Genomic DNA, 57,093 nt, shown 5'->3' with positions numbered 1-57,093 from the left:
TGTGCATGGCGGTGCTGGTGGGGCTGTTTGCGGTGCAGCGTTTTGGCACGGGCCTGGTCGGCAAGCTGTTTGGCCCGGTCATCGTGCTCTGGTTTGGCGTGCTGGCCTTTACCGGCGCGATTGAGATTGCGCAGCAGCCCGGCATTTTGGCCGCGCTGAACCCGCTGAACGCCATTCGCTTTTTGAGCGCGCAGGGCTGGCACATGTTTGTGGCGGTGGGCGCCATCGTGCTTGCCTTTACCGGCGCGGAGGCACTGTATGCCGACATGGGCCACTTCGGCAAGCGGCCCATCCAGTTTGCCTGGGGCGGCCTGGTGCTGCCGGCGCTGGCCATCAACTACATGGGCCAGGGCGCTTTGCTGATGCGCGACCCGGCTGCGCTGGAAAACCCTTTCTATCGCATGTTTGCCGAGGCCTGGCTGATTCCCGCCGTGGTGCTGGCCACGCTGGCCACCGTGATTGCATCGCAGGCTGTTATTTCAGGCGCCTATTCGATGACGCGGCAGGCCATACAGCTGGGCCTGCTGCCGCGCATGAGCGTGCTGCACACCTCAGCGCGCGAGGCCGGGCAAATCTACATGCCGGGCGTGAACTGGCTGCTGCTGGCGGCCGTGCTGGCCACGGTGCTCGGCTTTGGCAGCTCGTCTGCCATGGCGGCGGCCTACGGCATTGCGGTGACGATCACCATGCTGATCACCACCTTGCTGACTTTCTTTGTCATACGCCAGGGCTGGCGCTACCCCTTGCCGCTGGCAATTGCCGCGACAGTGACTTTTGTGGCGGTTGACCTGCTGCTGGTGGTGTCGTGCATGCTGAAGTTCATGCAGGGCGGCTGGTTTCCGCTGGTGATGGGTGTGGCGATCTTCACCGTGATGGCGACGTGGCGGCGCGGGCGCGAGCTGCTGGTAGAAAGCATCCGCCACGACGACCCGGAGCTGTTGCCCTTTGTGACGGCGCTGTCGGCCGACAGCGTGAACCGCGTGCAGCGCACTGCGGTGTATGCGGTGGCCAACCCCGACACGGTGCCGCAGGCGCTGATGCACAACCTCAAGCACAACCAGGTGCTGCATGAACGCAACCTGATATTGACAGTGGTGTTTCATGAAGTGCCGTGGATACCGTTTACCGAACGCGTGCAGGTGCAGCCGCTGGCGCCGGGCTTCTGGCGGGTAGAGGTGAACTACGGCTTCAAGAACACGCCCGACATTCCGAAAGCGCTGGAGCTGTGCAAGGCCCAGGGCCTGCCCATCAACCTGTTTGAGACTTCGTACTTTTTAAGCCGCGAAATCGTGGTGCCCACGCGCGGCTCGGGCATGGTGCACTGGCGCGAGGCGCTGTTCGCCCTGATGTCGCGCAACGCAGGCAGCGTGGCGGGGTTTTTCAAGCTGCCCAACAACTGCGTGATTGAGCTGGGGACGCGGGTGCAGATTTGAGGGAGCCAGCAAGTGCGCGAAGTTACTATCAAATTGATAGCTGGTCGCGCAGATTCCCATTGGGCTGCAGGCACTTTTGATGCCTGAAAACGCCTGTTTTTGACACTTTTTGGCGCTCAAAAGGCTCTCAGGCCAGTTTTCAGTTCACACGGAAACGCTATCAAAACAATAGCTGCTTGCGCCCGTTGTTATTGGGTCAGAGGCCTTTTTTGTGCCTGAAAATGGCCCAAAAAGGCCGGTCAGACGCCCGCCCAGCCGCGTCAGGCCTTGCCGTCGTACTGCTCAAAGAAATCGATGGGGTGCATGTCGATGCGCCAGCCGGCCTGCTCGCCCAGCGTGGCCGCGGGGTGCAGCGAGGCGGTTTTCACGGCTTCGTCCGGGTTGGCAGCGTCGATGATGAAAAAGCCGCCCACCAGCTCCTTGGCTTCGGTGAACGGGCCGTCGATCTTCTGCGTCTTGCTGCCGCGCGGCTGCAGGCGGATGGCGGGCTCGCCCAGCGAGGCGCTGACGCGCAGCTGGCCGGTGGCCTTGAGCTGGGCGTCCTTGGGCGGGCACTGGCTGACCAGGGCCTGCATGTCGGCGGGCGGCATGGCGGCGAATTCGGCGGGGTTGTAATAGGCGAGGCAAAGGTATTTCACGGTGTTTCCTTCAAAAAGTGGTTGCTGACACCTCTACGACGAATGGAATCGACCGGAATCGACATCTTTTTGGCAAAAAAACTGCGGCGCTTCAGGCCAGCAGCGCGGGCAGGTCGGCCATGGCGGTGAACACATGCACCGCACCGGCGGCGCGCAGGGCTGCGGGCGCGTCGTGGCCCAGCTCGGGCGGGCTGTAGCCAAACACCGTGCAGCCGGCCGCCACGCCGGCCGTGACGCCGGTAACAGTGTCTTCGACCACGGCGCAGCGCTTCGGGTCTACGCTTAGCGCGGCGGCGGCGGCCAGGTAGACATCCGGGAAAGGCTTGGAGCGCGGCAGCTCGTGCCCGCTGAAGATGTTGCCCTCAAAGAAAGGCATCAGGCCGCACTTTTCCAGCTGCAGCTCGACCTTGAAACGGTCGGCGCCGGACGCGCAGGCGATGCGGCCCTGGTAGGCCGTGTGGATCTGGCTGACGGCCTCGACTGCGCCATGCACGGCCAGCAGCGACTCGACCAGGGCTTCGTTGCGGCGGGCGCGAAACTCCAGCATCCACGCTTCGGTCAGCGGCTTGCCGGTGTGGGCTTCGATGGTGGCGGCTTCGTCCTTGACGGCCTTGCCGACAAACATGGCCATGCATTCGGCCGAGCCGAGCTTCCAGCCGAGCTCTTCGAGCATGTCGCGGAGCACGCCGTTGGTCAGCGGCTCGCTGTCGACCAGCACACCATCACAGTCAAATAACACGGCATCAAACTTCATCTGTCAGCTTTCTTTTCTATGGGGTTGGCCAGCTTCGTCACAGGCTGATGTCCGGCCCTTGGCTCTGTTGGCCCTCTTGGCCATGCACCGCGTTCATCACACCAGTGCTGTGCGGCGCCAGGCCATAGGCGCGCAGGTTTTTGCGTAGCTCGGTCGTGTCGACCTCATTCCAGGCCAGGCCGCAGTCCATGCAGGCATGCGAATGCTGGTTTTGCAAAAGCACCGGCTTGCCGACAAGGGAGCGCAGCAAGCCACGCAAGGGATAGAACCGCTCCGCTTCGAAATTGCCGCGCACCACCTTGCGGCTGCTGCAGCGCAGGCAGTACATGCCGCGCACGGTCTGGTTGAACATGCCCGCTTCCTTTATTGAATGTCGCCGTCGACATAGTACCAATGCCCTTCTTCACGCACGAAGCGGCTGCGCTCATGCAGGCGAACGGCCGGGCTGCCGGGGCTTTTCTGGCGGGCGACAAATTCGACTTCGGCGTGGGTGTCTACAATCTGGCGATGGCTGCGAACTTCGAGGCCCAGCCATTTCACGCCGGGATCAAACTCGATGGAAGCGGGCCGATGGCTGGCGTGCCAGGTGGCGAGCAGGTAGTCGGCACGTTCAAGCACAAAGGCGGTGTAGCGCGAACGCATGAGGGACTCGGCGTCGGGCGCGGGCACGGTGTCGAAGTGACCAAGGTAGCGGCCACAGCAATTTGCGAACGGCAACGGCTTTTTGGCCGGACCGGTGCGGCCGCAGGGGCACGGCTGAGAGGGTGACGGGCTCGGCATCACCTGCGCATCAGCCGCAGGCGTTGTTGTTGGCGCGCGCCTTGCGCTCTTCCAGCGTTTCGGTGGGCGCGCCCTGCTTCACCCATTCGGCATAACCGCCGTCGATGTGGGCCACATTGCGCATGCCCATGTCCTGCAGGGTCTTGGTGGCCAGGGCGCTGCGCCAGCCTGCCCCGCAAAAGAGGATGAACTCCTTGCCTTCGTCGGCAAACAGGGGCTTGTGGTATGGCGACTCGGGGTCTACCCAGAATTCAAGCATGCCGCGCGGCGCGTGAAAGCTGTCCACCACAGTGCCGGCTGCCAGCTCGCGCACATCGCGGATGTCGACGATCTGTACCTTGGGGTCGCCGAGTTTTGACCTGGCCTCTGCAACGGAATAGGTTTTGACCTGCGCCATGGCCTCGTTAACCAGTGCGCGGAATCCTTTGGTAATCGGCATGCTCTGTCTCCTGCTGTGGATAGCCACTGAATTAACAAGTTTACGGCGTGCACTCCATGCGCAGTGCGACAAATCCCGCAAACCCAGCAGGGGCCGCGGAACCGGCTTTGCCGGGCCGCAGGCGCCGCCCCCTGCAAGGGGGGAGGAAGCTACACGCAGTGAGCTTCAACGGGGGTGTGCTCAAAGTCCTCGTTGGATAATTATTTTTTGCACGTCGGAAGTGCCTTCATAGATCTGGCACACCCGCACATCGCGGTAGATGCGCTCCACCGGGAAATCGCTCACATAGCCATAACCGCCCAAGGTCTGGATGGCAGCGCTGCAGACTTCTTCGGCCATCTCGCTGGCAAAGAGCTTGGCCATGGCGGCCTCTTTCAGGCAGGGCAGGCCGGCGTCGCGCAGGCTGGCGGCGTGCCAGATCAGCTGGCGGGCCGCTTCAATCTTCATCGCGCACTCGGCCAGCCGAAAGCCTACTGCCTGGTGGTTGAAGATGGCGGTACCAAAGCTCTGGCGCTCTTTGGCATAGCTGAGCGCAAACTCAAACGCGCTGCGCGCCATGCCCACGCTTTGCGCGGCGATGCCGATGCGCCCGCCTTCGAGTGCGCCCAGCGCGATCTTGTAACCTTCGCCCTCGTTGCCGATCAGGTTCTCGGCGGGGATGCGGCAGTTGTCAAAATTGATTTGTGCGGTGTCGCTGGAGTGCTGGCCCAGCTTGTCTTCGAGCCGCGCGACGACATAGCCCGGCGCGCTGGTGGGCACGATGAAGGCGCTCATGCCCTTTTTGCCGGCGCCCTTGTCGGTGACCGCAATCACGATAGCCGCATGGCCGTTCTTGCCGCTGGTGATGAACTGCTTGACGCCATTGATCACGTATTCGTCGCCGTCTTTGACTGCCGTGGTTCGCAGTGAGGAAGCATCGCTGCCCACATGCGGCTCCGTCAGGCAAAAGACACCGAGCATTTCGCCCTGCGCGAGTTTTGTCAGCCACTGCTTTTTCTGCTGTGCATTGCCGTAGCGCATGAGGATGGCATTGACCGGGCAGTTGGTGACACTGATGGCGGTGCTGGTGCCGCCGTCGCCGGCGGCGATTTCTTCGAGCACCAGCGCGAGCGTGAGGTAGTCCAGATTGGCGCCGCCGAATTCCTCGGGCACGCAGATGCCGTAAGCTCCCAGCGCGGCCAGGCCCTTGTGCGCCTCGACGGGGAAGTGGTGCTCTTTGTCCCATCGCGCGGCGTGGGGCCAGAGCTCGGCCTGCGCAAAGTCGCGCACCGCGTCGCGGATCATGGTTTGGTCTTGGGTCAGAATCATCGAAATCTTTCAGTGGAGTGCAGGGCTCACCATGTGCTGAAGCGGCGGCCGTCGTAGTCAAGAAAAGCGCCCTTGTGCTCGGGCTTGAGCCCGGCCAGCGTGGCACGCATGGCCGAGACACTTTGAACCGTGGTGAGCGGTGCACCCTGGCCGCCCATGTCAGTCTGCACCCAGCCGGGCGACAAGGCCACCATGATGGCGCGCGGGTAGTCATGCTGGGCAGACGCCACGGCCATGTTCAGCGCAGCCTTGCTGACGCGGTAGGTCCAGCTGCTGCTGGACGGTACCTCGCCAATGCAACCCATGCCGCTGGTGATGAAGGCAAAGCAGCCTCCCTTGCCTGCGCGTGCGGCTTCGACCATGGGCGCGACCTGCGGAATGGCCTGCATGGCGCCCAGCACATTGGTGTGCAGGGTGTGGTCAAACGCCTCACGCGTCGGCGGCGAGAGTGCATCGCCCTGCGGAAAGACGCCGGCCACGTAGAGGGCAATGTCGATCTCTTCGCCGTCCAGCAGCCAGGCCAGGCCGCTGATGCTGGCAGGCTGGGCCACGTCCAGCCGCAAGGCCTTGGCGCCCAGGGCCTTGAGGCGCTGCAGGCCTTCGTCGTTGCGCGCGGTGGCTATGACGTTGGCACCGTCGGCCAGGTATTGGCTGACGAATTCAAGGCCTATGCCGCGTGATGCGCCGATGACGAGGACTTTCACAACTTAGCCCGCAAAATTGAAGTACTTCGACCATGACGGGTCGAACGCATTGCTCAGCTCAACGTCGGCGAACGATGCGCCGCGCAAGCTGGTGTCAATCACATCGAGTGCAGCAGGCAGGTCGCCCACGTAATAGTTGGCCAGGCGCCGGCCGTTCCTGACCACGGTGTGGGACAGAATACCGGCATGCTGAAGCTCCAGGCGAGTGGCAATCTGCTCCTGGACTTCGCGGGCACGCTCCAGTGCCGCATGGTCATCCACGGGCAGGCGCAGCTCGATCGCGTGGCCCAGATCAGGCCGCGCTGCAATCGCATTGGCGCTCTGGTTGACCGCCACGATCGCCTTGTCGCCCTCCTGGTCATCTTCTTCGTCGCCCTCTTCGTCACCGTCCCCGTCGTTGCCAAAGACGACTGTCATGACAGACCACCGGTGTTCGCCGCTCGGGAACAAGCCTGTGTGCCCCAGTTCGTTCGTCCAGAACGCGTCGAGCACAGCGCCGAACTTGTCGAGCGTCGTGGAGCCGGCCACTTCGTCCGAGAACGCGTCGACAAAATCCACAAAACCCACCTTGACCGCGAAGTCGTACTCGCCCAGCACATGGTCGAGCATGATGAAGGTCATGTTGCGCGCATGGTCCTGCATGTCGCTGGGCAGTTCACGCGCAAACATGACTTCGATGCCCACCTGCCCTTCATCGGCGACGTGGCCGATCAGCACCTCGGAGGTTGCCAGTTCAAAGTTATCCATCCGCATGGGAAAGTCGGGGCTCTCCGTGCGGGCGCGAAAGGCGGTGAGGCTGTAGTGCTTCAGCGGCGGCGCGCGCTTGACGAAATCCAGCAGCAGCGGAAAGGTTTCGGTACTGCCATGCGCGGTGGCGATCAGTTCGACCTGCTGGTCGCCGTCGTCAGCCGACATCTCCAGCGCCAGCCCTTCCAGGTACTCCTCGAGAACTTCATTGATGTTCTCGACCTGGTCGCGTACCGGCTGGCGGACAAGCTCCGCCTCGCCCTCCTGGAATTTCAGCCAGAAGGCATCAATGCGCTGGGCGAGCTCAGCGGGTGAAAGCGTTTGTGGTGCTTCTTGCGTCATACCAGCTCGATCGCCATGGCTGTGCCTTCACCGCCGCCGATGCACAAGGTGGCAACGCCTTTCTTCAGGCCGCGGGCCTTGAGCGCGTGGATCAGCGTAACCAGGATACGGGCACCGGACGCGCCAATGGGATGGCCCAGCGCACAGGCGCCACCGTTGACGTTGACGATGTCGTGGCTGATGCCGAGTTCCTCCATCGCGGCCATGGGCACCACGGCGAAGGCTTCATTGACTTCCCACAGGTCCACGTCTTTGGCGCTCCAGCCGATTTTCTTGAGTAGCTTGTTGACGGCGCCGACAGGGGCGGTGGTGAACCATTCAGGGTCTTGCGCAAACGTGGCGTGGCCGAGGATGCGCGCGATGGGCGTGGCGCCCAGTTCTTTGGCCGTCGACTCACGCGCCAGCACCAGGGCGGCGGCGCCGTCGTTGATGGACGAGCTGGAGGCGGCGGTGATGGTGCCGTCTTTCTTGAAGGCCGGTTTGAGCGTGGGTATCTTGTCGAGCTTGACCTTGCCCGGGCCTTCGTCGATGGAGATCACCGTTTCACCGCTGCGGCCCTTGACGGTGATGGGCGTGATTTCGGCCTTGAAGGCACCGGATTCGGTGGCGGCCTTGGCGCGGTTGACGCTGGCGGTGGCAAAAGCGTCCTGCGCTTCGCGGGTGAACTTGTACTTGTCGGCGCACTGCTCGCCGAAGGTGCCCATGGCGCGGCCGGGTTCATAAGCGTCTTCCAGGCCGTCGAGCATCATGTGGTCATAAATGCGGTCGTGCCCGATGCGGATGCCGCTGCGGCCCTTGAGCAGCAGGTGGGGCGCGTTGGTCATGCTTTCCATGCCGCCGGAAACCATCACGTCGCGGCTGCCGGCGATGAGCTGGTCGTGCGCGAGCATGGTGGCTTCCATGCCGGAGCCGCACATTTTGGACAGCGTGACGGCACCCACGCTGGCAGGCAGCCCGCCCTTGAAACCGGCCTGGCGTGCCGGCGCCTGGCCCTGGCCGGCCATCAGGCAGTTGCCGAACAGCACTTCGTCGACCTTTTCAGGCGCAATGCCGGAGCGTTCAATGGCGGCCTTGATGGCGTAGCCGCCCAGGTCATGGGCCGACAGGCTGGCGAAGTCGCCCTGGAAGCCGCCCATGGGGGTGCGGGCTGCGCCGAGGATGACGATGGAATCAGACATGAGGTTCTCCTTGAAAAAAAAGGGGGGATAAAAAAAGTTAAAGGAATGCGGCAGGCTTTACGGCTGCGCCGCAACGCGTGTGAAAGTGCCGAGGCCTTCCTTGTTGTAGTGCTCGAGGGTGATCTGGTTGCCGCTGAACGTGGCTTTGGAAAGCGAGCCCGGCGGCGCGCTGTCGTTGAGCGGCACAAAGGTATAGGTGTCGCCGTCCCAATGCTGCAGGGGAAAGACCAGCTGGGGCGCAGCACCTATGCGCAGCTCAAGCGCACCCTGCGCCGTGCGCACGACCTGCAGCGGGCCGAGGTAGTCGTTGCGCCAGGTGCCCGTGTTGGCCTGCAACGGTGGTGCGGGCTGCGCCGGGCGGGGCTTGCCCGCGAGTTCGCCCTGCGGCGTGAAGACCTCGGCCATCTGTGCGGCGGCAATGGCGTACCAATCCTTCTTCACGGCGCGGAACTCTACCAGGTCGTAGAACTGCGCCACCAGCCCCTCGGCCACACCGGTGGGCCAGGCATTGGTGAGCACCACGATGCCCAGATTGGCCGACGGCATGACGGCGAAGTTGGTGGACGCGCCCCAGGAAAATGCGCCGTTGTGGCTCAGCACGGGGCGGCCGGCTTCGGTGGTGCTTATTGCGAAGCCATAGCCGTAAAACACGGGACGCTTGCCCGGCGCGGAGGCTTCCTGGGTGAGGTTCTTGGGTGTGAGGGCCGGCATCAACGCAGCAGCCGGCACCAGTTGCCCGCCAGGGCCGATGCCCCCTGACAGCACAAAAGACATCCAGCGCGCGACATCCCTGGCCGAAGAACTGACGCCGCCGGAGGGTTGCTGGCGGTCGGTGTTGAAACCCGTGGACCAGTTCTGGCGGCCGGGGATGTAGCCACGCTCGGGACCGATGACAAACACGCCGTTTTCCTTGACATGGCCTGGCGCGCGGTTCGACCTGGCCAGGAAATCCGCAAACCGCGAGCTGGTTGATGCCATGCCCAGCGGCTTGTAGAGCACCTGTTCCGAAAGGCTGGCCCAGTCCGTGCCGGCCGCCGCGGCGACCGCCATCGCGGCGCCGGTCATGCCGTAGTTGGTATAGGCGTAAGAAGCGCGAAACGGTGTCAGCGGCAACTGGCTGAAGCTGCGCAGGATGTCCTGCTGCGGGTAACCGAGCTCTTCGAGCATGTCGCCCGCATGGCCGGGCAAGCCGGAGCGGTGCGCGTACAGGTCGCCGATGGTGATGTTTTCGCTGACGTAGGCATTGCCCAGGGCAAAGCCGGGCAGGTGCTTGCGCATGGGTGTTTCCCACTTCACCTTCTCGGCGCCGACCTGCTGCGCGACAACCGTGGCGCCAATCGGCTTGGACATGGAAGCGAGCTGGAAAACGGTGTCGGCATCGACAGGCTGCGGGGAGCCGGCCGCACGCACACCAAAACCCTTGGCGTAAACGATGCGGTTGCCCTCCACCACGGCCACGGCCATACCCGGAATCCCCGAGCGCCGCATCAACTGCTCAGCCATGCCGTCAATTTGGCCAATGGCGTAGGAAATCTGCTCAGACGCGGGCGGGCTCTGGGCGTAGGTGGGTGCAACCAGGGAGCCGGCAACGACAGCCATGAGCCATGCCAGAGGCAACAAGCGCGGGGAAAAGAGGCCGGACATCATCAACGTCTCCTTCAGGTCACAGGGTCTGAAAGGCATCCATCGCCATTCGCTTGTCCGTGCACCGTCGCCTCAAGGCGTCAGGCCGCTGAGGCCAGTGAGCACGGGCTCGGGCGGCAGTTGCATGAGGACTTCATCGTGGGGAGCACCGGGGCTGTGCAGCGCGACAAAACGTTTCTCGCGCTCATAAGGAAATACGTCGTGCACGTGGCCGGCCTGGATGCGTGCCTGGTGGCTTTGCCAGAAATGGGCGTCGAGCAGGTCGCCATGGTGCTTCATGAAGACTTCGCGCACCGCGTCATTGCCGAGCAGGAAGGGGCCGAAAGTTTCAGGGAACACATCCTTGGGGCCGACGGTATACCAGACCTCGCCGCTCATCTCTTCTTCCTCGTTGCGCGCGGCTGGCACCTTGCGGAAGTTGCAGTCGGTGATGTATTCGATCTCGTCGTAGTCGTAGAACACGACCTTGCCGTGGCGCGTGATGCCGAAGTTCTTCCAGAGCATGTCGCCGGGGAAGATGTTGGCGGCTACCAGGTCCTTGATGGCGTTGCCGTATTCGACGACGGCGCGCTCGATCTGGTCCTGGGCTGCCGGCTCTTTCACGCCGGCGTCAAAGGCTTCCTGCAAATAGATATTGAGCGGGATCATGCGCCGCTCGATGTAGACGTGCTTGATGATGACTTCGGTGGCACCGTCGCCGTCGCGGTCGCTGATTTCAAGCTGGCTGGGCGCGAACTTTTCGATCTCGGCGATCAGCTCATCATCAAAGCGCTCGCGCGGGAAGGCCACTTCGCTGTATTCCTGCGTGTCGGCCATGCGGCCCACGCGATCATGCTGCTTGACCAGCAGGTACTTGCCCTTGATCTGTTCGCGCGTGGTGTCTTTTTGCGGCGGGTAGTAGTCCTTGATGACCTTGAACACGTAGGGGAACGAGGGCAAGTCGAACACCAGCATGACCATGCCCTTGATGCCGGGCGCGATGCGGAACTTGTCGGTGGAATGCCGCAGGTGGTACAGAAAGTCGCGGTAAAAAAGCGTCTTGCCCTGCTTGGCCAGGCCCAGCGCGTTGTAGATTTCAGCGCGCGGCATGTGCGGCATCATGCTGCGCAAAAACTGCACGTAGGCCGATGGGATGCCCATGTCGACCATAAAGTAGGCGCGAGCAAAGCTGAACAGGATGAGCAGGTCGTCTTCACCAAACAGCGCGGCGTCGATGACCAATTTACCGGCCTTGTTGTGCAGTACCGGCAGTGCAAACGGCACTTCGTTGAAGCCGTTGATGATCTTGCCGACGACGTACGCGCCCTTGTTGCGGAAAAACAGGCTGGTGAGCACCTGGATCTGGAAGTTGGCGCGCAGCTTGACGTCGGTGAGCCGCCCGCTGATGGCTTCAAGCACATAACCCGCGTCGCGCTCGAGGTTGTCAAACGGCAGGCGCAGGTCGAAGTCGCGCACCAACTGCAGCAGCACCTCGCGCATGTTGTCGCGCGTGGGGTAGTAAGCGCGGTAGGTCGGCTGCGAAGCCAGCTCGTCGTTCTCGATGTATTCGGTGCTGACGGCGGGCCGCACGAAGATGAAGTCGTTCTGGAAGTAGCTGCGGTGCAGGATCTTGGTGGTGACCGAATTGAAAAACGTTTCGGCCAGCTCGGGCTGGTGGTGGTTGACCAGCAGGCCGATGTAGTGGAGTTTGACCTGCTGCCAGACGTCCATGGGCTGGTCGCCGGCCTTGAACTCGCGCTCCAGGCGCATGGACGCTTCGCGCACGCGCAGGTCGTAAAACTCGATGCGTTCGCGCTGCGCGCGCTGCTGGCCGTGCCAGTCTGCCGTTTCAAAGCGGTGCTTGGCGCGCGCGGACTCGGTTCGGAACAGTTGGTAGTGGCGGTTAAAGCCGTCCATCATCGCCTTGGCGATGTCGTAGGCAATGCTCGAGTCCAGGCGCTGGGGGAACATGGCTTGCTTTGCGCCGTTCAGACCAGCTGCTGCTGTTCACCGCCGCCGACGCGGGCGTTCCAGGTGTCCCACACACGGTCGATGGCCTTGCCGTAGAACTTGTTGAGCTCGTCGGGGGCCGACACGCTCATCTGCAGGTCCTGCAGCAGGCCGTCATGCACGCCGAAGGCCCAGCCGTGCACGGTGACCTCCTGGCCGCGCGCCCAGGCATCAACCATGACCGTACTGACGGAAACATTGACCACCTGCTCGATGACGTTGATATCGCACAGGGCTTTGGCGCGCACCTCCTCGGGCAGGCTGTCGAGGAGCTGGCGGTGGCGGTGGCGCACATCCTGGATGTGACGAAGCCAGTTGTCGGCCAGGCCGATGCGCGCGCCTTCGAGCGCGGCCTGCACGCCCGAGCAGCCGTAGTGACCGACCACCATGATGTCCTTGACCTTGAGGCGCTCGACGGCGAACTGGATGGCCGAGAGCGCGTTGAGGTCGGAGTGCACGACGATGTTGGCCACGTTGCGGTGAACGAACACCTCGCCGGGCTCCAGGCCGGTGATCTGGTTGGCGGGCACGCGGCTGTCAGAGCAGCCTATCCACATATACCTGGGCGTCTGCTGCTTGACCAGGCTGGTGAAGAAGCCTGGGCGCTCGGCTTCCATCTGCGCGGCCCAGGCGCGGTTATGGGCGAAGAGGTCTTGGAGCGAAGTGGTCATGGGCGTATTTTCGCCTGCCCGCGGGGATGCCGTCCGGCAAGCGGCTGAAAGTCATGTTTCATCGATCGCCCTCGCCTTCAACAGCGCTTTTTCTTCCAGGCATTTATCGGTCAGGGTGGCGAGCTCTTTGTCGCTGAACGGGGCCGAGGGTGTGGGGTTCGGCCCGGACTTCACGATGGATGCATCGACCAGCAAAGGGCCTTCTCCGGAAAAATCACAGACAAAACGGTATTTGCCGTCAGTGAGCGACGCGGTCAGCATCTTCCGGGTCTGGTGCAGCTTGCCGCTCTGGTAGCACCACCTGTCCACCTCACCGTCACCCTGGACCAGTCCGGTCAGGCAGCGGTCTCCTTCGCGTTCATAGAATACGCCCTTGCCTCCCGCAAGGAGTGGGCGCAGGTTCTTGAAGTCAGGCGTTGCGCCGTGCGAATACATCAACTGCTGGGCGGGATAAGGATTTCCGGCGCCATGGGCGTATTCAAACAGCGTGAGGTTTCCCATGCTGGCCCACTTGAACTGCTCACATCCTGTATGAAGCGCCTGACCCTTGGCGGTGAAAGCCATGGGCTCGTCAAGGTCGATGCTGACGGTTGTGCCGTCCCGCAGGGTGAGGCCGACAGCGTACGCCGCGAAACGGCCCTTCAGGGCGAGCACGGCTTCCTCGGAGACCTCCCCCACCCTTGAGGCATCAAGAAAGACGTTCACGGCCTTTCCCCGCAGCGATTCGGGGACGCCGCATTCGAACGTCGCGTCGGCTTGCGGCACTGCTGCGTAGGGCGGGGGCTCATCTTTCTCGCACGCACCGAGAAGCGCGGCAAGCACGAGCACAAGGAGCCATTTCGCCGTCTGATGTATCACTGGCACGGGCACTGGCCTTACATGGTCTCGGCGAACAATTCGCGCCCGATCAGCATGCGGCGGATTTCGCTGGTGCCGGCGCCGATTTCATAGAGTTTGGCGTCGCGCCAGAGGCGGCCCAGCGGGTATTCATTGATGTAGCCGTTGCCGCCGTAGATCTGCACGCCCTCGCCGGCCATCCAGGTGGCTTTTTCGGCGCACCAGAGGATGACGGAGGCACAGTCCTTGCGGACCTGGCGCACATGGTCGGTGCCGAGCATGTCGAGGTTTTTGGCCACGGTATAGGCAAACGAGCGGCCGGCCTGCAGCACGGTGTACATGTCGGCAACCTTGCCCTGGATCAGCTGGAACTCACCGATGCTCTGCCCGAACTGCTTGCGGTCATGGATGTAAGGTACGACGTTGTCCATGACGGACTGCATGATGCCCAGCGGGCCGCCGGTGAGCACGGCGCGTTCGTAGTCGAGCCCGCTCATCAGCACTTTCGCGCCGCTGTTGAGGCCGCCGAGAATCTGGCTGGCCGGGACTTCGACGTTGTTGAAGACGAGCTCGCCGGTATGGCTGCCGCGCATGCCGAGCTTGTCGAGCTTTTGCGCGACGGAAAAGCCCTTCATGCCTTTTTCAATCAGGAAGGCGGTCACGCCGCGGGCACCCAGCTCGGGCTCGGTCTTGGCATAGACCACCAGGGTGTCGGCGTCGGGGCCGTTGGTGATCCACATCTTGCTGCCGTTGAGCAGGTAGTAGCCGCCCTTGTCTTCGGCCTTGAGCTTCATCGAAATAACGTCGCTGCCGGCGCCGGGCTCGCTCATGGCCAGCGCGCCCACGTGCTCGCCGGTGATGAGCTTGGGCAGGTATTTTTTGCGCTGCTCGTCGGTGCCGTTGCGCTTGATCTGGTTGACGCAGAGGTTGCTGTGCGCGCCGTAGGACAGCCCCACCGAGGCGCTGGCACGGCTGATTTCTTCCATGGCGATCATGTGGGCCAGGTAGCCCATGTTGGCGCCGCCGTATTCCTCACCCACGGTGATGCCGAGCACGCCGAGCGAGCCCATTTTTTGCCACAGGTCCATCGGGAACTGGTCGTTGCGGTCGATCTCGGCGGCGCGCGGGGCGATCTCGGCCTGTGCGAATTCGCGCACGGCGTCGCGCAGTGCGTCGATGTCTTCACCGAGCATGAAGTTGAGTCCGGGCATGTTGGTCATGGTGGGCTTTCTGAAGTCGTATGACGGGATTGGATTAGTAGGTCTTGGGCACGGGCACCAGCGTCTGCTGCATCAGCGCGCAGGCGCTTTCCTTGCCCGCTGCGCCGACGTGCATGACTTCAGCGGTCGTGACGATGATGCGCTTGCCGGCCTTGACGACGCGGCCCAGGGCGCGCAGCTCGCCGTCCCTGAAACCGGCCATGAAGTTGATCTTGTATTCAACCGTGGTGACCTCGGAATCTTCCGCAGCCATGGTCAGCGCGGCATAGCCACCGGCGATGTCGGCCAGCGCGCCCATCGCGCCGCCGTGAAAGCTGCCCTGCTGCTGCGTCACGCGCTCCGAATAGGGCAAGACCACCTCGCACAGACCGGGCTCCACGCGCAGCAGGCGCGCGCCCAGGTGCTGCATCAGGCCCTGGCGCAAAAAGCTGGCTTCAATGCGGCGAAACAGTGTGGACGGTGCGGCGGTTGCATCCATGGAAGACCCTTTGAACGGATAAAAGGCGGCTCTTGTTTTGGTTGACGTTTACGTAAACGTCAATTATGCCTGCTGGCGGAAGCACTGTCCAAGGGCGGTGAAAGCTTCGCGCGCGACCTGAGCGTCCGGGCGATCGCGTCCCGAAGGGGAAAGAGATGCGCATCGCCGGCAAATTGCGCTTCCCGTGAATTGCCCGTATGGACAATCACCATGCGGGCGACGGGATCGACAAAGATGTTCTGGCCGCCGACGCCCCAGAAGAACGACCGGCCGCCGGCCGCCTGCGGAATCCAGACGTGCAACCCATAGAACGGAGCCCCTTTGGGCTGCGGCTTGTCCGGCCGCAGCATGACCATCTCGTCGATCCATGCGGCGGGCACGACCTGCCCGCCTGCCGCCTGCCCCCGGTTCAGCACCAGCGTCCCCAGCCGGCCGTAGTCGCGCAGGCGCGCGGCGAACTGGCCTTGAACGCCCTCCTCGCCATGGAAATTCTTGATCCAGAAGCCGCTGCCCTCGGCCCCGAGGCGCGACCATATCCTGTCCTCCAGATACGCGGTGTTGCTCATGCCGGTACGTTCGCTCAGCATGAGGCCGAGCAACGCGGTCACCGCGCCGTTGTAGCTGAAAGTCTTGCCGGCGGGCGATCGATCCGTCTTCTCCTGCAGGTAGCGCCGCATGCTCTGGCGCGGCGAGACGGTGGGGTCGGTCGCGCGGTTGTCCGATATCGCGCCCGCCTCATAGGCGGCATGAAGTTTGGCCGAGGCGGCCATCCGCAGCAGATCCTCCACCGTATCGTCGGCAAACGCGCTGGCTTCGAAGCCGGGCAAGACCTGCCTGACGGTGGTGCCCAGCGCCAGCCTGCCTTCCGCGATCGCCACGCCGACCAGCAGCGACAGGATCGTCTTCGACATGGACGCCGAGTGCAGCGCGTCCTGGGCGCCGGTTCCCTGCAGGTATCGCTCATAGACGATCCGGTCCTCATGCAGGACGAGAAACCCCGTCGTGCAGAAACGGGCCAGGTACTCCTCGAGCGAATGGGCTTGCGGATCCCCGGCAACGCGATACGTCACATCCTCCAATGGCAGGCCATGGCCGAACACCGCCGGCGCACCGGCCGCCCGCGCTTCATTGAACGGAAATCGCTGCTGGGGGTTGCGGAATGAACCGGTGCATCCCTGTTGGGCCGCCGCGAGGGCGGGCAGGCCCACCGCGAACAGGACCAGGGCCGCGCGGCGCAGGGAATCGATCGTCATGGGGCCCGGCGGAAAGCAGGTCACCGCTACGCCGCCTGCTTCGCTTTCTCAAGTTTCGCCAGCAGCGCCTTGGCCTCGCGCTCGTGCGTTTTCACCTCTTCGAGGTTGCCCTGCAGTTCGGTCATCTGCTCCTCCAGCTGTGCACGGTGCTGCGCCAGGATGGCGAGGAACTTGCGCAGCTGCGGCCCGGTGTCGCGCGGGCTGTCGTACATGTCGATGATGTCCTTGGCCTCGGTCAGCGACAGGCCCAGGCGCTTGGCGCGCAGGGTAAGCTTGAGCCGGGTACGGTCGCGCGCGGTGTAAACGCGGTTGCGCCCGCCCGCGCCTTCGCGCTGGGGCTGCAGCAGGCCCATGTCTTCGTAAAAACGCATGGCGCGCGTCGTCAGGTCAAACTCTTTTGCCAGGTCGCTGATGGTGTAGGTAGTGGCCATGGTGGTGAAGTCTTCTTTGCAAACGCTAAGGGCTCGTGGCTATTGAGACAGCGCGAAACAGGCGCGGTCCCTACAATGGTTGTGTATGACGTTTACGTAAACGTCAAATATACCGCGAATGATGACATGAACCTCCTTGAGCAGCAACTGGATTACCCCTTTGGAGATACCCTGCCCGAGTCGGGCATGACCATGGAGGTGGCGCCGGGCGTCAAGTGGATACGCATGGCCCTGCCCTTCGCGCTGAACCACATCAACCTGTGGCTGCTGCGCGATGAGATGGACGACCCGGACCGGGCGGGCGCGAAGATCCAGGGCTGGACCATCGTGGACTGCTGCATCAGCCGGGACGAGTCCAAGGCGCAGTGGGAAGCGGTTTTTGCCACCCAGCTGGAGGGCCTGCCGGTGCTGCGCGTCGTCGTGACGCATATGCACCCCGACCACATCGGCCTGGCGCACTGGCTCTGCGAGCGCTGGACCACGCCCAAACACGTGTGCATGTTGTGGATCAGCGCCACCGACTACCTTTCGGCCCGCATCGGCTCGCAAAGCACCACCGGCTTCGGCGGCGAGAGTGCAGCGCGCTTTTTTGCCGCGCACGGGCTGGTTGACCCGGAATCCGTCGAGAAAATCCGCGGCCGGGCCAGCTACTACCCCGGCATGGTGCCGGCCGTGCCGGCCAGCTACGTCCGCATCATGGACGGCATGACGGTTCGGATCGGTGGGCGCGACTGGCGCTGCATCAGCGGCTACGGCCATGCACCCGAACACATCGCGCTGCACTGCGAAGCGCTGGACACCCTCATCAGCGGCGACATGGTGTTGCCGCGCATTTCAACCAATGTGAGCGTTTACGACATGGAGCCGGAATCGAACGCGCTCACGCTGTTCCTGGAATCCATCGACAAATTCCTGCCGCTGCCTGAAGACACGCTGGTGCTGCCGTCACACGGCAAACCCTTTCGCGGCCTGCACACGCGCATAGGCCAGCTGCACGACCACCACCGCGACCGCCTGGCCGAGGTCATGCAGGCCTGCGCCGCCGCGCCCTGCAGCGCGGCCGACATCCTGCCCATCATGTTCCCCCGCAAGCTGGACCTGCACCAGACTACCTTTGCCATGGGCGAAGCGGTTGCGCACCTGCATGCGCTGTGGTTCGGCGAAAAACTCACGCGGCGGCTGGACGCCGATGGGATTTACCGGTTTAGCGTTAGTCCGTAAGCGGAGTCAAGACGGGCGCTATGTTTTTAGTAGCTGCTCGCGCTCGTCCCTATTGGCCTGCAGCCAGATTCAGCACATAGGAATGAGTGATCGTGGGACCCCTTCTTTACCAGCCGGGGCCGCGGAACCGGCTTTGCCGGGCCGCAGGCGCAGCGCCCCCTCGGGGGGCAGCGCATTACACGAAGCCGAAGGCGAAGTGAAAAGCGTGGGGGCTTAACTACGCCACTTCCGGTTAGCCGTCACCAAAGCGGTGAGGTAACCGTGCAACCATTCAAAATTGACAGGCTTTTTCAGCAGGTGGGCGTGCTGCGGCAGGCCCCCGCGGGCCTCAATGGCGTCGGGCGGCAGGCCGCTGATCACCACGATCTGCATATCGGCCAGCTGCACGTTGCGTTTGAGCGCCTTGAGCATCTCAATGCCGTCCACGCCGGGCATGGACAGGTCCGTGATCAGCAGGTCGGGCCGCATGCTGGCGATATCCATCATGGCCTCCAGGGCAGATGGCATCCAGGTGCAGTCAACCGGCAGGTCCCAGTCTTCAAACTGGCAGCGGTACAGCTCGCGGGTGTCTTCGTCGTCTTCCACCATCAGCACCCGCAGGCGGCTTTTGGGGTCGGTGTCGACGCGGGACAGCTGTGGGCTGTTTTTGGCCAGGTAGGCGTTGATGGACTGCAGCGCAATGCGGCGGTGCCCACCCAGCGTCTTCCACGCCTCGATTTCCCCTTTTTCAACCAGGGACTGCACCGTCGCAACGGAGAGCCCCAGAAGCTTGGCTGCATAGCTGGTGCCGCAGTAATCCTCGCTGGAGAAATCCGCAGCCGTGATCGCGGCCTCGAAGGACTTGGGTTCACGCGCCATGGCAGACCGAACGGGGATTGGAGTGTTTCATTTTGGGCATTTTAATCAATTCGACTCAATCGCTTCACAGAAAATGATAGTAAGCATCAACTAACACCAGCGGGCACTGCCAGCGTCAGGGAGACAGCGGTGCCGTGGGCAGGGTGAAGAAGAACGTTGCCCCCTTGCCGGGCGCCGCCTCGGCCCACAACCTGCCGCCGTGCCGCTTGATCACGCGGCTGACGGTGGCCAGCCCGATGCCCGTGCCCGGAAACTCCGCGACAGCATGCAGGCGCTGAAACGGCTTGAAGAGCTTGTCGGCGTAAGCCATGTCGAAGCCGGCACCGTTGTCCCTGACGAAAAACTCCGGCAGCCCCGCGGCATCCAGCTGGCAGCCTACTGTGATTTCGCTGAGGGGTTGCTGGGCGCTGAACTTCCAGGCATTGCCGATCAGGTTTTCCATCACCACCCGGACCAGCCGGCTGTCGCCGTGCGCCTTCAGGCCTTTTTCGATGTTCACCGCGACCTTGCGCTCGGGGTCGCGCACCCGCCATTCGTCCAGGATGATGCGGGAAAGCTCCGACAGGTCCACCACCTTGTTATTCAGGGGGGTGCGCGACACCTGCGCCAGCGACAGCAGGTCTTCAATCAGTTGCCCCATCTGCGCCACGCCGGCCTGGATACGTGCCAGGTAGTGCGTCACCTTCTCGCCGGCATCGGCCCCCAGGTGTTTGCCCAGCAGGCGGCTGAAGCCGTCAACGGTGTTCAGCGGCGAGCGAAGGTCGTGCGACACGGAGTATGAAAACGCTTCGAGTTCCTGATTGGACAGGCGCAGGGCGGCTTCAATGGCCTTGATCTCGGTGATGTCCGCGTCGATGCCCACCCAAAAGGCCACTTCACCGCGTTCGTCCAGCACGGGCGATGCGCGGTAGGACATGGTGTGCACGCCGTCCTTGGCCAGCACGCGGCGTATGCCCGAGTATTGCGACCGCGTCTCCCGGGCGACCTGCCAACGGGCCCTGATATCGGGGAGGTCGTCCGGATGAATGGCGGCAAACCATTGCGTGCCGGTCCAGTCCTCCATTTTGCCGCCCGCCAGGTCAAACCAGGCGCGGTTGAAGTAGGTGGCCGCGCCGTCCGGGTCGCTGGTCCATACCACTTGGGGCGCCTGTTCGGCCAGCGCCCGGAAGAGCGCCTCTTGCCGCTCCAGCGCCAGTGTGCGCTCGGCGACTTTCTGCTCCAGTCCGGTGTTGAGCTGGCTGACCTCCTCGATCAGGCGGGAGTTCTGGATGGCGATGGACGCGAGCTGGGTCAGTTCGAGCGCCACATATTCGTCCTCCTGCGTGAACTCGCCCTCGTATTTGTCGGACAGCTGGAGCAGCCCGATGTTCTTGCCGTCGCGGCCCGTCAACGGTACGGCCAGCCAGCCGCGCATGGCCGGATGCTTGTCGGCGTAACTGCCGAAGCCGCGCCAGCGCGGATGCGCCTCCAGCTCGGCCTGGGTCATGCGCATGGACCGGTTGGTCTGGCAGACCAGGGCGTAAATGCCGGTGCCGTCGGGCGCCTCGATCATGTCCCGGTATTTCGCATATTTTTCGGAAAGCGACAGGGCGTTGATGGCTTGCCCCCAGTCGCTGTTCACGGTGAGGCTGACGATCGCCTGGTGCGCGCCTATCACCCCCCGGGCCTGCTCGGCCACCTCGTGCATGGTGCTTTCAAGCGTCTGGTGCCAGGTGATGGCCTGGGCCGCGTCAGCGGCGCGCTGCAAGGTGTACAGGTGTTCCTGGACCTCATTTTCAACCTTGACCTGGGCCGAGATATCCAGCGCCAGGACAAAACGCGCCGGCCGGCCGGCATACTGCACCGAGGTTGAAAATGGGCGGGCAGTGAAAAATGACCCGTCCTTGCGGCGATGTTCCCAACGCTCCCTGACGATCAAAGGCGAGGCGGTGTGCTGGGTCCGGAGGTTTTGAGCTTCCGCTTCGCTGCGAATGTCGTAGATCGTCATCGACAGAAACTCTTCCATCGTATAGCCGTAACTCTTGACGGCGGCTTCGTTGACCGTGAGGAAGCGATAGGTCTCGGCGTCAAAAACCCACATCGGAATCGGCGCCATTTCAAACAGGGCCGAGTAGCGGTGCTCGCTTTCCACCAGCGCCTGCTCTGCCAGCTTGCGCTGGGTGATGTCGCGCTGCACCGCGACCCAGTGGGTGTAGTGGCCTTTGGTGTCGGTGATCGGAACAATGTCGAGCTCCAGCCAGACTTCCTCGCCGCTCTTGGTGTAATTGATCAGCTCGGCGCGTACGGGCTGCCATTTTTCCAGTGCGGCCTTGATGCGGTCGAGCTCGTCCCGCTGCGTTTTGGGGCCCTGCATCAGGCGTGGCGTTTTTCCCAGTACCTCTTCACGCGTGTAACCGGTACGGCGCTCAAAAGCGTCGTTGACAAAGATGATGCGCGGGCCGGCGCCATCGATGGGGGCGGCCTCGGTGATGAGCACAATGTCGTTGAGCCGGGATACGGCGGTTTCCAGAAGGCGCAGATGCGCCTGCGCTTCGTGCTGTTCCGTGATGTCCTGCAGCACACCGACCAGGCTCACGACCTTGCCGTCCCGCTGCAAAGCCCGGCCCTGCGTGCGCACCCAGATGCGCCGGCCCTTTGCCGTGATGAGGGGCAGCTCCAGGTCCCATGGGGTACCCTGCTTCAGGGCTGCCAGGGCGACCGAGCGGATGGTGCGCCGCGCTTCGGGTGCATAAAAGCCGAGCGCCTCCTCCACCCCGAGGCCGGCCGCCGGATCGAGTTCGTGGATGCGGTAAATTTCTTCAGACCAGTAAGGCGTCATGGTGTCGACAACGACCTCCCATCCGCCGACTTTCCCGAGCGCGCCGGTGCGGTTCAGCAGCTCCGTGCTGCGGGCCACCACCAGTTCCGCGCGCTTGCGGTCGGTAATTTCCTGGATCACGCCGGAGCGGCGGCGCCCCGACGGCCCGCGGCCCGCGCCTTGCCCCTCCTGCCCGGTGTCCCCGGGCTGCGCTTCGTCAGCGCGGCCAAACAGGTGGACCCATCGAATCTCGCCAGCGGACGTGACGATGCGGAACTCCATGTCCAGCGGCTGGTTGCTCCGAACGGACAGATCGCGCCGTTCCTTGAAGGCCTGGCGGTCCCCGGGATGGACCAGCTGCATGAATCCGCCATGGCTCCTGTCGAAGGTCGTGCGGTCAACGCCGAGCACCTCGTAAACCTCATCGGACCACCAGCTTTCATCAGTGCTGGTGTCCAGCTGCCAGTAGCCGATGCGGCCCAGGCGCTGGGCGTCCCGCAGTTTCTGCTGGATGGCTTCGCTGTTTGCCAGTTCGGCCTCCAGGACACTCCGATGTTGCTCAAGCGACTCGGCCATGCGGTTAAAGCCCGTGGATATCTTCGCAAACTCCCCGAAGTCGTCAGGCCGGCCGGGCGGTATCCGCACATCCAGCCGGCCGTTCTGAAGCTGCCGGATGGCCTCAAGGATGTTTCGGGTGGGCTCCACGATGGCACGCCCGCCAATGACCCAGGCAACGCCGCCGCCCACAAATGCCACCAGCAACAACACCACCAGTTCCAGCCACAGCTGTTCCCGGCTGGCGCCCACGACCAGTTCGCGGTCCAGGCTGACCGCCACAAAGAAAGCGGCGTGTACGTCGGGGCTGCTGGGCATGAAAGCCCACAGGCGGCGTTGCCCGGTGCCGTCCTGCCCATCGCTGGTTCCGGCACGCATCTGCTGCACGGCCGCCTTCAGCACGGGGCTTCTGGCCACCTGCCCGATCCGTATGGGGAGGTCGGGTTTGCCCGCCAGCAGCACGCCGCCGCGGTCATGTATGCCCAGCGCGCCGCCGGGCGGCAGCTGGACGTCGATGGTGGATTTCGCCATCTCGGCCAGGTCAACCGACGCAAAAGCCACGATATCAACGCGCCCGTCCTTGTCCAGCAGGGGCAACGCAAATGTGATGGAAGGCCGGCCCGTGGCACGCCCCACAATGTATTCACCCACCACAAAGCTGCGCTGCTCAACGGCATTGCGGAAATAGGCCCGGTCGCCCAGGTAGCCGAGCCGCACGCCTTCCTGCCCATTGCACAGCGCATAGCCGTCCGTTCCCACAATGCCGAAATTGGCGTAAAGCGGAAACAGCTTGTTGAGCTCTACAAGGTAGCGGTTGCAGCGGTCGGCGTTGCCGTCCCGCAGGCCGGGCACATGAACAATTGCCGTCAGTATCTGCCGGGCCGATTCCGCCAGGCGCTGCTGGCTGGATGCGGCCAGCGATGCGGCGAATTGCAGGTCGGTCTGGGCGCGCTCGACGGCGGTGTCGGCGTTGTAGACGGCCTTGAAAATGGACAGGCCAAACATCGGCACGATCGCCACCAGAACGAGCATGACAAGGCGGGTCCGCAGCGTGATATGAAGCTTCATGGCATCAGCGCCGCAGGTACCGGCACCGGGTGTTTCTGGTCCACCGGTGCGTCACGGGATGTCAGCCGGCCGCGATGGATTCATTGACGCCCAGCCAGTACGCCTGCAGGCGGTTGAGCTTTTCGGTCAGCCCCCCAAAATCGACGGGTTTACGGACAAACCCGTTGGCCCCGCTCTGGTAACACGCCACGATGTCGGACCGCTCGCTGGAAGATGTCAGCATGACCACCGGCACCAGCGCAGTCAGGGGATTGGCCCGCACGCTGCGCAGTACGTCCAGGCCGGACAGCTTGGGCAGCTTCATGTCGAGCAGGATGAAAGCCGGCTGCCTTTGCGTGTCGCGCCCCGCATGGGCACCCTGGCCGAACAGAAAGTCCAGCGCCTGCACACCGTCCCGGGCGACGGCAATCTCGGCTGTGACGCCCTGCTCCTCCAGCGTCAGCACGGTCAGTTCCAGGTGGTCCGGGTTGTCTTCAACTACGAGTATGAGTTTGTCGTTCATGTGGACTTCAGGTGCGCGGAGTCAATCCCTGTCGTTTTCTGGTTTTTGGTGTTTTCTCATATTACCAAGTAAAGAAACGCCGCAGTACTGTGATTTGTACCCCTTTCACGTCTCTTGACGGGGCTTGCCCGGGCGCTGCAGCGCAGGCCTACCAGCGGGGGATCGCTTCGTCCTTGAGCTGGCCGCGCAGCTCGGCGTAGTCAGGCACCACCGCGCGCACGGTGTCCCAAAAACGCGGGCTGTGGTCCATGACACGCAAATGGCTCAATTCATGAACCACCACGTAGTCGATCACCGACTGCTTGAAATGGATCAAGCGCCAGTTCAGCCGGATGGAACCATCGGCGCTGGCGCTGCCCCAGCGGGTGCCGGCGCTGGAAAGGCTGAGCTTGCGCCACTGCACGCCCAGGTGCGGCGCGAAATGGTTGAGCCGCTCGGTAAAGACCCGCTTGGCCTGGCGCATCAGCCAGGCCTGCACGGCGTCGCGGATCTGCTCGGGCGTGGCATGGTGGGGCAGGCCCACATGCAGCGTCAGCTGCGCCACACCGGGCAAGGTGCCGTTGGGCGCATCGTCGTTGCCCTGCAGCAGCACTTCGGCGGCGGTGCTGGTCTTGAGTTCGGCGCCAACACCACCGAAAGCGTGCCGCGGATCGATCACCACAATGACCTGGTCGCCCAGGAAGGGCAGCGTGGTGCCGTCCTTCCAGTCAATGCGCGCGGACTCCAGGCGTTCATGGCGCGCGCGGGTTTCCTGCAGCTTGGCCAGGATCCAGCCGGATTTTTCCAGCACGGCCTTGTCGATTTCATACAGCGGCACCCATTTGGGCGCGCTCACCGTGAGGCCGTCGGCGCCGGCAGAAAAGCCGATGGTCTTGCGTTTGCTGCGGCGGAACTCGTAGGCCACCAGCACGCCGTCCAGCACGGTCTCACGGCTGGCGCGGTGGTGGCGGAAAGTAGCCGGAGCCAATGCCTGCTGGATGGTTTGCGCGGGAAGATGGGGCCCCACAAAATCGGCCGTTGCTATATTTTCAATAGCTGGTGGCGCCCGGCTATCGGGCGCTGCAGGCCTTTTTGGCTTGATTTTTCTGGCTTTGGAGCCGCTGGGAACGCCAGCAAGCGGCGCCGGCGCGGAATCAAACAGGTCGAGCGTGAACTGAAGAAGCCGTTGCATCATGGCAGTTTAGCTTGACAGCATGGGCAGGCTGGCCGCTCAGGTATTGGGTGCGACGGGTGTGGCGGGCGCGGCGACCACTTCACCGGCATAAGCCTCGGGGTCAAGGCGCCGCATTTCGGCTTCGATCCAGGTTTCCACCTCGCGCATCAACTCGTCGGGCTGCCGGCCGGTGCTGTCAATCGGTTTGCCGATGGAAATGTCAACAATGCCCGGGGTTTTGATGAAGGCCTTGCGCGGCCAGCATTTGGCCGAGGTCACGGCAATCGGGATCACGGGAGCGCCGGTTTCAATGGCCAGGCGCGTACCGCCGGATTTGTAAGTGCCCTTCTGGCCGCGCGGGATGCGCGTGCCTTCGGGGAACATGATGACCCATGTGCCCTGCGCCATCAGGCGCTTGCCCTGCACCACGACCTTGTTGAAGGCCTGCGACCGCTGGCTGCGGTCGATGTGGATCATGTCCATGCGCGCCATGGCCCAGCCGAAGAACGGCACGTAGAGCAGCTCTTTCTTGAACACATAAGCCAGGGGATGCGGCATCAGCGTGGGCATGCACAGGGTCTCCCAGGTGCTCTGGTGCTTGAGCAGCAGCACGGCGGCGCTGGTCTGGCCCGTAGGCAGGTTTTCCATGCCGGTTACCCGGTTCTTGATGCCCAGGATGAAGGTGCCACCGCTGACCGCCACACGCAGCCAGCCGGCACACATCCAGTACATGGTGTTGCTGCTGACGAACAGTGAGGCGATCACCACAAAGGTAGCCCAGGGGATCACCGTGATGGCCATCCACAGCAAGTGAAGGATTGATCGAATCAGGCGCATGTCAAGGTTTCCGGTATCAAGCAGGTTGTGGATGCTGGTGTACAGCAGTTTTCACGGTGTTTCAAGGCTCTGGCCCTTATGTGGCGGGCGCGAGCAGCTAGTATTTTTATAGCATCACCTACAGGGCCACTTGCAGGGGCCGGGCGCTGCGTTCCAGGATGAAATCGGCAAATGCCGACAAATCAGCATGCACCTGCGTGCCTTCGGGCAGGCCCTCGGGCTGCCCGCCGCTGCGGTAGCGCGCCGACTTGCCCGTCAGCACCAGGTGCGGTTCGCACCCGGCAGCCGCGCCGGCCTGCAGGTCGCGCAGCGAATCCCCTGCGGTGGGCACCCCCTTGAGCGGCACGCCGAAACGCGCGCCGATCTGCTCGAAAAGCCCAGGCAGCGGTTTGCGGCAAGTGCAGCTGTCTTCGGGGGCGTGCGGGCAGTAAAACACCGCATCGATGCGCCCGCCGACAGCGGCCAGCAGCTTGTGCATCTTGGCGTGCATGGCGTTGAGCGCCGCCACGTCAAAGAGGCCACGCCCCAGCCCCGACTGGTTGGACGCGATCACGACGTGCCAGCCGGCATGGTTCAGGCGCGCAATGGCCTCCAGCGAACCCGGCAGCGGCAGCCACTCGTCCGGTGCCTTGACGAAGTCGTCGCTGTCGCTGTTGATGGTGCCGTCGCGGTCGAGGATGATGAGTTTCATGGTGGTTTGCCTTTGGCTGGAAGCTTACGCCGCTAGCTTGGACAAGTCAGCTACCCGGTTCATCGCTTGATGCAGGGTGGCCAGCAGGCCGAGGCGGTTGACCTTGAGAGCCGGGTCTTCGGCATTGACCATCACGCCGTCGAAGAAGGCATCGACTGGTGCCTTGAGCGCGGCCAGTGCCTGCAGCGAGGCGGCGTAGTCACCGGAGGCAAAAGCAGCTTCGGCTTTGGGGCCCACGGTCTTCAATGCATCAGCGAGGGATTTCTCGGCGGCTTCCTGCAGCAGCTCAGGTTTGACGGCAGCTTCGACCGTGCCTTCAGCCTTCTTCAGGATGTTGCCGACGCGTTTGTTGGCCGCAGCCAGCGCAGGCGCTTCAGGCAGCGCGGCAAAAGCACGCACGGCCGCCAGGCGTTTGGCCACATCGCCGAGACGTTGGGGCTTGAGCGCCAGCACGGCATCAACCTCTTGCGCGCTGTAGCCCTGCTCGCGCAGGGAGCCGGCGAGGCGGTCGTAGATGAAGTCGACCAACGCCACGGAGGCATCCTGAATCTTGTCACCGAACACCGGCTGCGCGCCCTGTACCAGTTCCAGCAGGCCCAAAGGCAGGTCTTTCTCGACCAGCATGCGGATCACGCCCAGTGCATGGCGGCGCAGCGCGAACGGGTCCTTGTCGCCCGTCGGCAGATTGCCGATGCCGAACATGCCGACCAGCGTTTCCAGCTTGTCGGCCAGCGCAACGATGACGCCGACGGTGTTGCGCGGCAACTCGTCGCCGGCAAAACGCGGCTTGTAATGGTCTTCAATGGCGTCGGCGACGTCAGCACTGAGGCCGTCGTTGAGCGCGTAGTAACGGCCCATGGTGCCTTGCAGCTCGGGGAACTCGCCGACCATGTCGGTCACCAGATCGGTCTTGGCCAGTTCGGCGGCGCGCTGCACATCGGCGACATTGGCATTCAGGCGATTGGCAACGGCTTCGGCAATGGCGCGTACGCGCTGCGTACGCTCACCCTGCGTGCCCAGCTTGTTGTGATACACCACCTTGCCCAGGCCTTCAACGCGCGAAGCCAGCGTCTTTTTGCGGTCCTGGTCGAAGAAAAACTTGGCATCCGCCAGGCGCGGGCGCACGACGCGCTCGTTGCCGCCGATCACGGCGCTGGCATCCGTCGGGCTGATATTGCTCACGACGAGAAACTTGTTGGTGAGCTTGCCCGACGCGTCGAGCAGCGGGAAGTACTTCTGGTTGGCCTTCATCGTGAGGATCAGGCATTCCTGCGGCACGCCGAGGAATTCTTTTTCGAATTCGCAGACCAGCACGTTGGGACGTTCGACCAGCGCGGTCACTTCGTCGAGCAGGGCGTCGTCTTCAATCGCCCTGGCGCCGCCGCCAACTTTGGCCGCGGCTGCAGCAAGCTGCTTGATGATTTCGGCTTTGCGCGCGGCAAAACTGGCGATCACCGCGCCGTCTTTTTGCAGGGTAGCGGCGTAGGCGTCGGCATCCTTGAGCACCACCGGGTCGACGGCCGCTTCAAAGCGGTGGCCGTGTGTGATGTTGCCGGCCTTCAGGCCCAAGGCCTCGATAGCGACCACCGAATTGCCATGCAGCGCGACCAGGCCGTGCGCCGGGCGCACAAATTTCACATCGCTCCAGCCGTCGGCCAGCTGGTAGGTCATGACCTTGGGAATCGGCAATTTGGCAATGGCTTCGAGCAAGGCTTTCTGCAACCCCTCAACCAGCGTCGCACCCTTGACGTTGCTGTCGTAAAACAGCGCCTCTGCCTTGCCGTCGGGCGCGCGCTTGAGACCTGCAACCGCCGACGCATCGGCGCCCAGCGCCTGCAGCTTTTTGAGCAGCGCGGGTGTGGCATTGCCCGAAGCATCCAGCCCCACCGCCACCGGCATGAGTTTTTGCGAAACAGCCTTGTCGACGGCCTGTGCGGCCACCGCCGTAACATGCGCGGCCAGACGGCGCGGAGAGGCAAATGCCGTGAGGGCCGAATCTGCCGCCGTCAGGCCCTGGGTCTTGAGCTGCTCGAACAGCACGCCGGCAAAGGCATCGCCCAGTTTTTTGAGCGCCTTGGGCGGCAGCTCTTCGACAAACAGTTCAACGAGAAGATTTTGGGAGGCGTTCATTGGTTTTTTCGGGAATGTCGGAGCGCAAAAATGGCCAGGGCTGCAACCATCAGCGGCAGCCAGATGGTTTGGATCTCATTGAGCAACACGTCGGCGCCGCGTTGCGTGAAGAACCGGGAAAAGGAGACCGGCGAAACTTCAACCGGCCGCCATGGGCTGAAAAACCGCTGGTCGGAAAACGGCCAGTAGAGAGGAATGGCCACGCCGCCATTGGTCAGGGTGTCCAGCAAGGGATGCGAGAACACGCAAAGCGCGATCCACGCATAGCCCTGCCATGGCGCCAGTTTCCAGTGCCGCGCCAGCCACCAGCCGATGAGGCCCACAACGAGCGCAAAGCCCAGGGTATGGGTAAAGCCGCGATGCCCCCAGATACCGCCGTAATGGATGCCGAGCTTGAAAGCGATGCCGTCAAAGTCGGGAAGGATGGCCGCGACCATGCCCGCCGCCAGCATGGAAGGCGGTATCCGCTTGCTACCGAGGGCCACTGCAGCAGCAACGGGGACGGCGATGTGGGAAAAGATGGTGGGCATCGAAGATCAGCTCACCGTTTTGGCGTGGCATCGGCGTAGTGCAACACCGTGGGAAACGGATCGTAAAAATGGTGAAGCAGCTTGCGCCATGCCTGGTAGGGCTCTGACTGGCGGAACCCCACGGTGTGGTCTTCCAGGGTGTTCCAGCGCACCAGCAGCATGTAGTGGTGGTCGTTTTCCAGGCAGCGCTGCAACTCGTGGCCCTGGTAGCCGCCCATTGACGCGATGATGGCCTGCGCCTGGGCAAAGGCCGCCTCGAAAGCGGACGCTTCGCCGGGCTTGACCTGCAACTGGGCGATTTCCAGAATCATCAGGCCGCCTTCTTCGCCATTTGCTCGACCCATTCACGCGGCGCCATCGGGAAGCCCAGGCGCTCACGGCTTTCGTAATAGCTTTGTGCCACGGCGCGGGCCAGGTTGCGGATGCGGCCGATGTAGGCGGCGCGCTCGGTCACGCTGATGGCGCCTCGGGCGTCCAGCAAATTGAAACTGTGGGCAGCCTTGAGCACCTGCTCATAGGCCGGCAGGGCCAATTGCACGTCGATCAGGTGCTTGGCCTGCTTTTCGTGCGCGGTGAAGGCGGTGAAGAGGAAATCGGCGTCGCTGTGTTCGAAGTTGTAGGTGGACTGCTCGACTTCGTTCTGTTTGTAGACGTCGCCATAGCTCAGTTTGGAGCCATCAGGCCCTTCGGTCCACGTGAGGTTGTAGACGTTGTCCACGCCTTGCAAATACATGGCCAGGCGTTCCAGGCCGTAGGTGATTTCGCCGGTGGCGGGTTTGCAGTCGATGCCGCCGACCTGCTGGAAGTAGGTGAACTGCGTGACTTCCATGCCGTTGAGCCAGACTTCCCAACCCAGGCCCCAGGCGCCCAGCGTCGGGTTTTCCCAATCGTCTTCGACAAAACGGATGTCGTTTTTCTTCAGGTCAAAGCCCAGCGCTTCCAGCGAACCGAGGTAGAGCTCAAGGATATTGGCGGGTGCGGGCTTCAAGACCACCTGGTACTGGTAGTAGTGCTGCAAGCGATTGGGGTTCTCGCCGTAACGGCCGTCCTTGGGGCGGCGGCTGGGCTGTACATAGGCGGCTTTCCAGGGCTCGGGGCCCAGCGCGCGCAGAAACGTCGCGGTGTGCGAAGTGCCTGCGCCGACTTCCATGTCGTAGGGCTGCAGCAGCGCGCAACCCTGGTCAGCCCAATAGGACTGCAGCTTCAAAATAATTTGCTGGAAAGTAAGCATAAGAGTGGAGTTTTGCCAAACGCGGGGCACCTGGATTGCAGGCCCGGGGAGCGGCGCCTCAGGTGGCGGCCGCCAAGCCGGTCATTTTACGCGGCGGCGCGCGGGCGCCTTGGTGAGCGCCTTACCGGTCGGCATCACTGGCGGCATCTGGGTGGGCGGCACATACCAGCCGGGCCCGGTCTTGAAGGCCTCGACCAGGAAATCCACCATCACACGGACCTTGGCGCTCAGGTGCCGGCGGCTGGGGTAGACCGCCAGCACGTCGATTTCAGGCATGCGGTAGCCCGGCAGCAGGGGCACCAGCCGGCCTTCGCGCAGGTCTTCCCCAACCAGGAAGGCCGGCTGCCAGATAATGCCCAGCCCCGCCACGGCCGCTTCGCGGGCTGTGTCGCCGTTGTTGGCGTGCATGATGTAGTTGACCTTGACCACATGGGGACGCCCCTCGCCGTCGATGAAATGCCATTCGTTGGCGGTGGCGGCATAGGTGTAGCCCAGGCAGCGGTGGCCCGCGAGGTCGGCGGGCACAGCCGGGCGGCCGTGCTTTTTCAGGTAGGCCGGTGCGGCACAGAGGATGTTGCAGGAAGTCGCCAGCTTGCGCGCTGCATGGGTGGCCGGCCCCGCGCGCGAGACGCGTATGGCGAGGTCGTAGCCCTCTTCCACGATGTCCACCACGCGGTCGCTGAGGGCAATGTCGAGTTCCACCTCGGGATAGCTTTGCATGAAGCGCGGCCACAGCGGCGCCAGGTGACGGATGCCAAAGCTCACAGGCGCATTGATGCGCAGGCGCCCGCGCGGCTGCAGGGTTGCCGACGAGGCCAGCGCCTCCGCGTCGGCAACCTCTTCAAGAATCGACTTGCTGCGCTCATACAGCGCTTCGCCGCTTTCGGTGAGCGAGAGCTTGCGGGAGCTGCGGTTGAGCAGGCGCGTGCCGAGGTGGGCTTCCAGCTCATTGATATAGCGGGTGACGTTGGCCGGCGAGGTGTCCAGCGCGTCGGCTGCGCGCGTAAAACTGCCGCGTCCCACCACGGCGGCAAACACCTCAAACGCACGCAGCCGGTCCATTTCAAGCCCAATCATTCATAAAAGATGAATGATTAAATCAGTTTTACGGCCTTCCTCCAATAGAAAATGAAACTTACATTGGACTCATCGGCAGGCAGGAAGCCCACCGAACCAGGAACCCCCTACCCAAGACAAAGGAAATCGACATGACCACGCAAACCACTTCATTCACACCCCGCTTCGCCAACAAGACCGTGCTGGTCACGGGCGGCAACAGCGGCATCGGCCTGGCCACCGCCTTGCAATTCGCCGGGCAAGGCGCGCGGGTCGTCATCACCGGCCGGGACCAGGTGTCACTGGACCAAGCCAAAGCCCAACTGGGCACAGGCGCCATCGCCCTGCGCAACGACGCAGGCGCCAGCGACTCGGCCAAGGCACTGGCCAGCGCATTGGCCGCCGAAGGCATCACGCTGGACGCCGTGTTCATCAATGCCGGCCTGGCCAAATTCGCCCCGCTGGAAAGCGTGGACGAAGCACTCTGGGACGACACCTTCAATGTCAACGTGAAGGGCGCCTTCTTTGCGATCCAGGCGCTGTCGCCACTGCTGAACACGGGCGCCGCCATCATCCTGAACGGCTCGATCAATGCCCACATCGGCATGCCCAACTCCAGCGTCTATGCCGCCAGCAAGGCGGCGCTGATTTCGCTGGCAAAAACGCTGTCGGGTGAGCTGGTGGCGCGTGGCATCCGCGTCAATGTGGTGAGCCCCGGCCCGGTGCAAACGCCGCTGTACGGCAAGCTTGGCGTGCCTGCAGACCAGCTCGATGCGCTGGCCGCCGGCATCCAGGCGCAAGTGCCGCTGAAACGCTTCGGCACGCCCGACGAAGTGGCCGGCGCCGTGGTGTATTTGTCATCGCCTGAGGCGGCTTTTATTGTCGGTACCGAGCTGATCGTCGACGGCGGCATGAGCCAGCTGTAAGCACCTCCCGCGCACGCCGCGAGAACGAACAAGGGCGATGCCGCTGCCGGCATCGCCCTCTTTTTCTGATTACGAAAAAACTCAGTATTGCCAGAAGATGCGCTGCAGCTCCTTGCTGTCAATGTTCTTCGTCAAGGCCACGGCGGCCAGGATGCGGGCCTTTTGCGGGTTCAGGTCGTGCGCAACCACCCAGTCGTACTTGTCGTCAGGCTGCTCGGCGTTGCGCAGCACAAAGCCTTCGGGCACGCGCGAGGAGCGCACGACCTGGATGCCTTTGGCGCGAACTTCCTGCAGCGCAGGAACCACACGGTCGGCCACGGAGCCGTTGCCGGTGCCGCCGTGGATCAGGGCCTTGATGGCAGTCTTGCCGACAGAGTCCACCGTAGAGCGCGGCACGTTGCCGTAGCCATAGACGATATCGACCGGCGCCAGCGCTTCGAAATCATCAATGTTGAATTCGGACTGCGCGGTGTGGCGCTTCACAGGCGCGCGGAACCAGTAATTCTGGCCTTCCACCACCATGCCCAGCGGGCCCCACTGGCTCTTGAAGGCCTCGGTCTTGATGTTGATGGTTTTGGTGACATCACGGCCGCTCTGGAGTTCGTCGTTCATCGTGACCAGCACGCCTTTGCCGGCGGCGTCCTTGCTGGCGGCCACGCTCACGGCGTTAAAAAGATTCAGCGCGCCATCGGCTGACAGCGCCGTGCCCGGACGCATGGAGCCGACCACCACGATGGGCTTGCTGGTGCGGATCACGAGGTTGAGGAAGTAGGCGGTTTCTTCCAGCGTATCGGTGCCGTGGGTGACCACGATGCCGTCCACGTCGGACTGCTTGACCAGCGCCGAGATGCGTTTGCCCAGCTTCATCAGGTTGTCGCTGGTGAAACTTTCGGAAGCAATTTGCGAGACCTGCTCACCCTTGACGTTGGCCACGTTGGCCAGCTCGGGCAGGCCGGCCAGCAGTTTGTCGACCGGTACCTTGGCGGCGGCATAAGTCGCGCTGTTCAGTGCTGAGGCGCCGGCGCCGGCAATGGTGCCGCCGGTGGCCAGGATCACGACATTGGGTTTGGCGGCGGTTTGCGCCAGCGCGGGCGCGCCGAGCGTGGTAAAGGCCACCAGGCCAAGCGCGGCGCCCATGTGACGAAATGTTGAGGCTATTTGCATGTATGTCTCCAAGGAAATGGAATTTGTCTGATTTTTTGCGCACAGCGAGCAAAACCAGCGGTTTCACCAGCCTGTGCGGCGATTTCCCTGGCCTTGCGGCCAAAGGTGGCTCATCGTAGCGACGCTGGCAGCCCCCAGCGATGCATAATGTAACGAGGGGTATGAATAAAACTCACACCCCTCAGCAGCATGGCCCCATGCATCTCCGGCGACCTGGCAGCGACATACCCGCAGCGACATGAACCTCAGGCAACTTGAAGTCTTCCAGGCGGTGATGCAGACCGGCAACATGAGCGCCGCGGCGCGGCTGATCTGCATCACGCCCTCGGCCGTCAGCAAGACGATTGCGCACACGGAATTGCAACTGGGCTACAAACTTTTTACCCGCGGCAAGGGCACGCTGGCCCCCACGCCCGAAGCGCGCGTGCTGTTTGAAGAGTCTTCGCAAATCCACCAGAAGCTGGACGGGCTCAAGCGCATTGCCGTCAACCTGCGGCAGTCGGCCGGCGGCCAGGTGCGGCTTGCAGCCATTCCGTCCGTCAGCCACGAGTTTTTGCCGCTGGTGCTGGAAAGGCACATGGCGCGCTACCCGCGCGTTCGCGTCGAGGTGCGCACCCTGCACCAGGACCAGATGGTGCAGGCACTGTTGACGCGCAGCGTGGACTTTGCCCTTGGTTTTTATGAACACCCGCACCCGTTGCTGACCAGTTCGACGCTGGTGAGCGGCCCGCTCTACCTGGCCGTCACGCGCGACATCTGGCAGCGGGCCGTGAAGGCAAGACGCCAGAACCCGATGTCCTTCCTGGCCAGCATGCCGCTGATACGGCTGGTGGGTGAGGACCCGATGTGCCAGTCGATCGACGACCTGGCGCGCCACCTGGGCCTGACCGCCCCCGAGGGATTGCAGGTGCACACCTCGCGGCTGGCGCTGGAGCTGGTCAAGCGCGGCATGGGCTGGACGGTGGTGGACTTCCTGACGGCCAGCAACCTGGACCCGCAATCATTGACCGCGGTGCCGCTGCATGACTTTGCCCAGGCGCCACTCCAGATGTATTTTGCGAGCAGCACACCACCTGGTCAGGATGCGCTGCGCATGCTGGAGATGCTGCCAGAACTTTTACACGGCGTGATGGCCTCGACCCACTGAGCGCCGCACCTCCGAGCCAGCAGGTGCCGCGGAACCGGCTTGCCGGGCCGCAGGCACCGTCCCCTGCAAGGGGAAAAGGGGCTACACGCAGTGAGCCCCGATAGGGGTGTGCCCTCTCCTACCGGCGACGGCGGAACGCCAGCGCCAGGCCGGCCACGCCCAGCCCGAAGCCCCACAGCGGCCAGAGGCCGTAGCGGGACACCCACTGGGCATAGGGCGTGATGCCGTTGCGGCCCTGGACGTCGCCGTTCAGCACGCCGCGCGTGTGGCGTTCCAGCGAATGCGTGACCTTGCCCTGGTGGTCGATGATGACCGTGGCACCGGTGTTGGTGGCGCGAATCATCGGTCGGCTAAATTCCAGCGCGCGCATGCGCGAAATTTGCAGGTGCTGGTCAATCGCCACGGTGTTGCCGAACCAGGCTATGTTGCTGACATTGACAAAGATGGTCGGGGCCAGCGCGGGATCGATGAAGCGTGCACCAAGCTCTTCGCCAAAAAGGTCTTCGTAGCAGATGTTGGGCGCCAGCCGCTGGCCTTTCCATTCGAAGGAAGCCTGCCCGACCGCACCCCGGTTGAAGTCGCCCAGCGGGATGTGCATCATGTCGATGAACCACCTGAAACCCGTCGGTATGAACTCGCCGAACGGCACCAGGTGATGCTTGTCGAAACGGTATGGCTCTGCTTGCCCGGGCTTGAAGCCCAGTACAGAGTTGGCGTACCCGGCCTGGGAGCTGCCAATCGGCAGGCCGATCAATGCCGCCTGGTTGCCGGCGGCAAACCTTGCCTGCAGCGCTTGCCAATAGCCTTCCGGCAATTGCTGGGGCAGCACGGGGATGGCGGTTTCAGGCGCCACCACCAGCGGCGCTTTCGCATCGCGCAGCTGCTGGCCGTACCAGCGCAGCGCTGTGGCCACGCCTGTGCCGGGCTGGAATTTTTCGTTCTGGGGGATGTTGCCCTGCAGCAGCGTGACGCCCAGCGCCTCGGCGGGCTGGACCGGGGCATCGCCGGGCCAGGCGCTTTGCACCGGCAGATAACCCGCCACTATGCAGACAACCAGGATGCCGGTCACGTTCAGCCATTGCACATGGGATGCGCGCAGGGTCATCGCCAGCCAGGCGGCAACCAGCGCGGCCAGAAAAGTCAGCCCATGCACACCCACCCACGCGGCCAGCGGCCTGGCCCAGCCGTCGACGTGGGCATAGCCGCCCTCCCCCCAGGGAAAGCCGGTAAAGAATTCGACCCGGGCCAGCTCTGCCAGCAGCCAGAGGGCTGCAAACACCGTGGCACGTGGCAGCCTGCGCCTGGGCGCCAGCTTCACGAAAAATGCGCTGGCCGCTGCGTAGTAGAGCCCCAGAAAGGCGGCGAGCAGCACGATGGCCAGTACGGTCAGGGGCGCTGCCAGCCCGCCGTAGTAGTGCATGGAAATGAACAGCCACCAGAAGGTGCTGCACAACATCGCCGTGCCGAAAAGGCCGCCCATCCAGGCGGCGCGCTTCCACGAGCGGCAGCTGTCAAGTTGCGCGGTAAACAGGAAAAGCGCCAGCAGTTGCAGCCACCACAGCGGCTGGCCCTGTGTAAAACCAAAATCAAAAGGCCAGGCCATGCTTGCTGCATGGGTGCAACCAGCTATCAAAATAATAGCGACCTGGAACGGGGAAATGCCTTTGCGCGGCGGCGGGTTGCGTGCGTGCTCAAGCAGCGCCGGCAAGGTCGGGAGATGGGACATCATGCTTTGAATCGAATCCCGTCCCATAGTCAGCCCGCCCTTTTTTTTCGTGAATTCGTTGTCAGACGCCGGCGTTGACCGGCGACACCTTGAACCAGCGCACGGCCCCACCTTTGGTGTGCAGTACGGTGAACTGAAGGCCTGCCAGCGCGTAATGCTCGCCGCGCTTGGGAACATGGCCCATCTCATGCGCCACCAGCCCCCCGATCGTATCGAAGTCGGTTTCGGGCAGCGTCACGCCAAAAGCCTCGTTGACACGCTCGATGGAGGTGTCGCCGCTGACGCGGTAGGTGTGGTCGCTGAGGCCGAAGATGTCGCCTTCGTCTTCGGCGATGTCGAATTCGTCCTCGATCTCGCCGACGATCTGCTCGAGCACGTCTTCAATGGTGATGAGGCCGGCCACGCGGCCGAATTCGTCGATGACGATGGCCAAGTGGTTGCGGTTGCCGCGGAATTCACGCAGCAGGTCGTTCAGCCCCTTGCTCTCCGGCACAAAGACGGCGGGCCGGAGCAGGGCCTTGATGTTGAGTTCGGGCGCGCGCTGCAGCTTGAGCAGGTCCTTGGCCATCAGGATGCCGAGGATATTTTCCTTTTCGCCTTCGTAGACGGGAAAGCGCGAGTGGGCGGTGTCGATCACCAGGTGCAGCAGTTCGTCGAACGGCGCGTCGATGTTGATCACGTCCATGCGCGGGGCTGCCACCATGACATCGCCCGCCGTCATGTCGGCCATGCGGATGACCCCCTCGAGCATCTCGCGGCTCTGGGCTCCGATGACGTCATTGTCCTGGGCTTCCACCAGGGTCTCGATCAACTCGTCCTTCGAGTCGGGGCCTGGGTGGAGCATTTCAGCGAGCTTCTGCAAAAAGCCGCGTTTGTCTTCTGGCCTGGAAGACCGACTGGGGGGAACGTCGGACACGTGATGGGCGGTCGGTAGTTGTGAAGGGGCTAAGGATAGCTGAAATCCTTGACGGTGCGCAGGCGTAATTTGCCGTCGCGTGCCGAAGCGGTTGGCTTTTTGTATTTCCCGTTTGGGTTTGTGTCCATCCAGGGACACGCGGCGGGGGTTTGGATGATTTTTGGCGCGTAGCCAATGGAAATGAGCGCGAGCAGCTATTGAATTGATAGCACCAAGCACGTCTTTACGGCACCTGCTGCCTGGGTTGAGCCTGCACGCGGCCGGCTCTTGCGCCGGCCCCGCGCTGAAGCCATCACATCGGCATGCGGTCCCGCCCATCGCGCACGCCCTGCCGCACCTCCTGGACCATCGCCAGCAAGTCCCAGAACTGCTTGGCCTGAACCTTGAGGCGGTAGTCGGTCTGGGCGATCTGCTCTTCGACCATTTCGGTCATGCGCGAGTCCAGATCGGCCGGCGGCAGCTTCAGGTAGGCCTCGCTTTCAGAGCCGTCGCGTTCGATCGTGGCGCCGGCCTTGCGTGCGATGTTGAGCATGGCGGTGTTTTCGCTGAGCGCGTGGATGAACATCATGTCGACACCGTTGTTGCGGGCGTGCATGACGGCACGGTCAAAAAGACGCGAGCCGTAGCCGCGGCCACGCGCCTGGGCCAATACAGAGACGCCGAACTCGGCGCAGCTCTTGAGGTTGGGGTCGGTGGTATGCGCCAGGTGGGCCATGGCGATCAGTTCCAGCTTGCGGTTGTAAATACCGAAAATCTCGTCGCGCTCGAAGTTGAGCCCGTCTACATAGCGGTGGATCTGCTCATCGTTGGCCGAATAGCCAAAGCGCAGGTAACGGTCGTGGGGGCCCAGTGCCAGCAAATGGGTGGCGATGCGTTCCCCGTGGCTGGGGCCGATCGAACGGATTGGAACCATGACGGGCTGGACATGACGCGCTGGAGGCGCCGCAGAGGTGCGCTCTTCCACGGGAGGCCGGAAGAATTCCTTGCCTGCGTTATAGGATGCTCTCAAAAGGGTGCTGGGTGTAACCATGATCTCAATATAAGGGTTTTCCCTAGAATCAACAGTCTAGGGGCTTCTGAACCAGCGTCAATAGAGGGCCGTTTCAAAAAACGCCCCTATGTGGATTTTTCCCAATAAATACGGGCGCAGGCAGCTATTAAAAATATAGCAAACTGACACTTACGGTTGTTTCGTCGCGCAAATTGTTGCAATACAGCAACACTCTGCACGCGTATCCGGGCAAATCAGGCACATGGGAATGCCGGTTCCCCGGCTTCGCCCCGGTTCAGCTCACAAAGGAACGGCCGTCGTCGCCTTGACCCGGTCCAGCACAAAACTCGTTTTGCAGTCCTGCACGCTGGGGTGTTTGAGCAGGGTGTCCATGATGAAACGGCTGTAATGCGCCATGTCCTGCACCAGCACGCGCAGCAGGTAGTCCATCTCACCAGTCAGCGCTGCACACTCGGCCACTTCAGGCCAGGTCTGCACACTGGCGCGAAACAGGTCCATGGGGTTGCGTTTGTGGCTTTCGGTGTGCTTTTCGAGCCGAACGTTGATGTAGGCGGTAAGCCCCAGCCCTACGGCCTCAGGCTTGACGAGTGCTACATAGCGGTCGATCACGCCGCTTTCCTCGAGCCGTTTTACGCGCCGCAGCACCGCGCTGGGCGAGAGGCCTACAAGCTCGGCCAACTGATCGTAGGTGGCGCGGCCATCGTCCTGAAGGCTGCGCAAAATATGCCGATCAAGCTTGTCGAGTGTTTCCATTCAAATAATTTTGCAGGTTTACTGCGCAAATGGCAATTAGAGCGCCCAATTTTGCAATAAAACTGACCACCGGCGCCGCTAAAGTCACTTTATACGCACACCTATCTGGAGACACGCATGAATGCACGCGACGACACCGCCCTGAACTTTGAACAGGGCGCGGCCTGGGACAACCCCATGGGCACCGACGGTTTTGAGTTCATTGAATATGCGGCACCCGACCCTGTCGCCATGGGTGCATTGTTCGAGCGAATGGGCTTCACGCCAATTGCCAAACACCGCCACAAGAATGTCACGCTGTACCGCCAGGGCGGCATCAACTTCATCCTGAATGCTGAGCCCGACTCGTTTGCCCAGCGCTTTGCGCGCCAGCACGGCCCCAGCGTCTGCGCCATCGCTTTTCGCGTGCAGGACGCCAAGGCCGCCTATGAACGCGCAATCTCACTGGGCGCCTGGGGTTATGCCCACACATCGGCGCCCGGCGAGCTGAACATTCCGGCCATCAAGGGCATCGGCGATTCAATCATCTACTTCATCGACAAATGGCGCGGCAAGAACGGCGCGCAACCCGGCGACATCGGCAACATCGGCTTTTACGACGTGGACTTTGAAGCCTTGCCCGGCGTGCAGGGTGACGCGCTGAACCCCGCCGGCCACGGCCTGACGTATATCGACCACCTGACGCACAACGTGCACCGCGGCCGCATGGACGAATGGGCCGGCTTTTACGAGCGGCTCTTCAATTTCCGCGAAATCCGCTACTTCGACATCGAAGGCCAGGTTACCGGCGTGAAAAGCAAGGCCATGACCAGTCCCTGCGGCAAGATCCGCATCCCGATCAACGAAGAGGGCAACGAAAAGGCCGGCCAGATCCAGGAGTACCTGGACCGCTATCAGGGCGAAGGCATCCAGCACATCGCCATGGGCAGCAACGACCTGTTCGCAACCGTGGATGCGCTGCGCACCAGCGGCGTGAAGCTGCTGGACACCATCGACACCTACTACGAACTGGTCGACAAGCGCATTCCGGGCCACGGCGAGAGCGTGGCCGATTTGAAGAAGCGCAAGATCCTGGTAGATGGCAAGAAAGGCTCGCTGCTGCTGCAGATCTTCAGCGAAAACCAGCTCGGCCCGATCTTCTTCGAGTTCATCCAGCGCAAGGGCGACGACGGTTTCGGCGAAGGCAATTTCAAGGCGCTGTTTGAAAGCATCGAGCTGGACCAGATGCGCCGCGGGGCTTTGTCGGGCGCCAAGGCAAGCGCACAATAAAGTTTTTCTTTTCCACAAACTCACGGAGATTGCCATGCCACTTTGCCCGCAACTGCCCCATCGCCTGGCCGCATTGGGTGTCGCCACCGCCGCATTGTTTGCGGTGACGGGGGCATCTGCCCAGACGGCGGTCAGCGTGGTTCCGGCCTCCAGCCTGGACAGCGTGCAAAAAGCCGGCGTGCTGCGCATCTGCACGCCGGGCGACTACAAACCCTTCAGCTTCCAGAAGCCCGACGGCACGTTTGAAGGTATCGACGTGGACCTGATGGCTTCGCTCACGGCCAGCCTGGGCGTCAAGCCCGAGTGGGTCAAGACCAGCTGGTCCAACCTGATGCCCGACATGGTGGGCGGCAAATGCGACATGGCTGTTGGCGGCATCTCGGTGACTACCGAGCGGCAAAAGCGCGCCTTCTTCAGCACGCCCTACATGGTGAACGGCAAGACGCCAATTGCGCGCTGCGCCGACGTGGCCAGGTACCAAAGCGTGGCCGACATCGACAAGCCCACCACGCGGGTGATCTTCAATCCGGGCGGCAGCAATGAGCGTTTTGCCCGCGCCAACTTCAAGCAGGCGCAGATGCGGCTCAACCCCGAGAACTTGACGATCTTTGACGAAATTCTGGCCAATCGCGCCGACGTCTTCGTTACTGAATCGGCAGAGGCGATCACCCAGCAGAGGCTGAAGCCGGGCCTGTGCGCGATCAACCCCGACAAGCCGCTGCAGTACGGCGAAATGGCTTACCTGCTGCCGCGCGGTGACGTGACGTTCAAGGCCTACGTGGACCAGTGGCTGCACCTGGCCAAAGCCGGCGGGGACTACCAGCGCGTGGAGAACCAATGGCTGAAGTAGAGAGCAACACGCCACCCCCGGCGGTCTACGGCCAGTCTGACCGCCCGCCGCGGGGTGACTACGCACGTGGCGGCCAGGTCAATGCGGACTACACCTGCCCGCAAAACTACGCGGCCTACACCGCAGAAGATCACGAGACTTACCGGCGCCTTTACACACGGCAGTCGGCATTGCTGCCTGGCCGGGCCTGCAGCGCCTTCATCAAAGCCCTGCCCAGCCTGGGCGCAAGTGATGCCATCCCGCGTTTTGAAGACGTGAACGAGCGGCTCTTCAAAGCCACTGGCTGGCAGCTGGTGGGTGTGCCGGGGCTGATTCCCGAGGTGCCCTTTTTCACGTTGCTGGCGAATCGCAAGTTTCCGGTGACGGACTGGATACGCACGCCGGCCGAATTCGACTACATCGTCGAGCCCGACATCTTTCACGATTTGTTCGGCCACGTGCCGCTGCTGTTCGACCCGAGCTACGCCGACCACATCCAGGCCTACGGCAAGGGCGCGCTGAAAGCGCATGCGCTGGAGCATGGCGCCCAGCCGATTCCCGGCGCGGTCGAAATGCTGTCGCGCCTGTATTGGTACACCATCGAGTTTGGCCTGATGCGCGACAAACAAGGCAACGATGAAGTCCGCGCATATGGTGCCGGCATTCTCAGCAGCCCCGGCGAACTGGCCTGGAGCGTGGAATCTGCAGAGCCCAGGCGCGTTTCACTGCGGGACAATGCCGACCTGCTGCGCTGCATGTCGTCGACCTACAAAATCGACAGCTTCCAGCAGCAGTATTTTGTGATCGACAGTTTTGATGCGCTGCTGCGGCTGACGGAGCCGGATTTCACGCCGTTTTACAAGACGCTCGCGCAACATGCTGCACAGCAAAAGGCCCTTAGCCCTGCTTGAGCTGGCACGGCACTATCCGCACCTCTCTCTGAGTAAGCCGCCTGACACAATTCCTGATCACCTGATCAAAAATGGTCACCGGTGGTTTCCATGATGTGCGGCTACCGAAAAAATCAGGCATGAGCGCGCAGCGCGGCGGCAGCGGCAGCGGCAGCGGCAGCTTGCATCGTGTCGCTGCGAGGCGTTTTTCGCACGGGGCGGACCAACAATGCCGCGCCACCTTTGCGGCATCCGCCCTACCGGCCCTTAATCGCACAACGCGAAGTTTATGTGAACTATTGATTGATGCTCACTCCCCTGAATGAGCGACAATTCAACACTGATACAACACTGCGAGGCAACAGAGGTGCCCGTAGCACATCAGGTGTTTATTACACGCACTTCCTCCTACAAAATGAGGAGGTAAAAAATTGTTACACCGCTTACGATGCACTCCCTGATGGAATTACCGGTACACATGAACCGAAGCACGAAGGTGCTGCTGGTCATGGATGTGGTGGAGTCCGTCAGGATCATGGAGCAGGATCAAGATGGTTTTGTGCGGCGGTGGCAAGAATTGGTACAGCAGATTGAGCAGCAAATTCTGCCGCTGCATGGCGGACGCATCGTTAAAAGTCTGGGTGATGGCCTGATGCTCGAATTCGCCAACGCCCAAGGTTGCGTAAAAGCCGCATTCGCGATGCAATACTTCAGCGAACAGGCCAACACGGGCATTACGTCAACACTGCAAATGCACTTGCGCATGGGCGGCCACGTCGCGAATTTCGTGACCGACCAACACGACATCTACGGCACCGACGTCAACCTCACGGCCCGTTTCTGCACGCTGGCCGGCCCCAATGACATCGTCGTTTCCGCTGAACTGCGCGACCGGCTGGTGCCGTCACTGGATGCCGATATTGAGGACATGGGTGAGTGCTATCTCAAGCACGTCGAAAAACCGATTCATGCTTATCGTGTCGCGCCTCCGGGCAAAGCCCCTGTTTTCATCAACCTACCGGTTGATGTGACAGAACTACGGCCGACCATTGCTGTCATTCCTTTCACCGCCCGCACTTCCGGTCCCGACGATGCAGTGCTGGGGGAAATCCTAGCGGAGGAGATCATCGCAGCTCTCTCGCGCACGCCTGACCTCAATGTCATTTCCCGGCTATCGACCACCTCTTTGCGAGGTCGCGACACCAGTCTGCCGCAATTACAAAGCCACCTGAACGCAGACTACGTGTTGTCCGGTGCCTACCGCGTCTCAGGCGGCCAACTGATTCTGGTGGCCGAACTCATCGAGGCGCGCACAGGTCGGGCCGTTTGGGGTGAAAGCCTGCGCAGCACTGTTCAGGAAGTCCTCCAGGGAGAAGACAAGATCACTGCCGAAGTGGTGACGCAGCTCGGCGCGCATGTAGTGCGCACGGAAATGCAGCGCGCCACCAGTCGACCGATGCCCAATCTGGAGAGCTCCACGCTACTGCTGGGCGCCATTTCGCTGATGCACCGGTCAACCCGCAGCGAATTCGACCGGGTGAGGGAAATGCTTGAGTATTTGATCGACCGGCACCGCCGGCTCCCGACGCCCCGTGCCTGGTTAGCCAAGTGGCATGTGCTGCAAGTCACCCGGGGATTGTCGTCGGGAGGCCAGGATGAAACCAAGCGCGCGCTTGAACAAACCCAGCGGGCCCTCGATGTAGACCCCAGTTGTTCCCTCGCGCTAGCCGTGGAAGGCTTTGTGCACTGCCACATGCTTAAAGACCTGGACGGCGCGTTGGAGCGCTACGACCTGGCGCTGTCCGTCAATCCCAATGACTCTTTGGCATGGTTGTTTAAGGGTGTCCTGCACGCATTTAAGAACGAAGGCGTAGCAGGACTGGCGCACGCAGAGAAGGCACTAAAGCTATCGCCGCTAGACCCTCTACGTTATTTTTACGACTCTCTCACAGCGACCGCAGCCTTGTCGGCAGGCCGCTACGAGTTGGCAATTGATCTCGCGAACAAGTCACTCCAGGCGAACCGGCTTCACTCGTCGACCCTGCGGGTATTGACGATCGCGCAGGTTCAAACAGGGCAAATCGGTGCAGCAATAGAGACCCTTAAAAAATTGCGGGTGCTAGACCCAACACTGACGGTGACGAGCTACCAAAGTCGAAACCCAAGTTCGTCATACGCAACCGGCAGGGAGTGGGCGGATGCTTTGCGTATAGCGGGACTTCCTGAATAAATTTTTCTTTTGGAGATATTAATGAGCTTAGCTTCAATTCTTGGCGGTGCGGGTGGTGCAGGTGGCGCTGGAGGGGCCGGCGGTGCAGGTGGCGCTGGAGGAGCCGGGGGCGCTGGAGGGGCAGGAGGGGTGGCGGGACTGTTCGGGACGCTTCCACTGACAAACCCGCAGATTTTTCCGATGAACCCCTACGCGCTGGTCTCCAGCCGGGACGCCACCATGGTCCCACTAGATGAGGGCTCTTATCCCGTCGTCCTTCCGACCGTCAATGACCCCGAAGCAATGCAGCGCTGGGAACCATGGGTCCGCGCTTACGTGTGCCAGGCCGAGTTGCTGGAACCGCTGAGCTTTTCAAAGATTGGCGCACAGGGCGCCGGCATATGGCACATAGAGACTCACGTAGGCTCCCCAGCTGACGCGCCGCCGCCCATCACGGTAACGCCGAAACCGCTGGCAAGGCTTAGCCGCCCAAGTGTTCACGCGTTCAAGGAGCAGGTCAAAAAAGTATTGTCCTGGGCTGATTTGCGCGAAGAAAGGACTTTGGAAATAACGGCACAGATTGATCCCCAGTTTGCCTTTTGGGCCTCCGTGCTGTATCTACATCCATCCCGGACGCCACGTACGTTGGAGCTGATAAACATATCCATGCTGCTGGCAGTGAACGTGGAGATGCAGTTCAAGCATGCGCTGGCCTGCTGGCGCCCCATCGAATACTCGGCGCAGGTTCAACCCATCATCACCACGCCCGGGCACGGCAGCCTGCCCAGCGGACATTCAACGCAGGCCTACATCGTGGCTCATGTGCTTCAGCACTTGCTGGACCTGCCGGACTCCCATCCGATCAGTATCCAGTTACAGCGCCAGGCAGCGCGCATTGCGACCAACCGGGTGGTGGCGGGCGTGCACTTTCCGGTCGACAGCATGGCAGGCCGCCTGCTCGGCGAAACGCTGGGTGAATACCTTGTGGCGCGATGCAAGTCGGGGCGTAAATGGACGCCACGCTTCTTCGACGGCACCGTGATGACAGGGCATGAAGACTTAATGCCGCCTACACAGCCGCTGGATGGTCCGAACGCGCCTGACTATTACAAGCCGTTCGGCAGCAAGGAGTCGGCCGCCGCCTCTGGCGTGCTGCGCTACATGTGGGACCGCGCATTGAAAGAGTGGGAACATGTGAGGTTCAAATGAGCTGGCAGCCCATCCACCACGGATCCTACGTCGACTGGGCACAGCCGGACCCGCTGAAAAACCTGGACCCCTACCTGGTCTGGGCCGATGGTTCGGGATTTTCAGCCTACGGCGGAACACCCGCTGACGGCAAGCTCGCTACCCTGATCGAGCTCAAGGCCGGCAAGACCGTAGCCGACCTGGTTGCCCATTCCGGTGGTGGCCTGCAGCTGTCGGATATTCCGGCGCCCTACCGTAGCGGTGCACCCTCGCCCCGATTCATCACGGCCTGGCCCGGGCCAGCCTTTTTCAAGCGACTGAAAACCAGCCTGAAGGATGTGGTGGCGCGCGCGGAGATTAGTCTGCCGGTGGTACCGGAACGCCCCAAATACAAGCCGCCGGTCGCACCGAATTGCGGGCCTGCGGTACAGCGCGGCATCGCGCGCAAAACGCTCATCGGCGTGATCGACGACGGCTGCGCCTTTGCCCAGTATCACTTGCGCGATTCAGCCGGCAATACGCGGGTGCGCCGCCTGTGGGATCAGGACCAAAGTGGCGCATTTGCGCAGCAGGGACAGGTGCCGGTAGACTTTGGCAGGGGTCATGAGGTCACCGGCGCACAGCTTGAGCAACTGATCGACACCTTTACGCAATTCAACGCGGTCAACGAAGACGCTTGCTATGCCACGGCCCGGTACGACCGCCTGCGACGGGCGGCGACGCACGGCGCCCATGTCACCGATGTCTTCGCCGGTGCTGTGCCGGTGGGTTCACTGGTGGGCACGCGCACCATGCCGCCGACCTGGGCCAAGGGCGACGATACGGCGTCCAGTGACGAAGCTGGCGTGGTGTTTGTGCAGTTGCCGCGGGCCTGCCTGCAGGACCCTTCCGGGGCATGGCTTGACCTGCACGTGTTGGATGGTTTGCGCTACATCCTGAGCTGCGCCGATGAATACACCGAACAGGTCGTCATCAACCTGAGCTTCGGGCCGCAACGCGGGCCGAATGACGGTACCGGCATGCTGGAAAAAGCCTTTGATGAGCTTGGAGCGGAGTTTCCCCATCTCACGCTGACTCTGGCTGCGGGTAACAGCTTTTCCGAGCGTGGGCATGCGATGTTCAAGCTCAAGGCGCAGGGCTCCAAAACACTGCACTGGCACATCATGCCGGGAGATGAGACGCCAACTTTTGTCCAGCTCTGGTTTCCGCAGGGTGCGACGCAGCTGGAAGTCAAACTCACCCCGCCAGACGGAACGGCCAGCCCCTGGATGACGGCTGGTTCCGCCAAAGTGTGGCCCGATACCTCTCACCCCTCGTGCGGTATCGTTTATGCGCCGCATACTTCGCGCGGCACCCTCGGCACCATGGTGCTAATCGCCCTCGCGCCGTCGACGACTTTCAAACCGGCCCAACCCATCGTGCCGCATGGCCTCTGGGCCATTGAAGTTCGTAACAAGGGAGTGGCGGCCACCGCCAAACCCGTGCACGCATGGATAGATCGGGACGACTTCAATCTCGGCACGCTTGCCCGGGGGCGGCAGTCGCATTTTGTCGACCCGTTCTATGACCCTCTGCGCTACCTGAAAGCAGCTACGGACGACACGCCAGGCAGCCCGGCGCTCGTACGGCGTCGCGGCACGCTGACCGGCATCGCCACGGGCAATGCCGCCTTGGTTGCTGCGGGATACCGTTACAGCGACAAGAAGCATGTTCTCTATTCCTCGGCCGGCCCAACTCGCGGGCCAGCTGTGGGCCCGGACTGTGCCGCTGTGACGGACGTAAGCCGGAGCCTGCCGGGCCTGCTGGCGGCCGGCACGCGAGGCGCTAGCGTCGTGCGGCTCATCGGCACGAGTACAGCGGCGCCGCAGCTGGCGCGCTGGGTGGCGAACGGCAAGCCACCACCGGGTCCAACTCCGCCACCGCATCCCGATCCGCAGCTGCAAGGCGATGGTTTACTGCCGCTATAGGTGCGAAAAAGACGAGTAAATGGGGCGGCAAGTCCCATCAAAGTTCGTTTGAAAATGCAAAAGGCCGCCAGTGGAATCCACCGGCGGCCTTTGCAGACATCAGACACTACCAGCGGTTGGGTAGCTTTTTGAGCAGCGTGATGCGTTTGGTGCCCATTTCGATGTAACCGCCTTTTTCCAGGTCCTTTAAAAGGCGACTGACCATTTCGCGGGAGGCGCCGACGCGGCTGGCAATCTCCTGATGGGTGATTGATTCAAGAGTGACAGCTTCATTGGCAGCGTCGCGCTCCACCGCATCGTTATGTCCTTCGAGCACGGCAATCAGCCGTCCGTACACATCGAGCAGCGCCATGTTGCGCGCCGCTTCTGTAGCAGCACGTGCCCTGCGAATCACCTGAACCACGAGATTGATCGCGAATCCTGGCTCATCGCCCAAGTGTTCGCTCACATCGGTACGACTGAGCACCGCACAGGTACAAGGCTCAAGGGTAATAACTGAAGCCGAGCGGGGTCCGCCATCCAGCGACATTTCCCCAAAATAGTCGCCCGAATGAATCCTGCCGTAGGTAATTTCCCGGCCGCTTTCGTCCATGGCGAAGACCTTGACACTGCCCTTGAGCAGAACAAACAGGTTGTCGCCGATTTCCCCTTCGTTGATCACAACGGCTTTTTTGGGGTAAGTTCGCACCACGCCTCGCAGGGCGAGCGTGCGCAATTCGGGAATCAAATGGGCATACAGCCCCTCATCGGAAGGTGGTGGTGAACTCATGATCACCCGTAATCTAGCACGTCGCCGGGACGTACGGGGCATCTATCAGTGGATTTGTCCGAGCGGCAGGGGGGCAATAGGCGGCAAAATCGCCACCCGATTGACCAGTTCACGAACGCCGCTGGAGGCGGTCTTGGCGCAAAGGCTGCGCACATGGCTGCGCACGGTGGAAACCGCAACTTTCATCTGGAGGGCGATTTCCGGCGTGCTCAGGCAGCGGCAAAGGAAAACCAGCACCTGCTCCTCCGTATGCGTGAGACCGTGACTGCGGGCAAAGGAGCCAAAAACACCCGACTCGCTCACGCCCACTCGAGACAAAAAGAGGGCAATGCGCTCACAGGGGCTGCCTGCATTGCGATGCAGTGGCACCACAGCCAGGGTAAAGTCCACGCCGTCGGCCACCAGCCTGATCAGGCTGCGTTTTCCGGCACCTGCTTTGCCCATGGCAATCTGGAAGGCCTTGGCATCTGCCTGCATGAGGATCTTCAACTCCCCCCTGTCCACCCCCAGAACAACAGAGCGCTCAAGTTCGCGCCGGGCGATTTGATTCGCGTGCAAAATCCGCCCCTGGGCGCTGACAACGAACACCCCGTGCGCCAGCTCATCGACCAGCAGGGCCAGCAGCGCAGGCGTGGAATCAGACTCGGGTTCCAGCAGAGGCGGCAGCGGTCGGCCAGCCTCCAACAGGCTGGTATTGGGCATTGCATAGAGTGTCAAGGGCTTGCTCCATCCTACAAATAGATGAGCATAAAAAGCCCGGCCCAATGTAGATAGTGAATATGCCGTGTCTTTTTTGTGAGAAATTCACATCGGCAACGCCGATTGCCGACCGGGAAGGCTTAAGGGGCTGACGGCAAGCGTCGTTTACGCCGGTTCAAGCCGGATCACTGTCCAGCATGGCCAGGGTAGCGTTCATGACGTCCGGCAAAAATGCCATCTGCACATGGGCCGCGCCGCGAACCAGGCGATTGTCGGCGCCAGGCAAGGTGGCCGTGGAGGTCGGGAACACAATGTTGTCGCAGTTGGAGTACCAGCAGGTAAACAGCGTATGTCGGTGCGCAGGCATCTCATGGTCCAGCTGGGCCTGCCAGTCGGACAGGAGGCGCATCTGGCGCCCATTGTGGCCATGCCCAAAGCGGGCCAGCCAGGTTCCGCGGTGCGGTGTGCCGATGGTGACGACATGATGCACCCGGGCTTCGGCCTTCATGCGCTTGAGCCAGGCCCTGGCGGCCAACCCGCCCATGCTGTGGCATATCAGCAGGGGCGCAAGGCCGGTGGCTTGGGTGACCCGTATAACTGCGTCGTCAATTTGGGGGGCGTAGTCGTCTATGGAGCCGAACAGGGGTTCGAGATTGACAGCGACAAAGGCGCGTCCACTGCCTTGAACCTGCTTGAGCCAGGGTGTCCACAAGCCACGATTGCAGAAGAACCCGTGCACAAACACCACGCCGCGGCGGCCTTGGGCTGTCTCGGCCGGCAAGACTCTGTCCGGAACCGCATTGGAGCGAAAGGGCTGGCGCCAGCAGAACACACGGGGAGCCGTCAATGTCTCACCCAGCCATGCGCGCAGAAGTTCTACCCAGGTGGGTTGGGGCGCCGAATCTGCCTTGTTGATGTACCGAAGGAGCAAAAACTCAAGCGCGAGGAAACCGGTGTACCCCAGTGCAATCAGCAGAAAGCCGGTGACGGCCAGCGCGGGAGAGCTGCTGCGGAACCAGAACAGCCAGCCGAAAGCTGCGGCGACCAGGGTCAGGGTGATGAATCTTTGCAGTTGAGCCAGCATGAATGAATCGGCGCGAGATCAAACCCGCAGTATCTCAGGCCAGTGTGACATCCTTGCCCGACAGTTTTTTGGCGAGGCCTTGCGCCAGGCGATTCACAGCGCCGTAGATGGACAGTTGCGGATTGGCGCCGATGCTGGTGGGGAAAAGCGAGCCGTCGTGAATCGAAAGATTTTCGAGCTGCCAGTGCACGCCGTCGGGCCGGGTAACGCCCTGTCGTTCAGCGCCCGCAAGGCTGCAGCCGCCCATGACATGGGCGCTCACCACCCGCGTGAGCATCGGCTTCATGGGCAAGGCACTGACCGCAGTTCGTGCCTCGGCCCAAGAGGTATAGGGCTTGGCCATTTCGTGCAGCGGCAAAACCTGTTTGGCACCCGCTGCAAACTGGATTTCCACCATGGACAGCAGAGCCCTGCGTCCGCCCTCCATGACGTAGTCCGTCAGTGGATAGTCCAGCACGGCGGAGTTGTCGGCGCGCAGCTTCACCTGGCCGCCTGGCGACTCTTCATGAAAGCCGTCACGGAGCAAGGCCAGCAGCGTGTGGTTGTAGGGAAAAGACTTGAGCAGGTCGTGCTGACCCTGGCCGAAGCCCGGGACGGTCGACGCAAAGATAATCGGGTGCAGAGGTGGGGCCTCCAGCTTGTAGCCGATCGGTCCGTCAATCGCCTGGGTTTCCAGGAAATGGTCGGAGTAAATGGTTTGCGGCGCACCGTTCCAGGCCTCCACTTTCTGGTCAAACACACTGGAGGACATCACGACCGGGTGCAGGAATGTCCGGCCACCCAGCACGCCGTGCGGGTCGGGCGCTCCGGAGCGCAACAGGACGGCTGGCGAGTTGATGGCACCACCGGCCAGCACATAGTGTTTTGCTCTTATTTTGATAGCTGCTTGCGCTCGTCCTGATTGGGCCGGAGCCCCATTTGGCTCTACACCCCGGCATATCAGCGCGGTGACCCTGCCATTGGCCAGCTCAAGGCTTTCTGCGCGAGTTTCAGTCAGCAGTTGCGCGCCACGGTCGAGCGCGGCAGGAATGGTGGTGACCAACATGGACTGCTTGGCATTGGTGGGGCAACCCAATCCGCAAGAGCCAAGGTTCCAGCAACCCTTGACGTTGCGGGAGATCGCCGAAGCGGGAATGCCCAGTTTGGCGGCCCCCCTGCGCAACAGGTCGTTGTTCTCGTTCGGCGGAACCAGCCAGGGCGTGATGTTCAGCCGCTGCTCGGCCTGTGCGAAATACGGTGCAAGCGCTTCCACGGTGTAACCGCCCAGGCCAAACCTGTCTTGCCAGAATCGAAGCGTGGAAGCGGGTGTACGGAAAGAACTGGTCCAGTTCACCGTGGTGGAGCCACCCACGCAGCGCCCCTGCAGGATGTTGATGGCCTTGTCTGCTGTTTTGCGGGCGGCGCTTTCTTGGTAGAGCGAAGGATAGGCCTCTGATTCTTTCTGGTTGAAATCCGAGCTGCTTCTAAGCGGGCCTTCTTCAACGATCACCACCTGCAAGCCGGCCTTGGCCAGCAGCTCGGCCGTGACTCCGGCGCCGGCGCCGCTGCCGATGATGGCGACGTCACAGGTGATTTTTTCAGGCACCGGGCCCAGCGCCCCACCCATGACTTTCCAGCCGCGCGCAATGCCTTCGCGGATCGGGTCTTTCAATTGACTCATGCTGCTTTCGGTGTCTTCAGATTTTGACGGGGCCGGGATAGCCCAACATCGCCCAGCTGGACGGTTCGGAAAAATACGCGCCGGCCGTGATGTCGTGCAGGGCGGCATAAGCCTGCTGGCGCAGCGCGAGGCTTGACAGGCGCATGTCCTGAAGCGCCTGCTGGATTTTTGCAACAGAGGCTTCGGGCCAAGGCTGGCTCAAGCGGGCCAGCGCATGCCGGCCGGCAGCACTGGCCAGCAATGCCAGCAGCTGGGACAACTCCGCCTGCGCATGAGGCGGAAGGGATTGCACCAGGATGTCGATCCGGCTGAGCAGGCCCTGCAGCGCGATCTCGCGCGGGCCGGCGTCTGCGGGCAGCGTCGTATCCAGAACGGCGCGGCCCACGGCGGAAAAGACTTCACGCCCCGAGTGGGTCAAGACTCCTCGGGCCAGGCCAGGCTGCAGCAAAGCAGCAGCGCCGCCGGCGACAACCAGCACGGCCGCCGACGCGGCACCGAGCTTGAGAAGCGTTCTTCTTTGCATCCGGGAAGTTTCTCATGCGCATTTAGGTTTCTATAGGGGGCCGTACCTAGATAAACTCCGGGTTTGTATGGACGCATCCGCACAACAAATTCATCACGCGCTGCAAACCGTTGCGCAGCTTCGGCAGCAGCACGCGGCAGACCCACCGCTGGCCAGGGCCAGTGCGGAAGTCAAGCGGTTCCAGGCGCGCCGTTTTCAGGCCACTTACTCGGACCTGCTGCACAGCCCCCGGTATAAAACTGCGGCCACTTTCTTCCTGCAGGAGCTGTACAGCGACAAAGACTATGCCGAGCGCGACCAGCAGTTTGCGCGCATCGCAAGCACCATCGCCAAACTTTTCCCGCAACCTGTTGTCAGCACGGCCGCCGCGCTGGCAGAAGTGCACGCGTTGACGGAGAAACTCGACGACCTGATGGCGCGGGAATGGCTGGCGGACTCTGCAGCCATCCCGGAAAGCAGCGATTGCGGGAGATACATCCGGTGCTGGCGACGGGTCGGGGATGTGGCCGCACGCACCCGGCAACTTGAAGTTGTCCTGCACCTTGGGGACGAACTCAATCGCCTGACGCGGACGTTCGGCCTTCGCACGCTGCTCAAGATGATGAGGGGGCCGGCTGCCGCGGCAGGGTTGAACTCCCTGCAGCACTTTCTGGAAACCGGCTTTGACGCCTTTGCCAATATGCGCGGAGCCGACGAGTTCCTGCGCTTGATCAAGGACCGTGAGACGGCCTGGATTCATACCCTGTTCACGGACGATGCTGTCACCTGCGAGACCAGATTGGGCCATTTGCTGGCTGCTGGACCGTAATGTCACGCTGGCATTAGGACAAGCCCCATACGGATTCCACTGTGCGGCTTTCACAATGGGCCGAAGGAGTGTGTATGAACAAGCATTGGCTCAACAGTTATCCCGCAGGCGTTTCACACGAGATCGACACCGAGCAGTTCCGCTCGTTGAATCATCTGCTGGAAGACTCGTTCAAGAAGAATGCGGCCAAGCCGTTTTCGGTTTGCATGGATCGCTGGATGACGTACGGACAGCTCGATGAACTGTCGTCAGCTTTGGGCGCCTGGCTGCAGGGCTTGGGTCTTGAGAGCGGGGCGCGGGTTGCGATCATGCTGCCCAATGTTCCGCAGTTTGCAGTCACCATGTCGGCAATCCTGCGGGCAGGCTATACCTGCGTCAACGTCAACCCGCTTTACACCGCCCGCGAACTGGAGCACCAGCTACGCGACTCCGGGGCCACAACCATCATCATTCTGGAGAACTTTGCGGCCACGCTGGCCGAAGTGATTGAGCGCACACCGGTGAAGAACGTCGTGATGGCGTCCATGGGCGACTTGCTGGGCTTCTGGTATGGCCAATGGATCACATTTGCAGTCCGCCACCTGGCCAAACTGGTGCCCGCCTACAAATTGCCGCTTGCAAGCGGGCGCACCGTGACTGCCTTCAATCGCGCAGTTGCCGAAGGCAGTCGCCTGCCCCTCAGGCCTGCGCAGACCACACTGGATTCAATCGCCTTTTTGCAATACACCGGCGGGACAACCGGACTCTCAAAAGGTGCTGTGCTCACGCATCGCAATATCGTTGCGGCCATTCTTCAGGCCGAAGAATGGTTCACGCCGGCCCTAGAGCGGATAGGCGATGTCAGCAAGACAAACAACATCGCAGCGTTGCCGCTGTATCACATCTTCGCGCTGACGCTATGCCTGCTCTCGATTCGTTGGGGAGCTCATCTGACACTCATTCCGAATCCGCGTGACTTCGGTAAATTCATCGAGGTGCTCAAGAAGCGTCCGTTTCACATGTTGCCGGCCGTCAACACGCTTTTTAACGCGCTGCTTCAGCACCCTCAGTTCAAGACGGTAGATTTCTCCGCCCTTTGTGTTTCGCAGGCGGGTGGCATGGCCGCGTCCGAAGGTACGGCGAAACACTGGTTGCAGGTCACAGGTTGCCCCATGATTGAAGGCTGGGGCATGAGCGAGACTTGCGCCATCGGCACCAACAATCCGGTGATGAACAAGGAGTTCACCGGCACCATCGGCCTGCCGTTGCCCAGCATCGAAATCGCCATCAAGGATGACGATGGCCTATCGCTCGCACTTGGCGAATCCGGCGAGATCTGTATCAAGGGTCCGCAAGTCATGACGGGCTATTACCAGCAGCCTGAAGAGAACAAAAAGGCGTTCACCTCCGATGGTTTCATGCGCACCGGTGATATTGGCATCATGGACGAACGCGGCTACACCAAGATCATCGATCGCAAGAAGGACATGATCATTGTTTCGGGCTTCAATGTGTTCCCCAATGAACTTGAGAACGTCATTTCCCTGTGCCCCGGCGTTGTTGAGTGCGCAGCCATCGGCATTGCCGACGACAAACAGGGCGAAGCTATCAAGGTTTTTGTGGTGAAAAATGACCCTACACTGACCGAAGATGATGTGAGCGCCTATTGCAAACAGCACCTTACTGGGTACAAGCGACCCAAATACATTGAATTTCGCGATGACTTACCCAAAACCAACGTTGGAAAAATCCTCAGGCGTGAACTGCGAACGGCGGTCTGAAGTGCTGCAGGGCTTGGTAGCTTCTGATGGCCAAGCCTGATTTACCCCCAGGAATGCAGGTTTTTGAGCGCGGCTGGCTCTCTGCAAACAATATTCTTTTCACCGGCGGTGAAAAAACCTTGCTGGTTGACAGTGGTTATTGCACGCACGCACCGCAAACGCTGTCGTTGATCGAATCCGTCCTTGGGTCCCGCCCTCTCGATATTCTCGTCAACACGCACCTGCACAGCGATCACTGCGGCGGCAATGCTGCTTTGCAGGCGCGTTATCCCGATCTGCACACTCTTATTCCTCCTGGCCATGCGCAACAAGTAGCCGACTGGGATCCCGTGGCGCTGACTTATTTTCCGACCGGTCAGCTGTGCCCACGGTTCACTTTCACTGATGCGATGAAGCCGGGAGGTTCCATGCGGTTCGGGTCCGAGATGTGGCAGATTCATGCGGCGCCTGGGCATGATCCACATTCGCTGATTTTTTTTCACCCCAATAGTCGTGTACTTATTTCAGCCGATGCTTTGTGGGAAAACGGCTTCGGCGTGGTGTTTCCCGAGCTTGAAGGTACCAATGCATTCACGGAGGTCGCCGCGACCTTAGACGTCATTGAGCAGTTGAACCCCAAGACCGTCATTCCCGGGCACGGCCGTGTGTTTGCATATACGCCCGAAACGCTAGCGCGGGCGCGCCAGCGGTTGAATTCATTTGTCAGCAACCCGCCCAGACATGCACACCATGCGGCCAAGGTTCTGCTGAAATTCAAATTGCTCGAAACCCAACGCMAGGATTTCAACGACTTTGCAAAATGGGCCTTGGAAACGCCTTATTTCATGCAGATCAAAGCCAAATTTTTCGCGGACATTCCTGCCCGCGCATGGATTGAGCAATTGAGCAACGAACTGGTGACTGCCGGCGTGGCCAACAGAGACGGTATGCATATCGTGAATACCTGAATCACTGCGGGCCAGCGAGTTTTGACATTCATTTTTGTCGCTGCTGTGCCGATCGCCTCTTGGCGAGTACCTAGACGCCTGCTTTAAGCAATCTGCACAAATACAAAAACAAAAGCCCGCATGAATTCATGCGGGCTTTTTAAACTCTGTGGCCTGGTCAATAACCAAGCGCACAAAAGAAAACGCCCGGTTGATCAAAAATCAACCGGGCGTTCCTTGCTGTAAGAGCCTGACGATGTCCTACTTTCACACGGGAATCCGCACTATCATCGGCGCTAAGTCGTTTCACTGTCCTGTTCGGGATGGGAAGGAGTGGTACCAACTTGCTATGGTCATCAGGCATAACTTGTTGACAGATTGTCCAAAGAACAATCCATCGAATTCATAGAGTAAATCAGCTTGTATTTAGATTTGCACAGCGGCTGAGCTATGCTTTTTGAATGCGTCAACTTGGCATAACAACTTCGAATTAATCAAAGTTATAGGGTCAAGCCGCACGAGCAATTAGTATCAGTTAGCTTAACGCATTACTGCGCTTCCACACCTGACCTATCAACGTCCTGGTCTTGAACGACTCTTTAGGGGGCTCAAGGCCCCGGCAGATCTAATCTTGAAACGAGTTTCCCGCTTAGATGCTTTCAGCGGTTATCTCTTCCGAACTTAGCTACTCGGCAATGCCACTGGCGTGACAACCGATACACCAGAGGTTCGTCCACTCCGGTCCTCTCGTACTAGGAGCAGGCTTCCTCAAATCTGCAGCGCCCACGGAAGATAGGGACCAAACTGTCTCACGACGTTTTAAACCCAGCTCACGTACCTCTTTAAATGGCGAACAGCCATACCCTTGGGACCGGCTACAGCCCCAGGATGAGATGAGCCGACATCGAGGTGCCAAACACCGCCGTCGATATGAACTCTTGGGCGGTATCAGCCTGTTATCCCCAGAGTACCTTTTATCCGTTGAGCGATGGCCCTTCCATACAGAACCACCGGATCACTATGTCCTGCTTTCGCATCTGCTCGACTTGTCAGTCTCGCAGTTAAGCACGCTTATGCCATTGCACTATTATCACGATGTCCGACCGTAACTAGCGTACCTTCGAACTCCTCCGTTACACTTTGGGAGGAGACCGCCCCAGTCAAACTGCCTACCATGCACTGTCCCCGATCCAGATAATGGACCTAGGTTAGAACCTCAAACACACCAGGGTGGTATTTCAACGTTGGCTCCATGCGATCTAGCGACCACACTTCAAAGCCTCCCACCTATCCTACACAGATCTGTTCAAAGTCCAATAYMAAGCTRCAGTAAAGSTYCATGGGGTCTTTCCGTCTTTCCGCGGGGAGATTGCATCATCACAAACATTTCAAC

51 protein-coding genes and 2 rRNA genes (1 of these 53 only partly in view) are annotated in these 57,093 nt (G+C 61.8%); 13 read left to right on the top strand and 40 right to left on the bottom strand.

Annotated features, from left to right (window positions below):
* Positions 1-1,433 carry the 3' portion of a potassium transporter Kup gene (locus tag AC1DYQ_RS22660; RefSeq protein WP_477688687.1) on the top strand. 511 nt of this gene lie to the left of the window's left edge, so only the last 1,433 of its 1,944 coding nucleotides appear in the window; the start codon falls outside the window, past its left edge; it ends in the stop codon at positions 1,431-1,433.
* Between the two features lie 260 nt (positions 1,434-1,693).
* Here the strand turns inward: AC1DYQ_RS22660 and AC1DYQ_RS22655 are convergent, their stop codons facing one another.
* From AC1DYQ_RS22655 to AC1DYQ_RS22575, 17 genes are all read right to left on the bottom strand, one after another.
* On the bottom strand, positions 1,694-2,071 hold the full coding sequence (locus AC1DYQ_RS22655) for a YciI family protein (protein ID WP_457282846.1): 378 nt from the start codon (positions 2,069-2,071) through the stop codon (positions 1,694-1,696).
* A gap of 91 nt (positions 2,072-2,162) precedes the next feature.
* Positions 2,163-2,825 carry an HAD family hydrolase gene (locus AC1DYQ_RS22650; protein ID WP_477688686.1) on the bottom strand — a complete coding sequence of 221 codons (663 nt, stop codon included), beginning with the start codon at positions 2,823-2,825 and terminating at the stop codon, positions 2,163-2,165.
* Positions 2,826-2,862: 37 nt separating this feature from the next.
* Entirely contained in the window at positions 2,863-3,177 is a 315-nt protein-coding gene (locus AC1DYQ_RS22645; protein ID WP_477688685.1) for a hypothetical protein, read from the bottom strand.
* A gap of 11 nt (positions 3,178-3,188) precedes the next feature.
* On the bottom strand, positions 3,189-3,605 hold the full coding sequence (locus tag AC1DYQ_RS22640) for a YchJ family protein (protein ID WP_477688684.1): 417 nt from the start codon (positions 3,603-3,605) through the stop codon (positions 3,189-3,191).
* A gap of 10 nt (positions 3,606-3,615) precedes the next feature.
* Complete coding sequence (locus tag AC1DYQ_RS22635) at positions 3,616-4,044, bottom strand: rhodanese-like domain-containing protein (protein ID WP_477688683.1); 429 nt, start codon at positions 4,042-4,044, stop codon at positions 3,616-3,618.
* A 180-nt stretch (positions 4,045-4,224) separates the two neighbouring features.
* Positions 4,225-5,352, bottom strand: a complete 1,128-nt coding sequence (locus AC1DYQ_RS22630) for an acyl-CoA dehydrogenase family protein (RefSeq protein WP_477688682.1) — start codon at positions 5,350-5,352, stop codon at positions 4,225-4,227.
* A 26-nt stretch (positions 5,353-5,378) separates the two neighbouring features.
* Positions 5,379-6,056, bottom strand: coding sequence for an SDR family oxidoreductase (locus AC1DYQ_RS22625; RefSeq protein WP_477688681.1), 678 nt, complete (start codon positions 6,054-6,056; stop codon positions 5,379-5,381).
* 3 nt (positions 6,057-6,059) lie between these two features.
* Complete coding sequence (locus tag AC1DYQ_RS22620) at positions 6,060-7,145, bottom strand: DUF695 domain-containing protein (RefSeq protein ID WP_477688680.1); 1,086 nt, start codon at positions 7,143-7,145, stop codon at positions 6,060-6,062.
* Positions 7,142-8,323 (bottom strand): acetyl-CoA C-acyltransferase, encoded by a 1,182-nt coding sequence (locus AC1DYQ_RS22615; RefSeq protein ID WP_477688679.1) that lies wholly within the window; start codon positions 8,321-8,323, stop codon positions 7,142-7,144. Before AC1DYQ_RS22615 ends, AC1DYQ_RS22620 begins: the two co-directional genes overlap by 4 nt.
* Before the next feature lie 57 nt (positions 8,324-8,380).
* Positions 8,381-9,970 carry a serine hydrolase gene (locus AC1DYQ_RS22610; protein WP_477688678.1) on the bottom strand — a complete coding sequence of 530 codons (1,590 nt, stop codon included), beginning with the start codon at positions 9,968-9,970 and terminating at the stop codon, positions 8,381-8,383.
* 69 nt (positions 9,971-10,039) lie between these two features.
* A complete protein-coding gene (aceK, locus tag AC1DYQ_RS22605; RefSeq protein ID WP_477688677.1) occupies positions 10,040-11,917 on the bottom strand; it encodes a bifunctional isocitrate dehydrogenase kinase/phosphatase in 1,878 nt (625 codons plus the stop codon).
* Between the two features lie 17 nt (positions 11,918-11,934).
* Positions 11,935-12,627, bottom strand: a complete 693-nt coding sequence (gene can / locus AC1DYQ_RS22600) for a carbonate dehydratase (RefSeq protein WP_477666831.1) — start codon at positions 12,625-12,627, stop codon at positions 11,935-11,937.
* Between the two features lie 51 nt (positions 12,628-12,678).
* On the bottom strand, positions 12,679-13,332 hold the full coding sequence (locus tag AC1DYQ_RS22595; RefSeq protein ID WP_477688676.1) for a hypothetical protein: 654 nt from the start codon (positions 13,330-13,332) through the stop codon (positions 12,679-12,681).
* Positions 13,333-13,502: 170 nt separating this feature from the next.
* Positions 13,503-14,684, bottom strand: coding sequence for an isovaleryl-CoA dehydrogenase (locus AC1DYQ_RS22590; RefSeq protein WP_457282829.1), 1,182 nt, complete (start codon positions 14,682-14,684; stop codon positions 13,503-13,505).
* Positions 14,685-14,718: 34 nt separating this feature from the next.
* Positions 14,719-15,162 carry a PaaI family thioesterase gene (locus AC1DYQ_RS22585; RefSeq protein WP_477688675.1) on the bottom strand — a complete coding sequence of 148 codons (444 nt, stop codon included), beginning with the start codon at positions 15,160-15,162 and terminating at the stop codon, positions 14,719-14,721.
* 59 nt (positions 15,163-15,221) lie between these two features.
* On the bottom strand, positions 15,222-16,415 hold the full coding sequence (locus AC1DYQ_RS22580; protein WP_477688674.1) for a serine hydrolase domain-containing protein: 1,194 nt from the start codon (positions 16,413-16,415) through the stop codon (positions 15,222-15,224).
* A gap of 26 nt (positions 16,416-16,441) precedes the next feature.
* Complete coding sequence (locus AC1DYQ_RS22575; RefSeq protein ID WP_457282826.1) at positions 16,442-16,846, bottom strand: MerR family transcriptional regulator; 405 nt, start codon at positions 16,844-16,846, stop codon at positions 16,442-16,444.
* A gap of 126 nt (positions 16,847-16,972) precedes the next feature.
* Between AC1DYQ_RS22575 and AC1DYQ_RS22570 the strand changes: the two genes are divergently transcribed.
* Complete coding sequence (locus tag AC1DYQ_RS22570) at positions 16,973-18,067, top strand: MBL fold metallo-hydrolase (RefSeq protein WP_477688673.1); 1,095 nt, start codon at positions 16,973-16,975, stop codon at positions 18,065-18,067.
* Positions 18,068-18,280: 213 nt separating this feature from the next.
* On the opposite strand, the gene AC1DYQ_RS22565 is transcribed toward AC1DYQ_RS22570, so the two are convergent.
* From AC1DYQ_RS22565 to AC1DYQ_RS22515, 11 genes are all read right to left on the bottom strand, one after another.
* Positions 18,281-18,925 carry a response regulator gene (locus tag AC1DYQ_RS22565; protein ID WP_457282824.1) on the bottom strand — a complete coding sequence of 215 codons (645 nt, stop codon included), beginning with the start codon at positions 18,923-18,925 and terminating at the stop codon, positions 18,281-18,283.
* 115 nt (positions 18,926-19,040) lie between these two features.
* Positions 19,041-23,345 (bottom strand): PAS domain S-box protein, encoded by a 4,305-nt coding sequence (locus tag AC1DYQ_RS22560; RefSeq protein WP_477688672.1) that lies wholly within the window; start codon positions 23,343-23,345, stop codon positions 19,041-19,043.
* Between the two features lie 61 nt (positions 23,346-23,406).
* Positions 23,407-23,847: a response regulator gene (locus AC1DYQ_RS22555; protein ID WP_348049366.1), complete on the bottom strand. Its 441-nt coding sequence runs from the start codon at positions 23,845-23,847 to the stop codon at positions 23,407-23,409.
* 148 nt (positions 23,848-23,995) lie between these two features.
* Positions 23,996-25,021: a M48 family metallopeptidase gene (locus AC1DYQ_RS22550; RefSeq protein ID WP_477688671.1), complete on the bottom strand. Its 1,026-nt coding sequence runs from the start codon at positions 25,019-25,021 to the stop codon at positions 23,996-23,998.
* Positions 25,022-25,057: 36 nt separating this feature from the next.
* Complete coding sequence (locus AC1DYQ_RS22545) at positions 25,058-25,837, bottom strand: lysophospholipid acyltransferase family protein (RefSeq protein ID WP_477649341.1); 780 nt, start codon at positions 25,835-25,837, stop codon at positions 25,058-25,060.
* A gap of 118 nt (positions 25,838-25,955) precedes the next feature.
* Positions 25,956-26,528, bottom strand: a complete 573-nt coding sequence (gene gmhB, locus AC1DYQ_RS22540) for a D-glycero-beta-D-manno-heptose 1,7-bisphosphate 7-phosphatase (RefSeq protein ID WP_477688670.1) — start codon at positions 26,526-26,528, stop codon at positions 25,956-25,958.
* Positions 26,529-26,552: 24 nt separating this feature from the next.
* Positions 26,553-28,658 (bottom strand): glycine--tRNA ligase subunit beta, encoded by a 2,106-nt coding sequence (gene glyS / locus AC1DYQ_RS22535; RefSeq protein WP_477688669.1) that lies wholly within the window; start codon positions 28,656-28,658, stop codon positions 26,553-26,555.
* Positions 28,655-29,188 (bottom strand): metal-dependent hydrolase, encoded by a 534-nt coding sequence (locus AC1DYQ_RS22530; protein WP_477672064.1) that lies wholly within the window; start codon positions 29,186-29,188, stop codon positions 28,655-28,657. Before AC1DYQ_RS22530 ends, glyS begins: the two co-directional genes overlap by 4 nt.
* A gap of 11 nt (positions 29,189-29,199) precedes the next feature.
* Positions 29,200-29,499: an antibiotic biosynthesis monooxygenase family protein gene (locus AC1DYQ_RS22525; RefSeq protein ID WP_477649325.1), complete on the bottom strand. Its 300-nt coding sequence runs from the start codon at positions 29,497-29,499 to the stop codon at positions 29,200-29,202.
* On the bottom strand, positions 29,499-30,419 hold the full coding sequence (glyQ, locus tag AC1DYQ_RS22520) for a glycine--tRNA ligase subunit alpha (protein WP_348049382.1): 921 nt from the start codon (positions 30,417-30,419) through the stop codon (positions 29,499-29,501). Before glyQ ends, AC1DYQ_RS22525 begins: the two co-directional genes overlap by 1 nt.
* Before the next feature lie 81 nt (positions 30,420-30,500).
* On the bottom strand, positions 30,501-31,481 hold the full coding sequence (locus AC1DYQ_RS22515; protein WP_477688700.1) for a LysR family transcriptional regulator: 981 nt from the start codon (positions 31,479-31,481) through the stop codon (positions 30,501-30,503).
* 146 nt (positions 31,482-31,627) lie between these two features.
* Here AC1DYQ_RS22515 and AC1DYQ_RS22510 point away from each other — a divergent pair, with 146 nt between their 5' ends.
* Positions 31,628-32,401: an SDR family oxidoreductase gene (locus tag AC1DYQ_RS22510; RefSeq protein WP_477688668.1), complete on the top strand. Its 774-nt coding sequence runs from the start codon at positions 31,628-31,630 to the stop codon at positions 32,399-32,401.
* Positions 32,402-32,482: 81 nt separating this feature from the next.
* Here AC1DYQ_RS22510 and AC1DYQ_RS22505 read toward each other — a convergent pair whose 3' ends face one another.
* Positions 32,483-33,538: an asparaginase gene (locus AC1DYQ_RS22505; RefSeq protein ID WP_477688699.1), complete on the bottom strand. Its 1,056-nt coding sequence runs from the start codon at positions 33,536-33,538 to the stop codon at positions 32,483-32,485.
* Between the two features lie 265 nt (positions 33,539-33,803).
* On the opposite strand from AC1DYQ_RS22505, the gene AC1DYQ_RS22500 reads away from it, so the two are divergent.
* Positions 33,804-34,712: a LysR family transcriptional regulator gene (locus tag AC1DYQ_RS22500; RefSeq protein WP_477688667.1), complete on the top strand. Its 909-nt coding sequence runs from the start codon at positions 33,804-33,806 to the stop codon at positions 34,710-34,712.
* A 118-nt stretch (positions 34,713-34,830) separates the two neighbouring features.
* On the opposite strand, the gene lnt is transcribed toward AC1DYQ_RS22500, so the two are convergent.
* The 4 genes from lnt to AC1DYQ_RS22480 all read right to left on the bottom strand — a co-directional run bounded on the left by lnt (position 34,831) and on the right by AC1DYQ_RS22480 (position 39,119).
* Positions 34,831-36,441: an apolipoprotein N-acyltransferase gene (lnt, locus tag AC1DYQ_RS22495; RefSeq protein ID WP_477688666.1), complete on the bottom strand. Its 1,611-nt coding sequence runs from the start codon at positions 36,439-36,441 to the stop codon at positions 34,831-34,833.
* 58 nt (positions 36,442-36,499) lie between these two features.
* Positions 36,500-37,282, bottom strand: coding sequence for an HlyC/CorC family transporter (locus AC1DYQ_RS22490; RefSeq protein ID WP_477670114.1), 783 nt, complete (start codon positions 37,280-37,282; stop codon positions 36,500-36,502).
* Positions 37,283-37,646: 364 nt separating this feature from the next.
* Positions 37,647-38,384 (bottom strand): GNAT family N-acetyltransferase, encoded by a 738-nt coding sequence (locus tag AC1DYQ_RS22485; protein WP_477688665.1) that lies wholly within the window; start codon positions 38,382-38,384, stop codon positions 37,647-37,649.
* Positions 38,385-38,645: 261 nt separating this feature from the next.
* The gene (locus AC1DYQ_RS22480) at positions 38,646-39,119 is read right to left on the bottom strand and encodes an Lrp/AsnC family transcriptional regulator (RefSeq protein WP_477688664.1); all 474 of its coding nucleotides are present in this window, start codon (positions 39,117-39,119) and stop codon (positions 38,646-38,648) included.
* Positions 39,120-39,236: 117 nt separating this feature from the next.
* On the opposite strand from AC1DYQ_RS22480, the gene hppD reads away from it, so the two are divergent.
* From hppD to AC1DYQ_RS22450, 6 genes are all read left to right on the top strand, one after another.
* Positions 39,237-40,388, top strand: a complete 1,152-nt coding sequence (gene hppD / locus AC1DYQ_RS22475; RefSeq protein WP_477688663.1) for a 4-hydroxyphenylpyruvate dioxygenase — start codon at positions 39,237-39,239, stop codon at positions 40,386-40,388.
* Between the two features lie 34 nt (positions 40,389-40,422).
* Positions 40,423-41,238, top strand: coding sequence for a transporter substrate-binding domain-containing protein (locus tag AC1DYQ_RS22470; RefSeq protein ID WP_477688662.1), 816 nt, complete (start codon positions 40,423-40,425; stop codon positions 41,236-41,238).
* Positions 41,226-42,128, top strand: a complete 903-nt coding sequence (gene phhA / locus AC1DYQ_RS22465; protein WP_477688661.1) for a phenylalanine 4-monooxygenase — start codon at positions 41,226-41,228, stop codon at positions 42,126-42,128. Before AC1DYQ_RS22470 ends, phhA begins: the two co-directional genes overlap by 13 nt.
* Positions 42,129-42,585: 457 nt before the next feature.
* Positions 42,586-44,337: an adenylate/guanylate cyclase domain-containing protein gene (locus tag AC1DYQ_RS22460; RefSeq protein ID WP_477688660.1), complete on the top strand. Its 1,752-nt coding sequence runs from the start codon at positions 42,586-42,588 to the stop codon at positions 44,335-44,337.
* Positions 44,338-44,982: 645 nt separating this feature from the next.
* Positions 44,983-45,525, top strand: a complete 543-nt coding sequence (locus AC1DYQ_RS22455; RefSeq protein WP_477688659.1) for a phosphatase PAP2 family protein — start codon at positions 44,983-44,985, stop codon at positions 45,523-45,525.
* Complete coding sequence (locus AC1DYQ_RS22450; protein ID WP_477688658.1) at positions 45,522-47,471, top strand: S8/S53 family peptidase; 1,950 nt, start codon at positions 45,522-45,524, stop codon at positions 47,469-47,471. Before AC1DYQ_RS22455 ends, AC1DYQ_RS22450 begins: the two co-directional genes overlap by 4 nt.
* 106 nt (positions 47,472-47,577) lie before the next feature.
* Here AC1DYQ_RS22450 and AC1DYQ_RS22445 read toward each other — a convergent pair whose 3' ends face one another.
* The 5 genes from AC1DYQ_RS22445 to AC1DYQ_RS22425 form a co-directional block, all read right to left on the bottom strand.
* Complete coding sequence (locus AC1DYQ_RS22445; protein WP_477688657.1) at positions 47,578-48,240, bottom strand: Crp/Fnr family transcriptional regulator; 663 nt, start codon at positions 48,238-48,240, stop codon at positions 47,578-47,580.
* A gap of 45 nt (positions 48,241-48,285) precedes the next feature.
* Positions 48,286-48,957, bottom strand: a complete 672-nt coding sequence (locus tag AC1DYQ_RS22440) for a helix-turn-helix transcriptional regulator (RefSeq protein ID WP_477688656.1) — start codon at positions 48,955-48,957, stop codon at positions 48,286-48,288.
* 157 nt (positions 48,958-49,114) lie between these two features.
* Positions 49,115-50,023 (bottom strand): esterase/lipase family protein, encoded by a 909-nt coding sequence (locus tag AC1DYQ_RS22435; protein WP_477688655.1) that lies wholly within the window; start codon positions 50,021-50,023, stop codon positions 49,115-49,117.
* Positions 50,024-50,057: 34 nt separating this feature from the next.
* Positions 50,058-51,683 (bottom strand): GMC family oxidoreductase, encoded by a 1,626-nt coding sequence (locus AC1DYQ_RS22430; protein ID WP_477688654.1) that lies wholly within the window; start codon positions 51,681-51,683, stop codon positions 50,058-50,060.
* A 16-nt stretch (positions 51,684-51,699) separates the two neighbouring features.
* The gene (locus AC1DYQ_RS22425) at positions 51,700-52,206 is read right to left on the bottom strand and encodes a hypothetical protein (protein ID WP_477688653.1); all 507 of its coding nucleotides are present in this window, start codon (positions 52,204-52,206) and stop codon (positions 51,700-51,702) included.
* A 67-nt stretch (positions 52,207-52,273) separates the two neighbouring features.
* On the opposite strand from AC1DYQ_RS22425, the gene AC1DYQ_RS22420 reads away from it, so the two are divergent.
* From AC1DYQ_RS22420 to AC1DYQ_RS22410, 3 genes are all read left to right on the top strand, one after another.
* Entirely contained in the window at positions 52,274-53,014 is a 741-nt protein-coding gene (locus AC1DYQ_RS22420) for a DUF8198 family protein (RefSeq protein WP_477688652.1), read from the top strand.
* A 74-nt stretch (positions 53,015-53,088) separates the two neighbouring features.
* On the top strand, positions 53,089-54,774 hold the full coding sequence (locus AC1DYQ_RS22415) for an AMP-binding protein (protein WP_477688651.1): 1,686 nt from the start codon (positions 53,089-53,091) through the stop codon (positions 54,772-54,774).
* Between the two features lie 26 nt (positions 54,775-54,800).
* On the top strand, positions 54,801-55,721 hold the full coding sequence (locus tag AC1DYQ_RS22410) for an MBL fold metallo-hydrolase (protein ID WP_477688650.1): 921 nt from the start codon (positions 54,801-54,803) through the stop codon (positions 55,719-55,721).
* Positions 55,722-55,948: 227 nt separating this feature from the next.
* On the opposite strand, the gene rrf is transcribed toward AC1DYQ_RS22410, so the two are convergent.
* Both rrf and AC1DYQ_RS22400 read right to left on the bottom strand, forming a co-directional pair.
* Positions 55,949-56,061: ribosomal RNA gene (gene rrf / locus AC1DYQ_RS22405) — 5S ribosomal RNA — on the bottom strand.
* 143 nt (positions 56,062-56,204) lie between these two features.
* A 23S ribosomal RNA gene (locus tag AC1DYQ_RS22400) occupies positions 56,205-57,093 on the bottom strand; the annotation flags it as partial.

It is taken from the genome of Polaromonas sp. P1_F4, from assembly GCF_056405675.1.
This window is presented reverse-complemented; position numbering and strand designations above follow the sequence as displayed.

Bases quoted from the DNA above. Each gene is read 5' to 3' on its own strand.
- AC1DYQ_RS22480 (WP_477688664.1), bottom strand. From the start codon at position 39,119: ATGGAAACACTCGACAAGCTTGATCGGCATATTTTGCGCAGCCTTCAG.
- AC1DYQ_RS22635 (WP_477688683.1), bottom strand. From the start codon at position 4,044: ATGCCGATTACCAAAGGATTCCGCGCACTGGTTAACGAGGCCATGGCG.
- AC1DYQ_RS22490 (WP_477670114.1), bottom strand. From the start codon at position 37,282: ATGCTCCACCCAGGCCCCGACTCGAAGGACGAGTTGATCGAGACCCTG.
- AC1DYQ_RS22565 (WP_457282824.1), bottom strand. From the start codon at position 18,925: ATGGCGCGTGAACCCAAGTCCTTCGAGGCCGCGATCACGGCTGCGGAT.
- AC1DYQ_RS22630 (WP_477688682.1), bottom strand. From the start codon at position 5,352: ATGATTCTGACCCAAGACCAAACCATGATCCGCGACGCGGTGCGCGAC.
- AC1DYQ_RS22550 (WP_477688671.1), bottom strand. From the start codon at position 25,021: ATGATGCAACGGCTTCTTCAGTTCACGCTCGACCTGTTTGATTCCGCG.
- AC1DYQ_RS22645 (WP_477688685.1), bottom strand. From the start codon at position 3,177: ATGTTCAACCAGACCGTGCGCGGCATGTACTGCCTGCGCTGCAGCAGC.
- AC1DYQ_RS22500 (WP_477688667.1), top strand. From the start codon at position 33,804: ATGAACCTCAGGCAACTTGAAGTCTTCCAGGCGGTGATGCAGACCGGC.
- AC1DYQ_RS22525 (WP_477649325.1), bottom strand. From the start codon at position 29,499: ATGATTCTGGAAATCGCCCAGTTGCAGGTCAAGCCCGGCGAAGCGTCC.
- hppD (WP_477688663.1), top strand. From the start codon at position 39,237: ATGAATGCACGCGACGACACCGCCCTGAACTTTGAACAGGGCGCGGCC.
- AC1DYQ_RS22455 (WP_477688659.1), top strand. From the start codon at position 44,983: ATGCTGCTGGCAGTGAACGTGGAGATGCAGTTCAAGCATGCGCTGGCC.
- AC1DYQ_RS22545 (WP_477649341.1), bottom strand. From the start codon at position 25,837: ATGCGCCTGATTCGATCAATCCTTCACTTGCTGTGGATGGCCATCACG.
- AC1DYQ_RS22460 (WP_477688660.1), top strand. From the start codon at position 42,586: ATGAACCGAAGCACGAAGGTGCTGCTGGTCATGGATGTGGTGGAGTCC.
- lnt (WP_477688666.1), bottom strand. From the start codon at position 36,441: ATGATGTCCCATCTCCCGACCTTGCCGGCGCTGCTTGAGCACGCACGC.
- AC1DYQ_RS22485 (WP_477688665.1), bottom strand. From the start codon at position 38,384: ATGGTTACACCCAGCACCCTTTTGAGAGCATCCTATAACGCAGGCAAG.
- AC1DYQ_RS22510 (WP_477688668.1), top strand. From the start codon at position 31,628: ATGACCACGCAAACCACTTCATTCACACCCCGCTTCGCCAACAAGACC.
- AC1DYQ_RS22505 (WP_477688699.1), bottom strand. From the start codon at position 33,538: ATGGGCGCCGCGCTTGGCCTGGTGGCCTTTACCACGCTCGGCGCGCCC.
- AC1DYQ_RS22420 (WP_477688652.1), top strand. From the start codon at position 52,274: ATGGACGCATCCGCACAACAAATTCATCACGCGCTGCAAACCGTTGCG.
- AC1DYQ_RS22560 (WP_477688672.1), bottom strand. From the start codon at position 23,345: ATGAAGCTTCATATCACGCTGCGGACCCGCCTTGTCATGCTCGTTCTG.
- AC1DYQ_RS22435 (WP_477688655.1), bottom strand. From the start codon at position 50,023: ATGCTGGCTCAACTGCAAAGATTCATCACCCTGACCCTGGTCGCCGCA.
- AC1DYQ_RS22415 (WP_477688651.1), top strand. From the start codon at position 53,089: ATGAACAAGCATTGGCTCAACAGTTATCCCGCAGGCGTTTCACACGAG.
- AC1DYQ_RS22515 (WP_477688700.1), bottom strand. From the start codon at position 31,481: ATGGACCGGCTGCGTGCGTTTGAGGTGTTTGCCGCCGTGGTGGGACGC.
- aceK (WP_477688677.1), bottom strand. From the start codon at position 11,917: ATGTTCCCCCAGCGCCTGGACTCGAGCATTGCCTACGACATCGCCAAG.
- AC1DYQ_RS22650 (WP_477688686.1), bottom strand. From the start codon at position 2,825: ATGAAGTTTGATGCCGTGTTATTTGACTGTGATGGTGTGCTGGTCGAC.
- AC1DYQ_RS22585 (WP_477688675.1), bottom strand. From the start codon at position 15,162: ATGGATGCAACCGCCGCACCGTCCACACTGTTTCGCCGCATTGAAGCC.
- AC1DYQ_RS22580 (WP_477688674.1), bottom strand. From the start codon at position 16,415: ATGACGATCGATTCCCTGCGCCGCGCGGCCCTGGTCCTGTTCGCGGTG.
- AC1DYQ_RS22430 (WP_477688654.1), bottom strand. From the start codon at position 51,683: ATGAGTCAATTGAAAGACCCGATCCGCGAAGGCATTGCGCGCGGCTGG.
- phhA (WP_477688661.1), top strand. From the start codon at position 41,226: ATGGCTGAAGTAGAGAGCAACACGCCACCCCCGGCGGTCTACGGCCAG.
- AC1DYQ_RS22615 (WP_477688679.1), bottom strand. From the start codon at position 8,323: ATGTCTGATTCCATCGTCATCCTCGGCGCAGCCCGCACCCCCATGGGC.
- AC1DYQ_RS22620 (WP_477688680.1), bottom strand. From the start codon at position 7,145: ATGACGCAAGAAGCACCACAAACGCTTTCACCCGCTGAGCTCGCCCAG.
- AC1DYQ_RS22570 (WP_477688673.1), top strand. From the start codon at position 16,973: ATGAACCTCCTTGAGCAGCAACTGGATTACCCCTTTGGAGATACCCTG.
- AC1DYQ_RS22530 (WP_477672064.1), bottom strand. From the start codon at position 29,188: ATGCCCACCATCTTTTCCCACATCGCCGTCCCCGTTGCTGCTGCAGTG.
- AC1DYQ_RS22450 (WP_477688658.1), top strand. From the start codon at position 45,522: ATGAGCTGGCAGCCCATCCACCACGGATCCTACGTCGACTGGGCACAG.
- AC1DYQ_RS22425 (WP_477688653.1), bottom strand. From the start codon at position 52,206: ATGCAAAGAAGAACGCTTCTCAAGCTCGGTGCCGCGTCGGCGGCCGTG.
- AC1DYQ_RS22470 (WP_477688662.1), top strand. From the start codon at position 40,423: ATGCCACTTTGCCCGCAACTGCCCCATCGCCTGGCCGCATTGGGTGTC.
- AC1DYQ_RS22445 (WP_477688657.1), bottom strand. From the start codon at position 48,240: ATGAGTTCACCACCACCTTCCGATGAGGGGCTGTATGCCCATTTGATT.
- AC1DYQ_RS22610 (WP_477688678.1), bottom strand. From the start codon at position 9,970: ATGATGTCCGGCCTCTTTTCCCCGCGCTTGTTGCCTCTGGCATGGCTC.
- gmhB (WP_477688670.1), bottom strand. From the start codon at position 26,528: ATGAAACTCATCATCCTCGACCGCGACGGCACCATCAACAGCGACAGC.
- AC1DYQ_RS22575 (WP_457282826.1), bottom strand. From the start codon at position 16,846: ATGGCCACTACCTACACCATCAGCGACCTGGCAAAAGAGTTTGACCTG.
- glyS (WP_477688669.1), bottom strand. From the start codon at position 28,658: ATGAACGCCTCCCAAAATCTTCTCGTTGAACTGTTTGTCGAAGAGCTG.
- AC1DYQ_RS22555 (WP_348049366.1), bottom strand. From the start codon at position 23,847: ATGAACGACAAACTCATACTCGTAGTTGAAGACAACCCGGACCACCTG.
- glyQ (WP_348049382.1), bottom strand. From the start codon at position 30,419: ATGCTTACTTTCCAGCAAATTATTTTGAAGCTGCAGTCCTATTGGGCT.
- can (WP_477666831.1), bottom strand. From the start codon at position 12,627: ATGACCACTTCGCTCCAAGACCTCTTCGCCCATAACCGCGCCTGGGCC.
- AC1DYQ_RS22590 (WP_457282829.1), bottom strand. From the start codon at position 14,684: ATGACCAACATGCCCGGACTCAACTTCATGCTCGGTGAAGACATCGAC.
- AC1DYQ_RS22640 (WP_477688684.1), bottom strand. From the start codon at position 3,605: ATGCCGAGCCCGTCACCCTCTCAGCCGTGCCCCTGCGGCCGCACCGGT.